Here is a 51,063-nt window from a genome sequence, read left to right on the forward strand (position 1 = left end):
CATCGGACTGTCCTACCAGAAGTTCATACAAGGTATCTTCTACTTCATTTTTATCAACACCTAATCCACTGGTAGTGTTTCCCTGAGGATCCATGTCAATTGTCAGAACCTTTTTTCCCTGTTCTGCCAGGCATGCAGAAAGATTAATGGCTGTGGTAGATTTGCCAACGCCGCCTTTCTGATTAGCAACCGCAATCGTTCTGCCCAATATCAACCCTCCCTTTCATATTATTTAGGTTACTGTTCACACAACATTTTTATAAAAAGCAACATGTTTAATTGTAAAAAGAAGCCTGCTTGCAGGATTCTCCACCTACGGCGGGGCACCTCGAGCGCCATCTAACTTTCTGCCACAGTGTAATCCTACCTGGTAGGGCTTTTTATGCAATAGAAAATTTTAACAGAATTTCTTATTACATAAAAATGTTTCACGTGAAACATTTTGCAAATTTTAATTGCACACAATAACCAAAGTTTATAGATTACACCACCATCCTACAGGTTCTGCAATCTTATCATATAACTATTGCTATTATAACACTTTTAAATTTATCTCGCCACATAATGTTTCACGTGAAACATAGAAAATGGCATTTCTTTTCATAAAAATATTGTCTATTTTTATCTTCTTATTAATTATAACCCTAACTGTGGGATTTTAAACATTTTTTGGAATGTATTTGTTGGAAGTCAACATATAAAAAATTATTATTATTTTCTATTGCTATTTAGTTGATTAAAAGTTCTTCAATGCGGACGCATTTGGACAATGTGTATTACTCACTCGCCGGCGCAACGCTCCAGCAAACTAATCGCTAACTGCGACTAATGCGTTCGGGAGAACCCTCACGCATAAGTCTACGTAAGCGCTGAATTTCGCTTACGCTAAGAGCGCGCCTGAAATGGCTCGCTGGAGTAATACACATTGCCCAAATGCTGTGTACTGGCTGAGACTTGCTGGTTGATAAGAACTTTTAATGAAGAGGGGAGGGGGAGTGATTGTTTTCCCTACACTTTCTTGGCAACGATAGATTTGCAAAAAACAATAAAGTTGCGGGATACCAATTACTTCCCCCACTCCCGTTGTTATCGTTACTGTTTCTTTCTTCCCTTTCCAGCATCAAGCAATTTTGCAATGTATATTCGCAAGCCGCGCATTTCAGGAGCGGTTTTAGTGGAGGTGAGATCCATGACTTACGGAGACTTAGGCGCGAAGGCTCTCCTGAGCGTCTTAGTCGCAGTTAGTCATTAGCTTGCCGGAACGTTGCGACGCGCGGCGGTGAATATACATTGTGAAATCGCGTCCGGGATAACGACCAACACATTAAATAAGTTATAGATTTGGTAAAGCCAATAAAACCGCGAAATATCAACCATATCTAAACAGGTTATCAAAAGCAAATAATATGTCTTTTTTCGTGAAGCATGTTACTGGTCACGAAATGAGTAGCAATCAGTATTGTTGCTGTTCACCAGTGATGCTCCGCGAGGTGTTTTTTGTGAAAAAAATTCACAGAACCCCCGAGAATTAAGTTTGCGCAGCAAACGCTACTTCTTGTGCTTGTCACAAGAAGATTCGTCTTCCTGTGCATCGCAAAGCGTGTTACTGTGAACGGAGTGAACAGCAGCCCAGTATTCTGTCAATTCCCATTTATATGCCAAAAAACATTGTAAAATCAGCCTCTTTGGCGTATAATATACATACAAACCCAAAGGAGGTCCTCTATAAAATGAAAGACACTAAACATAAAATTCTGACTCTGGCCGCGTTGACTACGATTGCCGCTGGTGTCATCCATCTCACCAATAGAGTGATTGTTGCCTCTTCCCAGTTAAAAGAAATGCTTGATTTTTCCAATCACAACTATTATAATTGGCGTTTCGGAAAAATTTATTATACCAAGAAGGGAAAAGGCTCTCCTCTTCTTCTTATTCATGATACAATGCCTGGAGCCAGTGGATACGAATGGTCTCGTGTTGAGGATCAACTTGCTCAAGAGCACACCGTATATACCCTTGATCTATTAGGTTGCGGACGTTCGGAAAAAGCTGGAATTACATATACAAATTTTCTTTTCGTACAAATCATCTGCGATTTTATAAAAAATGTAATTAAAGAGAAAACCGACATCATTGCAAGTGGTTTCTCATGTTCATTTGTTACTACTGCCGCTGCTTACGATAAAGAAAGCATTAATAAAATCATGTTTATTAATCCGGTAAGCATGATTTCTCTTGCCCAAACTACCACAAAAAAGGATAAATTATTCAAATTCTTTATCGAACTGCCTATATTTGGAACCTTTATCTACCATATAATTGTTTCGCGTGAAACAATTAATGATTTCTTCCTTGATAAGCTTTATTATAATCCATTCCATGTAGACAAAGATGTCCTGGATGCATATTATGAAGCTGCGCACAAAGGTGGTTATTATGCAAAATGCCTATACTCCAGCCAAAGTGCTAAATATATGAATATCAACATTCGCCATGCTGTAGAATCAATTGATAACAGCATTTATATCGTAGAAGGTGAAGATGAGCCAAATGGTGCTGCAATTGTAGAAGCTTATCAGAAAGTAAATCCAGCAATTGAGTCAGCAACCATTCCATGTTCCAAGCATTTTCCACATATTGAGAATGTAGAAGCATTTCTTGAGCAAGTTGGTGCATTCTTTTAATTAAAATAAAGATATAGATATGCCTTCAAAGCAGAATAAAAAGCTTCGAGATTGTATAATATAATCCCGAAGTTTTTTTGTTTTTGTAATAATAATTTATTATGCTTTATGCTTTTCCTGTTCTTTCTATATTTCCAGAGCATATTAAAAAAGCTTTCTACAAGATGTACGTCACAATTTGTGGGACTTTGACCAGGATGAGGATGAGGTTGCCGTAGCGAATATGGCAGCCAAATTCAGGAATATATACCACAAAGTAAGGTGTGCGGATTGCGAAAATGTTTTTTGATACATCCCAGAGAGTGTTTGAAAAAGGCTTTCTGCAAGGTGCGCGCCACAATTTGCGGGAGATTTGGCCAGAATGAAGGTGCTGCAACGTGCTACGACACACCCAACTACGGGTAAAATATACTGCAAAGTGGGGGGGTGGATTGAGAAATGATTTTCAAATACATCTCAGAGCTCTTTTCGTATTGTTTTGTTGTTATTTTGTTATTTTTTCAATTATGCGCTGTTCCATTTTATCTTTATACAATCTTTTTGTTTTAATTAGAATTGTTTAAAAGTATATTTTTACATAACAATATATTTTTCAGAGGATTTTTACGATTCATTTGCCTGTTTTGTTGTTCAAAGTACATTAAATAGGCCTTTGTTGTATCATCGTGTCGTTAAGTGTTATTTATTGGACTTTATTGTATGTTTTAGTAGGTTTTTATTTTATAAAAGTTATTATTACATTTTATATTTACCGTAATATTTCAGAAAGCAAAAGCAAAGTTTCTGTTTTCGGACTTTTTATATAGTCGGCTAATGTAAAACCATATGAGTAAAATTCAAAGATTTTTAAAATTTTATTTTCAAAAACAATGCATATAGAAATTCAAACAGACAAAATAGCCAACGTTAATTACATATTTCATACCATTTGAAATATCAGCGGACCAGAGCGTGTTTGGAAAAGGCTTTCTGCAAGATGTGCGTCATAATTTGTAGGAGATTTTGCCCGGATGAGGGCGTCGTAACGAGCTGCGACAACCGAATTCGGACAAAATATACCACAAAATTTGGCACGCAGATTGCAGGAATGATTTTTAAATGCATGCCACAATTCACAGGAGCTTTAACTTAAATTCAGTTGCTGTAGTGAACCACAGCGACCGAATCCGAATAAGATATATAACAAAGCAAGGCGTGCAGATTGCAGGAATGATTTTTCAGACACGCTCGGGCGTAGCCCGCCACACATTTTTTCCATCCGCACCTTCAACTTCACGCATCCAGCTTGATTGATATCGTTATTTGCAAAACGATGTACGCGCATATTCATATCCAGTAGAATTCTTATGCAACAGGCAATTCAACAGTTTTTCCAAACAGCAAAAAAGATCCTTGTCCTGTTTTTTTCACAGGCAAGGATCTTTTTTAATCATTTTTTCAGCTACTACTCTTCAGCATCCTCTGAAGCCTCTGTCGTTTCTGTTTCAGCATTATCTGTAGAAGCATTTGTTTCAGGATCTGTTGTCTCAGCGTTTTCGTTTTCCTCTTTCTCACCAGTTACAGATTCAAATGCCTGAAACAGTTCTTTTACTGTCATTTTATTTACCAGATATACTTTTTTGTTTATAACAGCGGCATAGTAATTTGTATCATAGGAATAATACTCCACTTCCATTTCATTTCCATCTATATCTGTAAATTTCACAGTCATTTCCGGATCTGTATTGGACTTAAATTCATCAGTCAGACGTTTCTGCGCTGTCATGTTGATCAGCTTATTGTAGAACGTTGTAAATGTTGTGCTGTCCAGATCTTTTCCATTTAGTGTATAAGATAAGGTTACACTAGTTGAACTTGTGGTGCTTGCAGTAGAAGAACTGTCATCTGTATTTTCAGTATCTTCGCCGGTCAAATCACCTGATGAAGTGTTATCATCAGCAGCATTTCCCTCTACTTCGTTGCCGTCGGCAACATCACTGCTGGTACTATCTGTTGTATCTTCATCTTCCGTCTCATTATCCGATGTTTCTACGTTTTCATCCTCAGATGTTTCACGTGAAACATTTACGATATAATCTTCTCCTCCGTAGTTCACATCCAGAGTATCCAGATTATTTGCAGACAAATAGCTTACTGTCAAATCCCAGAAATCAGCATTTGTTTTTCCAAGGAAAGTATCAAGAGAATCCTCGGATATTGTATAAATTTCGTTGCTGTCATTCACCCGAACATATCTTCCACCATCTGAAGATTGATCTCCAACCTGAATTACAAGTTCTCTGTCAACCATTTCAGTTTCCGGTTCTGAATCTTCTTCTGCATCTTCAGAACTTTCTGCGGATTCAGTATCTGCTGTTTCCACCCCAGCCTCGTCATCTGATTCAGTTACATCTGTATCTTCTGCTTCGACGTTGTCATCTGCTGTTTCATCTGTATTCTCATTTTCTACAGCTTCTGAATCTTCTGTGTCTGCCACATCCACATCTTCATCTAAGCTTTCGTTTCCATCTGTCTCAGAATCCGCATCTTCATCTGAGCTTTCGTTTCCATCTGTCTCAGAATCCGCATCTTCATCCAAGCTTTCGCTTCCATCTGTTTCAGAATCCGCATTTTCATCCAAGCTTTCGCTTCCATCTGTTTCAGAATCCGCATTTTCATCCGCCTGGTTCTCATCCCCAGATGCCTCTGAGACCTCCTCATCGCCATTTTCAGCCTCGTTTTCATCATCAGTGGACTCTTTCTCAACTTCTTCCTGATAATCCACTGTAATCTCTGCATACGGCTTATCTAATCCGTACTGAGAGAGCTCATCTTCTGCGCAGTTATAATTTACATAACTTGCATAAGCCACACTGGATAATGTACTGGCTAAGGAAGTTGCCTTCGCGGAATCTGCTTTCTCAGTCTCTCCATTGCCAGTAATATTCCAGAAATTATTTTCATCTTTCTCTACAACATAGGAAGAATCCTTTCCATCTACAGAAATTTTGCTGACCGTAGAGGAATCCACAGTTGGGAAAACGCCGCTTTTTGCAAAGTCGTACAAAGTTCCCTCAAAAGAAGAAAACGTGGAATTGCTTACTACATAAACTGTAGAAGAATCCTTGTTCAAGTCAATGTATTCCTGACTTGTGGAATCATTCTCCATTCCAAGCTGAATTACTGTCGTTTCCCCATCTTCTGTGGTAACCGTGATCGTGTTCTCCGGCTGATCCAATTCATACTCTGATGCATCCTCCACATTTTCCAGTGTTCTTTCCGCTTTTATAGAATTCAGGGAGCTGACCAGTGTATCAAATTTATCCTGATCTACCGGGAAACCAGTTTCATCACTTTTCACCCAGAAATCTCCATCTTTTTCAAAGGTAACTTCTTTTTTATCAATTACAAATTTTATTGATTTCACATCAGCAGACGCTATGGAAATAATTTCCGGATTTTCTTCCTCCGCACTTTCAGTATCCGCGGCCTCCTGCTTGGCTACGTAGGCTTTTACGCCTACGTATGCGCCGCTGAGGACAACCAAAACGCCCACTGCTGTAATAAGATTTACTGATTTTTTCTTCATCAGGCTTTTCTCCTCTTTAACCAAATCATAAATCCAATCAACAGGAATGCTCCAGGAATCAGACCAATGGTACAGATTTTCCAGAAGCTTGCATCATATGCTGTCAAAGTCAGATAAGATACTTCCAGACTCTTTGATGGGATAGAAACTGTTGTACTGTCTTCTGTGTCTACCAGAGAACTTAAAGAAGCCATCACAAGTTTCTCATTTCCACCGGAAACCATCTGATTGATCTGGCTCTGCAGCAGGTTTGATGTGGAATAATAAATAATATGAGTCTCTTTATCATCATCTACAGTCTCTGTAATGCTGACACCCAGGTCAAATGGGCCATCCACATCACCGTCTTCCTTTTCAAGAGAACCGCTGTTCAAATCCGTCTTTGAATATGCGCTGTCGGAAGTTGTAAGAAGGCTTTCAATATTCACAGTGTCTCTCACATCATCAGATTTCTGGATTCCCTGCGCATACGGCATCAGAATGTAATATCCGGAAGAAGCCACATCAGATGTAATATCTGTGCTGTTTACAGTTGGAACCAGGTAGTACGGCATCTGAGCGGCATAATGCTGTGCATTTCCTTCAAATACCAGGCCATCTACTCTACTTACGCCGTAGTTTTCCAGCACTGCATCAAAGTTTTCCATTTTTTCTCCTGTGTAATCGGAGAAAATCATTGCTTTTCCACCATTTTCCAGATAATCGATCAATGCAGTCTTCTCATCCTCTGAGATATCTGTTGTAGGAGAATCAATCAGCAGACAGCTGGCATCCTCTGGAACGCTTCCCTCTGTAAGCAGATTCAGGGATTTGATTTCCATGTTTGCTTTCTCAATATCTTCCTTGATCGTAGAATCAAGCTTCTGCTCTCCATGTCCCTCTAATGTGTACAATACCGGCAGGTTTTCACTGGTTACATATGCGATGGCACTTGTGATCTGTCCTTCGCCGTCGAAGCCTGTTGTCTGATAACTGTATGTGTTGTAATCCATTGTAGATTCGTAAATATTGTTATAATTTACAACCTTATTTCTGTCTCCGCATACAACAATTAAGCTATTAGAGGAAAGGTTATCACTGGTGTATTCACTGACAAATTTAGGATTGACCACTGGATCTTTCTGTTCCACCTTAATATGATCAGATTCATCTGCATATCTTTGAAGCAGATTACTGATAGTCTCATCCTCACTTCCGCTCTGGGCGATCTGATATATGGTTACATCCTTGTCCAGATCTTTCAGCATCGCTTTTGTCTCATCACCGATGGTGTAAAGTTTCTCGGAGCTGATATCCAGCTGCGTATACTTTGAAGGAAGATTTCCTACAATCATATTTATAACAATAATGATAGCAACGAAAACAACAATCATAACAGAACTATAGCTTCCATTTTTCAAGTACTTTTTATTAATACTGTCTTTAAATTTTCGTTTTTCTTTTTTGTTATTATTGTTATTACTTTCAGCACTTTCAATATCAATTGCATTTTTATCGTTATTGTCAATATTGTTATCATTTTTCTTCTTAAAAAACATTTTCCCCACCTCCTTAATTCCAACGTCTCTTCAAAATTGTCTGCATGGTAAGGAATATACAAATGGCAATGACAGACAGGAAATAAAGAACTCCAGTCACATCAAAAATACTGTTTGTAAAGTTTTCAAAGTGTGAACTTAAGTTAAACACTTCAAGAACCTTCTGGATTCCTCCTTCAAATACGCTGGATTTTACAACATAAATAATCACCAGTGCCACTTCTCCAATCACGCAGACAGCACCTGAAATCACTGCATTTTTAATCATACTGTAGATCATAAGGCTAAGCGCTATGATCAGAATGCCAAATGTCACACATGTAGACATTGCTGTTTCTGAGAAAAAGGAAGAAATTCCATTCATCATATAAAAAGCAAATAAAAATACAAAGGTAAGAACTGCTGCAATTACCTGGCTCTCAGTGATTGCTGAGAAAAATACGCCGATTGCAATGTTTGCACTTCCCAAAAGGAAAAATCCAAGGAGTGCTGTGTACGCGGAACCAAATGCAACGGTTCCGAACTTCGCCATAATCAGCGGATAAGTTGCAAGAACTGCAATAGGGATTGCATAAATAGTCACAAGTGCAAGATATTTTCCCATTACGATGCCGGATACAGATACTGGAGAAGTAAGCAGAAGCTGGTCTGTTTTCTGCTTTCTTTCCTCAGCAAGTACACGCATGGTCAGGATCGGCACTGCAATCAGAAACACAAAGGTCATGGCATTTAAAGTATATTCAAATTTCGGATAAGCAGCTGAAAGCTGGTACGCTGAAAAGTAAATACCTGCGATCAGCAACACAAAAAACATAAACAGGTAGCCGACCATGGAGGTCAGGTAGCTTTTCAGCTCTCTTTTATAAATAGCAAGCATGGTTTACTCTTCCCCCTTTTCTTCCTCAGATGCGGCAAAACTATCCTGTTTATCACCAGACAGTCCATTATCTGACACATCATTGGATACTTCGCCCGATTCATCAAACTCTTTTTCTTCAAGTCCATTATCATGGACAGTATCTTCGTTTTTCTCATTCAAATACTTCTCAGCATCTGCTGCCGTCTTAAAGAAAGATTTTCCGGATTTTTTTCCTGACGCATCTTTATCTTTTTTCTCGCTCTCTGTAAGTTCAAGGAAGATCTCCTCCAGAGAAACTTTCTTAGACTGCATTTCAAGGATCGGACAGCTGGCATTTACCATACTGTAGAACACTTTTTCACGCACATCCATATTCTCTTCTGTTCCCACTGTAATGGCATATACGCCTTCCTCCGGGCTTTTCTTTACCGTAACCTCTTTTACCCCTTCTACGGCCTCCAGAGCGGCTCTGATAGTGTCTTTCTGACCTTTTACAAGCAGATTCAGGTTGTTTGAGCCTGCTGCCAGTTTTCCCAGATTCTCAGGGGTATCGCTGGCTACCAGTTTTCCATGGGAAATGATCAGCACGTAGTCGCAAACGGCGCTGACTTCGGACAAAATATGGGAGCTAAGGATAACGGTGTGTTTCTGTTTCAGGCCTTTGATCAGATCGCGGATTTCGTTGATCTGTTTTGGGTCAAGACCGACAGTCGGCTCATCCAGAATGATGACTTCCGGGTAGCCAAGCACTGCCTGGGCGATTCCTACACGCTGTCTGTAACCTTTGGAAAGATTCTTGATCAGGCGGTTTTTCATGTCGGTGATCTTTACCATATCCATGATTTCTTCGATCATGGATGCTTTTTTATCTTTAGGAATTTTCTTCAGATCTGCTACGAATTTCAGATATTCCAGAACGGTCATATCAAAATAAAGAGGTGGCATTTCGGGTAGATATCCGATGCATTTTTTTGCCTCCTCAGGTTCTTCCAGAATATCATGACCATCTATGACTACTGTTCCCTCGGTGGATGCAATATAGCCGGTTATCATATTCATGGTCGTGGATTTTCCAGCACCGTTGGGGCCCAGGAAACCATAAATCTTGCCTTTCTCTATTTCAAAAGAAAGGTGGTCTACAGCGGTGTGATCGCCGTAGCGTTTTACCAGATTTTTTACTTCAATCAAGTTTCTTACCTCCTTCAAGTTGCAGATGCATGGCTTATCCCATGCATCTGTTTATGATTATTTTATGTGCAACCTGTGAGGAAATTTAGATAATTATGTGAGAAATATGTGATTATTTTGTGTTGGAAATGTGTCCCAAAATAAAATACATTCCGCAAAGTGGGGCATGCAGATTGCGGGAATGATTTTTCAAACACGCTCTAAGGCACGGGGATGTGGAATAGAAAAAAAATCAAAGACAGTTGCGAGGAAGCTGGAAATCCTATGCCAGAATATACGATTAAGTGTGAGGATATTATGGTTATGTTTAAGAGCTTGGTTAGTAGCTTGGTTAATCACACTAACCAAGCTACTAACCAAACTATTCCCAATGAAGACAATTCCATAGCAACTCGTATTTTGAAAGTGATTGAGACAGAACCTATGTTATCTCAGAAAAAAATCGCCGATATTATCGGAGAGAAATATAGTACGGATTTCTTCCTCTTTCAGGCCTAAAGTTATCTTAATATTAACATATATTCTACGCCAGCGGCTCCTTCGCCGGCAAGCCAGCCTTCCTGGGGTACTTTTTCGCGGTCGGTTTCATCTTCTTGATCACCACAAAAGAACGATCCATATCCGTGTCCATAAGTGGAAATTTCACTACATCCTGAACTTTTCCACCAAGGATTTTCACAGCATTTTCTGCCTGCGCAAGCTCTTCATCAATCTTGCCGGATTTATAAGAAATAAAGCTGCCACCTTCTTTTACAAAGGGGATACAATACTCGGAAAGGGTGCTTAAATTGGCTACTGCGCGGGAGACACAGAAGTCATATTTTTCTCTGTGTTCCTTCTGTTTCGCGTAGTCTTCGGCTCTTCCGTGAAGCGCTGTTACGTCTTTTAAACCAAGCATTTCGATTACTTCATTAAGGAAATTCACCCTTTTATTCAAAGAATCCAGAAGGGTGATTTTAAGCTCCGGAAAAGCAATTTTCAGCGGGATTCCAGGGAAACCAGCGCCGGTTCCGATATCGATCACGGACTTTCCCGCCAGCTTTTTCTGGTCAAAACTGCCTACTTTTACGATAGATAAACTGTCAAGAAAATGCTTTAAAATCACCTCGTTGTACTCGGTAATTGCAGTTAAATTCATTACCTTATTTTTCTCTACAAGGTACTCATAATAAGTGATAAACTGCTTCTTCTGCTCCTGGGACAGAGCAATTCCAAGCTCTTCAAGTCCTTTCTCAAAGAGGGTTAAATCATATTCCATAAACTTCTCCTTATACCTCAAACTACTTATTTTTTTACTTTCCAGTTGCTAATACACAGCGTTTTTGCAAGTAATATTCTTTAGCAGGTCATTTCAGGTGCGTTTTTAACGAAGGTGAAATCCACTGGTCAGGTCGACTTAGACAAGAGGTCTCTCCCAAGCGTCTTAGTCGTAGTTACCAGTTATTTCACCGTAGAGCGTGTTTGAAAAATCATTTCCGCAATCTGCACGCCCCACTTTGCGGGAGATTTTGCCCGAATTCGGTTGCCGTAGCCCGCTACGGCGCCCTTATCCGAACAAAATCTCCCACAAATTGTGACACACATCTTGCAGAAAGCCTTTTTCAAACACGCTCTAGTGCCCAACCGACCTGCGTGGAATATTACTTGCAGAAACGCGTCCGTTTAGTGACGCTCCTTCCCATACTGCTCCATATAAACCAGCAGCACCGAAATATCCGCCGGTGAAACACCGGAAATTCGGGATGCCTGTCCAATGGAAACAGGTCTGTAAAGTTCCAGTTTCTGCCGTGCCTCAATGCGCAGGCTCTTTACTTTCTCATAGTCCAGATCCTCTGGAATTTTCTTGGCTTCCAGCTTCTTAAACTGCTCTACCTGCTTCATCTGGCGGCGGATATAGCCGTCGTATTTAATATTAATGTTTACCTGCTCCTGCACATCCCAGGCAAGTTCAGGGCGGTTCTTATCAATAGGAGCCACCTCTGCATAGGAAAGCTCCGGTCTGCGGATCAGCTCTGCAAGACTGATTCCTGACTTAAGTGGTGTGCTTTCTTTGCTTTCCAGAAGGCTCTGAACTGCCTCTGTCATACCCACATTTGTATTCTCCACACGCTGGATTTCTTCCGCTATCAAGCGTTCTTTTTCCACTACTTTTGCATAGGTTTCGTCATCTACAAGACCTACCTCCCAGCCCTTTTTACGAAGTCTCAGATCCGCATTATCCTGACGGAGAAGTAGACGGTACTCGGCACGGCTGGTCATCATACGGTATGGCTCATGGTTCTCTTTTGTAACCAGATCATCAATGAGAACACCGATATAAGCCTCAGAACGATCCAGGATCAGCTGCTCTTTTCCCAGCACTTCCATGGCTGCATTGATACCAGCGATCAGTCCCTGGGCTGCTGCCTCCTCGTAACCTGAACTTCCATTAAACTGTCCGCCACTGAAAAGACCTTTAATTTTCTTAAACTCCAGCGTTGGATAAAGCTGTCTTGGGTTAATGCAATCGTACTCAATAGCATAAGCATTCTTCACAATTTTTGCATGCTCAAGGCCTGGTACGCTGTGGTACATTTCCTCCTGCACATCTTCCGGCAAAGAGCTGGACATACCGCCAATGTACATCTCATTTGTGTACATTCCCTCTGGCTCAATAAACACCTGATGTCTTTTTTTATCTGCAAAACGAACTACTTTATCCTCAATAGACGGGCAATAACGTGGACCAGTTCCCTCGATCATACCAGAATACAACGGGGAACGATCCAGATTGGCACGGATAATATCATGGGTAGTCTCATTGGTATAAGTCAGCCAGCAGGATTTCTGCTCGATCTGCACATCCTCCGGATCTGTGGAAAAAGAAAATGGCACTACTCTCTCATCCCCAAACTGCTCTTCCATCTTGCTGTAGTCGATGGTATTTCCTGCAATTCGGGCAGGTGTTCCAGTCTTGAAACGGAACATTTCAATTCCCAGTTCTTTCAGAGAATCAGTCAGATAATTGGCTGCCTGCAGTCCATTTGGACCTGTATAATTACTTACATCACCGTAAATACAGCGTGCTTTCAGATAAGTTCCAGTACACAAAACTACCGCCTTACAATGGTAGACAGCGCCGGAATACGTCTTCACACCTGTGATCTTGCCATCCTCTACCAGAAGCTTGGTAACCTCTCCCTGGCGGATGGTCAGGTTCTCCTGATTCTCCAACGTCTTTCTCATTTCATTACTGTAAGCCTGCTTATCAGCCTGAGCACGAAGGGAATGCACTGCCGGACCCTTGGAACAGTTCAGCATCTTAGACTGAATAAAAGTCTTGTCAATATTTTTTCCCATCTCTCCACCAAGAGCATCCAACTCACGGACCAGATGTCCCTTTGAACTACCGCCTACATTTGGGTTACAAGGCATCAGCGCAATACTCTCTGCGCTTACCGTAAACATGATCGTACTCAATCCCAGTCTCGCCCCAGCCAACGCTGCCTCACAGCCAGCATGTCCGGCACCGACCACTACTATGTCATAATTCTCCTCTAAATTTTTCATTTTTATCTCCTCTATAACACACTCATTCATATATTATCGCGTCCCTCTACCACTACTTACCCATACAAAACTTACTAAATATCTCATTCACCAGATCTTCCCCAACTTCTTCCCCGGTAATTTTCCCCAAGCTTCCATAAGCAGCCATCAGATCAATGGAAAAGAAGTCTTCCGGCATGCCATCCTCAATACTCTGTTTTACCATTGCAAGGCTGTCTGCTGCCTCTTCCAATGCCTCTTTGTGACGGGCATTTGTAATATAAACCTCATCGTTAAAGGAGATTTTCCCGCTGAAAAACATACTCTTAATGGTATCCGCCAGCTGGGCAATTCCAGTCTCCTCTTTCGCAGAAATCGGAATGAGAGGATGGTTGATTTTCTCCTTTAATGCCTCCATGCTCACAGCCGAAGCAAGATCTGTTTTATTGTACAGTACAATTGCTTTTCTGTCTTTCAGCATTTCAATGATTTCTTCATCATTTTCATCAAGCGGTGTAGAGCTGTCTACTACGTATAACACCAGATCTGCACCTTTTGCAACCTCCCGGGCTCTGGAAACACCGATTTTCTCCACCACATCCTCTGTCTCGCGGATGCCTGCCGTATCCACAATTTTCAGCGTAATTCCATGAAGAGTAATATACTCCTCCAGAATATCTCTTGTAGTACCCTCAATATCCGTTACAATGGCCTTATTTTCCCCTACAAGAAGGTTTAACAGGGAGGACTTACCTGCATTTGGCTTACCCACGATAACCGTCTCAATTCCTTCCCGGATGATCTTGCCATCTGTGGAGGTTTTCAACAACTCTTCAATGGATTTCTGCTCTTTTTCCACAATTCCATGTAATTTCTGTGGATATCCCTCCAGACTGATGTGCTCCGGATCATCCAGAGCAGACTCGATAAAAGCAATCTCGTAGATCAGGTCGCTTCGAATCTCCTTGATGGTCTTCTGTACAGAACCTTTCAGCTGACTCATGGAGCTTTTCAACGCATATTCATTTTTCGCCTGGATCACATCCATAACTGCCTCTGCCTGGGAAAGATCCAGCCTGCCATTTAAGAAGGCTCTCTTGGTAAACTCTCCGGGGCCAGCAATCTTGGCGCCGTTTTTCAAAACCGTTTCCAGAACCCGGTTCATGGCATAGACACCACCGTGACAATCAATCTCCACGGTATCTTCTCCTGTGAATGTTTTGGGTGCGCGCATGACCATGACCAGAACTTCATCCACAATTTCTTCCCCGTCATAGATATAACCATAATGAATGGTGTGGGTGGGCACTTCTTTAATTTTCTTTTTCCCGCCCTTGGAACGGTAAATGCGGGATATAACGTCCATGGCTTCCGGGCCGCTGATTCGGATGATTCCGATTCCCGAAGCACTCACAGCAGTAGATATCGCTGCAATCGTTGTATTCATGTGATTTCCTCCATGTAAATTACAATTCAAATTATAAACGTAACACATCTTATGATACCAGTGTCAAAAGGTCAAAAAGCCGTTCATGCTTGCACGAGGCGTTTGAACCTGAGACACGCCAAATATGAGAAAGCAGCGATTTACGTAATAAATCAGCGGATTTCGAATATTTGGAGGATTGTGGGAACAGCGTAGCTGGATCGCAATCCTGGGTATCAAATGAGTGGCAAAAGACTTTTTGACACTCCTATCATCTTATTTTATTATACAAAAAAAGTTACCCCAGGGAAAGATATTAAAACAAAAGCATAACGCTTCAGTTCTTCCATCTTTCACCTGGAATAACCTCTTATTCATTCTGCAAATCTTTTATAACACATTCAGATGTTTTATGCAAGATTTACCATCTTTTTAATTTTACAACCACATGACGATACGGCTCTTCGCCCTCGCTGACAGTCTCTACATACTTATTACCCTGAAGTGCTGAGTGAATGATTCTTCTCTCATATGGGTTCATCGGCTCAAGTACAACTGGCTTTCTGGTCTTCTTAACCTTGTAGGCAATTCCTCTTGCAAGATTCTCCAGAGTCTCTTTACGACGTCTGCGGTAATCTTCTGTATCGAGCTTTACTCTGATATAGTTTGCTTTGCCCTTATTTACAACAAGGCTTGTAAGATACTGAAGGGAGTCAAGGGTCTGTCCTCTCTTACCGATGAGAATTCCCATATCCTCTCCTTCAAAAGCAACTTCCAGACAACCGTCATTTGTGTTGTATTTGGAAGTGATCTCCACTTCACCAAGATTCATAGATGCAAATACGTCGCGAAGGAAAACAATTGCTCTCTCTTCCACTTCTTTGATCTCTACCGGATCTGTGATGATCTCAACAGGTTTGGACTGTTTCGGCTTCTCTTCTCTTGGCTCTTTCGGCATTTTTTCTTTTGCCGGTTTTTCTTTTACAGGACGCTCCTTAAAAGGTTTCTCCTTCGGCTGGCGCGGCTGTTTTTCTTTTGGCTCTTTAAAAGGCTTTGGCTCTTTCGCCTCTTTTACAGGTGCTTTTTCTTTCACCGGTTCACTCTTTGGTGCCGGTTTCTCAGCTTTTACAAAAGGTTTGGCAGGCTTTCTATTCTGCTCTTCCTTAATCGCATCCACTTTAACAGTATCAACGATTTCCTGTATCTCATCCTCTTCAGAAACTGTATTGATCTTGCGTGCTTTAATGATTGCCGGTTTGCTTCCGATGCCAAAAAATCCGGAACTACCTTCAGAAACCACTTCAATTTCCAGCTGATCACTGGAAACACCTAATTCGATGCACGCCTTGGTGATTGCTTCATTTTTCGTTTTTGCTGAAAACTGGATAAACTCCTCCATCTATGAAACCCTCCGTTCCCGACAACAATTACTTCTTCTTGTTTCTCTCGTCAAAATCCCTGACCATATTTGCTTTTGCTGTAATACTTCCAGGTTTTGCATTTCTTGCATTCTGGTAGGATTCCTCTACTTTTCTGGCTCTCTCTTCTGCGTTTGTGTTACTGGAACCTTTATCAATCTTGGTATTGATATTCTTAGTAGACTGGTTTGCCTGATTGGTGATCTTCTGCGGCGGAAGTCCTTCTTTCGTACGCTGTTTCTCCATCTTCTTCATGTTCTCGTTTACCAGATCATTGATATCCATCTTATCAAGATGACGATTGATAAACCACTGCTGAACACTTCTTACAACCGCACTTGCAATCCAGTAAATACCAAGACCTACCGGGAATGTGAAACAGAATACTGCTGACATAAGCGGCATAACCGTATTCATAGTCTTCATGGAAGCCTGCATCGTATCAACAGCTCCTTCAGCAGATGAAGTAGCCTGTGGCATAAGCTTATAGTTCAGTACCTGAGTCGCCCATGCAAGAATAGGAATCAGAAGTGCAGCGATTGCCAGTGCAATAGATGCTCCCTCAAAAGCAGCCTTAATGTAGTTCAGAGGCTGATCTGCAATGTTTAATCCACAGAAATTCTGCATTTTGGAAATTTCTGCAGACGTGGTGTTAATGGTATCTGCAAATCCCTTAAACTGATCCATTGATGCAAGATCTTTCCACTGAGATGGAGATAATGCATAAAGGAAATCGATGACAGAATTACTGGTCGCTTTTCCGTTATCCAGCGCCAGCTGTACACGAGTCATCTTATTGTCTGTGATAAAGCTCTGGATCAGGTCTGTGTAGCCACTTACGCTTGTGATCTGATCAACAAGGCCTGTGAAAACATTCTTTACACTGCCAACATAACCAGGAATTTTGTAAATAACCTGCCATAATGCCATCAGGACAGGAAACTGGATCAACAGCTGCACACAGCTGCCGGTAGGTGAAACACCGTATTTCTGATATACAAGCTGAGTTTCTTCCTGCATTTTCTGCACGGACGCCTGGTCTTTTTTATCTTTGTATTTCTTCTGTATCTTCTGAAGCTCAGGCTGCATAACAGAGCTTAACTTAGAAAACTTCTGCTGTTTAACCTGCAATGGTGTCATCAGTGCATAAATAATAATACTGAAGATAATGATACAAAGACCCAGGTTCTGAATACCCACCAGATCAAGAACTCTGTAAATCCCGTCCATGATCCAGCCCATAATAGAAGCAACCTGTCCAATAATCGGGACACTGCTCTTCGTTAATAAAATCATATCCAAGTTTGTTTCCTCCTAGGCTTTTTCGGTGTAACTATTCAATTGTCAAAGTTTGAGTTTTTGTGCTGAAAATCAGTTTAAAGTGTCATTTATTGTACACTATCTGTTTCAGTACAGTTTATGGCACAGGATCGTATCCTCCATGTGAAAAAGGATTGCAGCGCAAAATTCTCCACACTGCAAGAAGCCCGCCCTTTAACGCACCATATTTTTGAATTGCTTCTAAACCATATTGAGAACATGTGGGAATATAAGGACATTTTGTTCTCTTCATCGGCGATATATATTTCTGATAGAGACGAATCATATGAATCATGATATTCCTTGGACTAAATCTGCTCATGATAATTTCTCCTGCAAATCTGTTTCAATATTGCCGCTCCTTTACCAAACCAACAATACTGCCCAAATACCGTTTAATCTTCCACATGAAGCTCAGCCTCACGGCGGATCTTCATTCTGCCTGCAAGGTGCATAAGCGCACTCTCAATCTCCTGATAGGACTTGTCCTTTGCATTTGGTCTTGCGACCACTACAATGTCCAGTCCCTGACGGAAGGATCTTTCATTCAGGCGGTAGCTCTCTCGTATCAGTCTGGTGACTCTGTGGCGTACCACACTATTCCCAACTTTTTTACTTACAGATATTCCCAGACGATTCTCCATGTGCCTGTCATGGTTCTCAAGCACATACATCACCAGATACCGATTTGCCTGTGATGTTCCTTTTCGGTATACCCTTTGGAATTCGTTATTTTTCTTTAAGGAGTCTGAGTATTCCATCTGATTCTCCTTTATATGATATTGAAATAATTATTTCTGTATAGAAGAAAAGACCACAGTAACTGCGGTCTTAACGGTCTTAAGCAGATAACTGCTTTCTTCCTTTTAATCTTCTGGCAGCTAATACTTTACGTCCACCTTTTGTGCTCATACGAGCTCTGAAGCCATGGACTTTCGCTCTAGATCTTTTTTTCGGCTGAAATGTCATTTTCATAGGTAAAGCACCTCCTTTATCTATATGGAATTTAAAATTATTAACCTAATCAGAACATCATTTCAATTATATTCATAAATGGCATTCTCGTCAAGTAAAAATTCTTGCTTTCCTAGAATTTTTTATATCCACAAAGTTTTCCACACTGTGCATAACCTGTCATTTTGAAAAGGTTTACGTAACATTATCCACATTTTGTGGATAACTTGTGGATAACCTGGGGATTATCAGCAAAAATATCCACTTTTGGCTGTTGATTTTAACGCATATGTCACAAAAAACAGTATATTTCGAGGGGATTCGACAGTGGATAGAGTTATACACATAATTTTTCATTATTGAAACCCGCAAAACCATGTTATGGTAACCAGAATAGTTATCAACCTTTTTATCCACATTTATCCACACACAAAATGTTGATAACTTTCCAGTTTATTCACAAGATATCCCCCATTTTTTTCCTGGAATTTTTTTATTATCCACTGCAATTTTTTCAAATTATGGATGTTTTGTGGACAATTCTGCACTTTTCCCCAGTTGTTTTTCCTATTTTCACGTCCAGTACAACATTTTCCCACCCACATCCCCATCCTTTTACGACAATCCACAGCAGTTCTGATTTTTTCTCAGGATGTGCATACTTTTCCACATAAATTTCCTATATAAATAAGATTTTGTCGTTGCGAAAAGACAGGATTTATTATAATATATATAAGGATATTTATGTCCGTTTATCAAAATACCAGTAAAATTCCGGTATATTTAGCCTGCCACACCCTAATTTCCTGTTTCCAGCTGGTATTTTGATAAACGGACATGTCGCCGACGGACGGCATCATTTAATATAAGAAACAATCAGATGTGTACGGGAGGAAAAAATGAGCACAGTAATAGAAAAATGGGATGAAATCCTGGGAATTGTGAAAAAGGAGCACGATCTTTCCGATGTTCGATTCGACACATGGCTGAAACCCCTGAAGGTTTATGATGTCAGTGGAAATGTAGTTACCATCGTCGCTTCCGACCAGGTGCGATTAAGCTACATTAATAAGAATTACAAACTGCCTCTGCAGGTTACCATAAGCGAAGTTACCGGAATGACCGACTGCGAAGTGAAATTTATCCTTCCAGAAGACGTCCCGGCGAAGAAATCCATTTCCGACGCTGCGCCTGATCAGGACAACCGTTTTAAGGCCAGATGTGAAGAAGCAAATCTGAACCCCAAATATACATTCAATACTTTTATCGTGGGCAGCAACAACAAACTGGCTCAGGCTGCAGCCCTGGCAGTAGCGGAATCTCCGGGAAATACGTACAATCCGCTGTTTATCTATGGTGGTGCAGGACTTGGCAAGACCCATCTTATGCATTCCATCGCCCACTTTATTATTGAAAATGATGATAACAGTAAGGTTCTCTATGTTACAAGTGAAGAATTTACCAATGAGCTGATCGAGACCATCCGTAATGGAAATAACACCGCCATGAGTAAATTCCGCGAGAAATACCGTAACATTGATGTCCTTCTCATTGATGATATTCAGTTTATTATAGGAAAGGAATCCACGCAGGAGGAATTTTTCCACACCTTCAACAGCCTTTACAGTGCAAACAAACAGATTATCATATCTTCCGATAAACCGCCGAAGGATATGGAAATTCTGGATGAGCGTTTCCGTTCCAGATTCGAATGGGGACTGATCGTGGATATTACTCTGCCGGATTACGAGACCAGGATGGCCATTCTTCATAAAAAAGAAGACATGGACGGCTACAATGTAAGCGAAGATGTTATCAAATATATTGCAAATAATATCAAATCCAACATCCGTGAGCTGGAAGGTGCCTTCAATAAGGTAGTTGCTTATGCAAAACTGGAGAAAAAAGAGGTTACCCTTGAACTTGCCGAGCAGGCTCTGAAGGATATCGTCGCACCGAATGAAAATAAACAAATTACTGCAGACTACATTATTTCTATGGTAGCAGAGCATTTTAATGTAAGTACTGCCGATCTTTGTGGAAATAAAAGAAGTTCCAAGATCGTGATGCCAAGACAGGTGGCAATGTATCTTTGCCGTGAAATTCTGGCGATCCCGCTGAAAAATGTAGGACAGTATCTTGGAAATCGCGACCACACTACCGTTATGCACGGAGTAGAAAAGATCGAAAAGGAGCTCCAGAACAACGAACAGCTCCAGAACACCATCGATACATTAAAGAAAAAAATTAATCCACAAACTTAACACATTTTTTCCACATTTCATGTGTATAAGATGTTGACATTATGTGTATTAATGTGAATAACTTTTGGCAACAAAATCGCTTATGTGGTTTTACACAGGTTATTCACACTCTAAACCAATGCTTTTACACGAAGTTATCCATACCCGAAACCCTTTTATTCACTGGGCGGAAGTGAGTTTTTCACATATTCACACCCCCTACGGCGGATACGGCGGATATCTTCTTAAATATATTTAATGAAAAACCCATTTTCTCCAGAAAGGAAGTTATACACATTATGAAAATCATTTGCTCCAAAAGTAACTTGTTGAAGAGCGTCAGCATTTCCTTAAAAGCTGTACCATCCAAAACAACTATGCCAATTCTGGAATGTATTCTGATTGATGCAACAACAAATCAGATCAAATTTACTACTAATGACATGGAACTTGGAATCGAAACCATTGTCGAAGGTACTATAGAAGAAAAAGGAATGGTTGCCCTGAATGCGAAAATCTTTTACGAGATCATCAGAAGACTTCCAGACAACGATGTTACCATTAAAACTGATGAAAAATTCGCTGCAACTATCACCTGTGAGAAAGCAAAATTTAATATTCCTGGAAAATCAGGAGAAGATTTCGCATATCTTCCTATGATTGAAAGAGATGAACCATTAACTATCTCTCAATATACATTAAAGAATATGATTTATCAGACAATATTCTCAATTGCAGTCAACGATAACAACAAATTAATGACTGGTGAGCTGTTTGAAATTAAGGATAATTGTCTGAAAATTGTCTCTCTGGATGGACACCGTATTGCGATCCGCAAAATGCCTCTGAAGAAAGACTATTCAGACCGCAAGGTTGTAGTTCCAGGCAAGACTCTGAATGAGATCAGTAAGATCTTATCCGGAGAAATGGATGATGTAGTCAGCATTTTCTTCACAAACAATCATATTTTATTTGAATTTGACCAGACTATGGTAGTTTCACGTCTGATCGAGGGGGAATATTTCCGTATTGACCAGATGCTTTCCAGCGATTATGAGACCAAACTTTCCATTAACAAAAAAGAATTCCTGGATTGTATCGACCGTGCCACACTCCTTGTAAGAGAAGGAGATAAGAAACCGATCATTATCCACATTACAGATGGCAGCATGGAGCTGAAGATTGATTCTGCAATGGGTTCCATGAACGAGGATATTGATATTGAGAAAGAGGGTAAAGATATTCTGATCGGATTTAATCCCAAGTTTCTGATCGATGCACTGAAGGTTATTGATGATGAGACCATCGACATTTACCTAGTGAATCCGAAAGCACCTTGCTTTATCAGAGATGAGGAAGAAACTTACACGTATCTGATTCTTCCGGTTAACATAAATCAGAACCAGGCAAGATAATGACACTTGTCACAGAGAGAAACGTAACAGACAATTGGAAGAGGAATGGAAGTGAACACGGGCTGCAAATAATGGCTGGAGACAGTCTGGAAAACGAATTGCAGTCGTGATGCCAGAAGAGTGGAGGCAGAAAATTGGAAATCAGAATCAGAGATGAATTTATCAAACTTGGCCAGGCACTGAAACTTGCTGACCTTGTATCAGACGGCGTTGAGGCAAAATATGTGATCAACGACGGACTTGTAAAAGTAAATGGCGAAGTAGATACCAGAAGAGGCCGCAAGGTTTATGGCGGTGACGTTATTTCCTATAATGGCCAGGATGTGAAGGTTCTGTCCGGAAACGAGTAAAATGGCTTATATTGAATCCATAAAATTAAGCAATTTCAGAAATTACGAATCGCTGGAACTTTCTTTTGACAAAGGAACCAATATTTTTTATGGGGATAATGCCCAGGGAAAAACAAATATCCTGGAGTCTGTGTATCTGTGCGGAACCAGCAAATCCCATAAAGGAAGCAAAGACCGAGAGATTATCCGCTTTGAACAGGATGAAGCCCATATCCGCATGATGGTGGGAAAAGATTCCATGTCTTATAAGATTGACATGCACCTTCGGAAAAATAAGGCCAAGGGCGTGGCAATCAACGGGCTTCCCATAAAGAAGGCGAGAGAGCTTCTCGGTGTGGTGAATCTGGTTTTCTTTTCCCCGGAGGATCTGAATATTATCAAAAACGGTCCGGGAGAGCGACGAAGATTCATGGACGCGGAGCTTTGTCAGCTGGATAAACTATACCTCACAGATCTTGCCGGATACAATCATGTTCTGAATCAGAGAAATAAGCTGCTGAAGGATATGTATAAGCGACCGGATCTTGGAGCGACTCTGGATGTATGGGATATGCAGCTGGTAAATTATGGCCGTAAGATCATTGGCAAAAGAAGAGAATTTGTGGAGTCCCTTAATGAGATCATTAAGGAAATTCACAGAAATCTTACCGGCGGTATTGAGAATATAGAAGTGATATATGAACCAAGCGTGGAGAGTGAGGCTTTGGAAGAGAGCCTTTTCCGCAACAGAGACCGGGATCTTCGGATGAAAATGACTTCGTCCGGACCTCACAGGGATGACCTAATGGTGGCTGTGAACGGAATTGATATCCGCAAATATGGTTCGCAGGGGCAGCAGAGAACAGCAGCTCTTTCCCTGAAACTTTCGGAGATTTATCTGGTGGAGAAGATCATTCATGATAAACCAGTTCTGCTTCTGGACGATGTCCTTTCGGAGCTGGACAGCAGCCGTCAGAATTATCTTCTTGAGAGTATTCATGATATTCAGACCATGATCACCTGTACTGGTCTGGATGATTTTGTCAGTCATCAGTTTACAATCAATAAAGTGTTTCACGTTGTGGCGGGGCATGTGTATCAGCCGATGGGATGTCCTGCAGATAAATAAGCTTGCGAAGTAGTATGCGATATGCTAAACTGGCATTAACTATGGAAAGTTGGTGAAAAATTTGGACAAAGAGGAATTTCGGGTTAAACTTGAAGAGATTAACCATTTAGTAGAACAGAAGGACTATAAGGGAGCCATGAATGTTGTAGACAGCATTGACTGGCGCCGTGTGAAAAATGTTCGTACCCTTTGTGTGGTTGGTGAAATCTATGCTGCCAATAAACGCTATGAGGACAGCAAGGAAATTTTCCTGCTGGCTTATCACAGAGCCTCCATTGGTAAGAACATTCTTTATCGTCTTGTAGAAGTTTCCCTGAAGCTGGGACAGGTTTCCGAGGCAGTGGAATTTTATCAGGAGTACAGGGAAGTTGCGCCAAATGATAATACGCAGTACATCCTGAAATACAAGATCCTGAAAGTAAAAAAGGCTCCTCTTGCAGAGCAAATCAAGGTTCTGGAGGATTATAAGGAGAAAGAATTTACCGAAAAATGGTCTTACGAGCTTGCCAAACTGTACTATCAGGATGGTGACAAAGAGAAATGTCTGGAGCTTTGCAACGAGATCATTCTCTGGTTCAACGAGGGTAACTACGTGATGAAGGCTATGGACCTGAAACAGCGTATGGGTGCTCTTACCGGCGAGGAGAAAGAGCGGTATGAACAGCAGTTTGTACCGAAGCTTCTGAAACCTGAGGAAGCAGATACCATTAAGGAAGAAGAGAAAGCACCGGAAGCTGAGAACCAGGGAAGCGAATCTATTGAAAGTATTCAGATCAAGAGCGAGGATCTGGATGGCGTAGAGAGTCTTCAGGATAAAATTTCCAAAGGACTTCGTGACATCTTTGGAAGCCGTAAGATGGATGAAATGGAAGACAGCATTGTTTCCACTGAGCAGACGAAAGAGGTTCAGGAAGAAATGCTTCGTGATCCGGCTTCTGAGAAAGAATATGAAAGTGTACCGGAGCTGGAGCCTGAAACTGGCAAGGTGAAAGTGGAGAATACCAAGGAGACTGTTGCTGAAGAATCTGTGAATACAGCAGATGAGACTGCAGAGAAATCAGCGGAAGCAGTTTCAGAAGAAAATACAGAAGGTTTAGAGAATGCAGATCGTTCAGAGTCTGCAGAAGAGAAGAACGCATTTTCCACAGAAACAGAAACACCTGTTGAGAACCTGAAAATGCCTACACTGAATATTCCGGATTCTATGAAGAATATGGTACCGGAAGAGATTGAGGTTCCCAAGGCACCTGTACAGAATAACCTTTTCAGTGATGAGGCTGATGCTGCGGAGAAAATGAAAGACGAGAAACCTGCATTTGATTTTTCAAATTTCAATCTGGAGGATACGATTCTTGCTGCTGCTTCTGCACAGGGAATTGAGATTCCGGATGAGAAGGTAGATGAAGAGAAAGTTCAGGAAGAAAATAAAGAAATTGTAGAAGTCGCCAAAGAAATATCTACACAACCTCAGAAAGCTGTAAAAGAAGAAAAAGTAGAGAAGATTCCGGAAGAAGAGGAAGTTATCACTGAGGACGAGGAAGAAATCGAGCCAGAACCAGAACAGAAAAAGCCGGTTGTAGAACTTGAGGAAGAGGAATTCCTTTCCGAAGAGGATCTTCAGGCTGCTGAGGATGAGTTTATGAATGGTCCGGCAGGACATAAGGAGAAAGAAGAGCCTTCTGATGATTCCATGTCTGAGGATGAATTTATTGCCAAGCTTCTCAGAGAGAGCATTGGAGAAGAAGAGGATGAGGATATGCCTCCAGCTGCTGATGATGTGGTTGAAACGGAAGATGCAGCGGAAGAACCGGAAGATTCTGAGGACGAAAACTTTGATTTTGACGAGGATGAAGAGGAAGAAGAGTCTTCTGAATCTCTTTCCGAGGAAGAAGAACTGGAACAGTTTATTGATTCTATTCAGCCAAAGGATAAGAGAAATCCATCTGACATTGTGCCAAGAGAGAAATCACTTACCGATGATGAGAAGAAGCTGTTTACATATTTTGTAAAGGTTCCGGGAATGCGGGAACAGCTGATCAGTGCACTTTGCGATGTGCAGATGGCAGCGGCTGATAAGACCTCCAAGACTGGAAACGTGATCGTCATGGGTGGGAAAGAAACTGGTAAGACAAGACTGATCGCAAGTCTGATTCCGGCAATCTGTAAAGAGCTGAATCTGCCGGCTTCCAAGGTGGCTTATGTGTTTGCCGACCAGCTGAACGAGATGGATATTACGAAAGTGATCGGCAAGCTTAGCGGTGGTTTCCTTGTCATTGAGAATGCTAATCAACTGACACAGGAAACAGTGGATATTCTGGATAAGGCTATGGAGTTCCGCACAGACGGACTTACTGTGATTATTGAGGATGAGAAGATCGGAATGCGTAAGCTGATTGCAAGATTCCCGAAATTTGCCAAGAAGTTTACATCCATGATCAACATTCCGGTATTTACCAATGATGAACTTGTAAACTTTGCAAGAGTTTACACCAAGGAAAATGGTTACAAGATCGACCAGATGGGAATGCTTGCATTGTATAATCTGATCGGTGTGAACCAGAAAGAAGACCAGCCTATGAACATTGGCGCAGTTAAGGAAATGCTTGACGCAGCAATGGCGAAATCCCAGGGCGGACTTCTGAAGTTTAATAAGAAAAAGAGAGTAGACCGTGATGGATTTACGGTTCTTTATGAGAAAGATTTTGCAAAATAAGTAATAGGGGAATTGCAGACAGCTGCCCAGATTGTGTGATTTGCAGATAATGATTAAATAATTTAAAAGAAAGAGGAAATTAATATGACCAGACCTTATTTAGGAAATCCGAAATATACCATTGAAGTTCTTCAAAAGTATAATTTTGCTTTCCAGAAAAGGTTTGGTCAGAATTTTCTTATCGATACCCATGTTCTGGAAAAAATAATCGAGGCTTCCAAGATCACCAAGGATGATTTTGTTCTGGAAATCGGACCGGGTATTGGAACCATGACCCAGTATCTGGCTGAGGCAGCCAGAGAAGTGGTGGCTGTAGAGATTGATAAGACATTGATCCCGATTCTGGAAAATGATACTTTGAAAGACTGGGATAATGTGACTGTGATCAACGAGGATATCCTGAAAGTTGATATTGCGGCGCTGGCACAGGAGAAAAATGGGGGCAAGCCTATCAAGGTGGTTGCCAATCTGCCTTATTATATTACCACACCAATCATCATGGGACTTTTTGAAAACCATGTTCCCATTTCTTCAATCACCATTATGGTACAGAAGGAAGTGGCAGACAGAATGCAGGTTGGTCCTGGAACAAAGGATTACGGTGCTTTGTCTCTGGCTGTTCAGTATTATGCCAGACCGCAGATCATTGCGAATGTTCCGCCAAACTGTTTTATGCCAAGACCGAAGGTGGGAAGTGCTGTTATCCAGCTTGTGAGATATGAAGAGCCGCCAGTGCAGGTGGACAATGAGAAGCTGATGTTCAGGCTGATCCGGGCATCTTTTAATCAGAGAAGAAAAACATTGGTAAATGGACTGAAGAACTCCCAGGAGCTTGATTTTTCAAAAGAGGAAATTGAGAAAGCTATGGCAGAGACCGGAATTCCGGTAAATGTGAGAGGCGAAGCGCTTACTTTAGCAGAATTTGCTGATCTTGCAAACGCATTTAATAAATTGAGATAGATATCAAGAACGGGGCGTAAGCCCCGTTCTCGATATCTTCGGATTGCTTCGCAGCGTTGCGGCTCCCGTGATCCTTCACATGTTCGGAAATGATTTACTGCATAAATCTTATACAAATAAAAATCACCCGGTGGCTAGACGGGTGATTTTTATTTTGTCTCAAATATATTTTTTAAAAGGAAGGAGAGTCAATCACTTTTGGGTGACTGACATATGAAAAAGAAATTTTATAAAAATAATGTTGGCTGTTATTATTTTTATGATGTTAGTATATCGGGAAAGTTTGAAAGAATCGTGTTTATCTTATGAAAAATTAGTGAACGAATTTGAAAAGATTTGTAACTTCCTGGAAAAATGGGCTGTTTTTGGAGATTAGTTATAAAAAGATTATAAAGTTTTTAGATACATTTTACAAATAAAAGGAAAAGGTGTAGTATAATGGGCTGGAATCTGGAGGAAGATTTATTTCCGGTATTGATTAAATTTCAGAAGAAAATTACTTGATATGAGGAAATCAGATCATAAATATGACCAGATTCCAGCAGTTTGTGAACAGAATATTAACTATTGCTGGTCAGACCATGAACAGCAGCTATTTAATTGTTACTGGAGAGATTTGAACAGATGACATTTAATCGTTACTGGGCAAGTCTTGAACAGCAACATTCAATCAGGAGGTAATTATCATGATAAAAATGAAAAAATCAGCAGCACTTATCCTTGCAGGAGTTCTTGCATGTTCCATGCCGATGCCGGTTATGGCATCCAGTGATACAGAAGTAGTAGAAAGTCTTCTGGACAGTGGAATTGATTTTCTTGCTTCTGACCCTGGAAAAGCAGTAGACATTATTATGTATGCCAAGGATCTTGTAGACCAGCAGAACATCACAGATGACCAGGTACGAAGTGCTGTAACTCAGGCAGCAGACCATTTTGGGGTATCTCTTTCTGATTCAGAGGTAGATTCCCTTGTTTCTGTAGTACGCAAGGTTCTGGATGCAAAAATTGACGAAGATGCTCTTAGAAGCGATGTAAATTCTGTATACAGTAAGCTGCAGGATATGGGTGTTACAAAGGATGATGCCAAAGGTCTTGTGTCGAAGTTAATCGAATTTGTAAAAGGATTATTCGAATGAGAAATGTAAAATGTGCAAAATGTATAACTTTACCAAATTAAAGTAAAGATGCAAATGTGGTAAATTTATAAAAAAAGAGGAAAATGAAAGAAGAAATTGTGCAAATAAAACAAATGTTCATTATTCGTTAACAATTTGCATGTATTTTGTTCATAAGTATCTGATACTATATAATCAGTTCGAAAGAACATACACAGAAGACGTTGTAATGACACCATTACACATAAAATTTTTTCATAATAATCGCCCCGGCAGCTACTGCCGGGGCACTCCTCGTTTTAGAGCGTATTTGAAAAAGTATTCCTGCAATCTGCACGCTCTGGAGCGTGTTTGAAAAAGGTTTTTTGCAAGATGTGCGTCACAATTTTTGGGAAAATTTGTCTGAATATGCCGCTCTTTAAACGCCAGATATTACACTCTGACGCTTAAAGAGCGGTGTTTTTTCGAATGTACATTCCAAAATTTATTTGCAACGAATAAGCGGTGTGCTATAATGAAGCAAAAACAGGGGCAAAGGAGTCTAGGTCATGGCAGAGACAATGAAGGATTACGAAGCAGAACTTGAAGCTTCTTTTAAGAAAATTGAAGAAGGCGACATTCTCACAGGAACAGTTGTGAGTGTAGATGATAAAGAAATTATTGTAGATTTAAAATATTATGCAGAAGGTATTATCCCGGTAGAAGATTACAGTAGAGAGCCGGGCTTTAACGTTAAAGAAGAAGTACACCCTGGAGATGAAGTTTCCGCCACAGTCGTAAGAAAAGACGATGGAAACGGCAACATCCTTTTATCCAAAGTTGAAGCTACTGACGTCCTGGCTTGGGACAAATTAAAAGAGCTGAAAGCCTCCGGAGAGGTTCTTGATGTAGTGGTAAAAGGTGTAGTAAACGGCGGTGCAGTTGCTTATGTAGAAGGTGTGCGCGGCTTTATCCCGGCCTCCAAGCTGGCCTTGAATTACGTAGAAGACACCAACGAATATCTGAACAGACACATCCAGGTTCAGGTAATCGATGTCAATAAAGAGGACAAAAAACTGATTCTTTCTGCGAAAGAAATTTTAAGGGAAAAAGCAGAAGAGGAAAGAAAGAATAAAATTTCCAATATCCAGCCAGGCTTTGTAACAGAAGGAACTGTAGAGAGCCTTCAGCCATACGGCGCATTTGTAGATCTTGGAAACGGCGTATCCGGACTGGTACATATTTCCCAGATTTGCGAAAAGAGAATCCGTAAACCATCAGAAGTTCTTGCAGTTGGAGATAAGGTGAAAGTAAAAGTAACTGCAGTGAAAGATGGAAAACTGAGCCTGAGTATCAAAGAAGCAACTGATATGATGGCAAAAGAAGTGGAAGAAGAGAAAATAGAAATCCCACAGTCCGGAGAAGAGGCAACCACATCTCTGGGAGCTTTATTTGCAAATATTAAACTGAATTAATATAAAGTGCAGATTTGGACGATTAAGACAATCGCCCAAAATGAAAATCTTCTGTAGAGCGTGTTTGAAAAGTAGACCCGAAATAAAAAACTCTGTTTACAGATGAAAAGTGTGCAGAGGTCAGCTGAATTTTGGAAGGAAGAATGTGAATGAAGAATCAGAAAGTATTTGTAATGGGACATAAGAATCCGGATACGGATTCTATTTGTTCGGCAATTGCTTACGCAGATATCAAAAACAGAACCACCCAGACCAAGCGTTATATTCCAAGACGTGCCGGTCAGATCAATGAAGAGACCCAGTATGTACTGAATCGTTTTGGCGTACAGCCACCGGCTTATCTGGGAAATATCGGAACGCAGGTAAAAGATATGGATATCCGTCCAAAACCGGATGCAGACCGTACCATGTCCCTGAAAAATGCCTGGGATATGATGCAGAATAAAGGCATTGTGACCCTTCCCATCTGTAACAGCGAGGATGAGCTGGAGGGAATTGTAACAATCGGCGATATTGCTGATGTTTACATGGATACCAAGGACAGCTATCTTCTTTCAAATGCCAGAACTCAGTATAACAAGATCAGGGATACTCTTGACGGTGAAATCGTAGAAGGAAACGGTCACGGCTATTTTACCAAAGGGAAAATCCTTATTGGAACTGCTGATCCGGAGGTGATGAAGAACTATATCGAAGAAAATGATATGGTTATTCTTGGAAACCGTGAGGAAGATCAGTTAAAGGCAATAGAACTGAATGTAAGCTGCATTATTGTAGGAATGAGTATTCAGGTAAGTGAGAAGGTAATAAAGAAAGCTCAGGAGAGACAGATCATCATTATCTCTTCTCCATATGATACCTACACAATTGCCCGCATGATCAACCAGAGTATTCCGGTAAATTATGTGATGAAAAAAGATAATCTGGTAACTTTTAATACTGAAGATTTCACAGATGATATCCAGGATGTTATGATCAAGCACCGCCATCGTGCATTCCCTGTTATCAATAAGCGGGGAAAATGTGTGGGAACCATTTCCAGACGAAATTTCCTTGACATGCACAAGAAACAGGTAATTCTGGTAGATCATAATGAAAAAGACCAGGCTGTTGATAATATTGAGAAAGCAGAGATTCTGGAGATCATTGACCATCATAAGCTTGGTTCTCTGGAAACTATGAAGCCGATTAATTTCCGAAATGAGCCAGTTGGATGTACTGCGACAATCCTTTACCGGATTTATGACGAGCAGCGACTGGAGATTCCGCCTAAGATCGCAGGACTTCTCTGTGCAGCCATTATTTCCGATACCTTAATGTTCCGTTCCCCAACCTGCACCCAGCAGGACAAGATCGCAGCAAGTGCGCTTGCACTGATCGCGGACATTAAGATTGAAGATTTCGCAAGAGAAATGTTCAAGGCTGGAAGCAATCTGAAGGATAAAGCACCTGAAGAAATTTTCTATCAGGATTACAAGAAATTTATTGCAGAAGGAAATGTGGCTTTTGGTGTTGGACAGATCAGTTCCATGGACGAGGAAGAACTTCAGGAGATCAAAGTTCGCCTGAAACCATTTATGGTAAGCGAGTGCGGACGCCATGGAATTACCCGTGTTTACTTTATGTTAACCAATATTATGGACGAGTCCTCAGATGTAATTTATTACGGCGAGGGCAGCGAGGAAATGGGAAAAATCGCATTTCAGCAGGAACCGGAAGATAAGTGCTTCCACCTGAAAGGCGTGGTTTCCCGTAAGAAACAGATGATCCCGGCTATGATGGAAGCCGCACAGATCATGGCAAATGACTTTAACTGATGATAAAGATTTTCCCGGCAAAGAGGCTGTTAAAAGCTACTGCTCACAAAGTGAAAAGTAACGCAGAAGGTTCTTTGCACGGGAAATTTTCACATAAAAGAGGAGCAAAATATGGCAAAACAGACCTGGAAACCAGGCAATATGCTTTACCCGCTTCCTGCTGTGATGGTCAGCGTTACAGATGGCGAGGGTAATGATAATATAATAACAGTAGCGTGGGCTGGCACCGTGTGTACCAACCCGCCAATGGTAAGCATCTCCGTTCGTCCCACCAGATTTTCTTACGATATGATCTGCAAGACAAAGGAATTCGTTCTGAACCTTACCACAGAAGAGCTTGCATACGCCACCGATTATTGTGGCGTGCGGTCCGGCAGAGAGGTTGATAAATTCCAGGAGCTTCATCTTACAAAAGAAAAGGCGGATCATGTGAAGGCACCAATGATCGGCGAAGCTCCTGTAAATATTGAATGTAAAGTTAAGAAAATTGAGAAGCTTGGTTCTCATCACATGTTCCTTGCGGAAGTAGTTGCAGTGCATGCGGACGAAGCCTATATGGATAAAAATAATAAATTTCAGCTGAATCAGTCAAAACTGATGGTGTATTCCCATGGGGAATATCTTGGGCTTGGAAAGAAGTTGGGCACCTTTGGATATAGCGTAAAAAAAGGAAAAAAGCATAATCAGAAACTTAAAAATCACCCATTAAAAAAACGAACTCAGTAACAATTTTTTAATGTGATTGCAATAATGGCTCTTATGTGTTATTATTTAAAGGAGTATCGAATGAAAATGAATAATATAACATTAATTGGAATGCCCGGTGCAGGTAAAAGCACACTGGGCGTTGTTCTTGCGAAAATACTTGGATACGAATTTTTAGATTCAGACCTTTTAATACAAAAAGAAGAAAAAAGACGTCTTTATCAGATCATTGATGAAGAAGGAGAAGAAGGTTTCAAGACCATTGAGAATCGCGTAAATGCGTCGATTGATACAGAGAATACTGTAATTGCTACTGGGGGAAGTGTGGTATATTGCAGTGAAGCCATGGAACACTTGAAATCAATTGGGAAGGTAGTTTACCTCAGCCTTTCTCTGGAGTCTCTTGAGAAACGGCTTGGAAATCTTAAGAAGCGGGGAGTTCTTCTGAAAGAAGGACAGACCTTGAAGAGTTTATATGAGGAGCGAGTTCCCTTATACGAGAAATATGCAGACATTGTGGTAGATGAAGAAGGGAAAGATTTGGAAGCAAGTCTGCAGGCACTTTTGGAAACACTACAGACAGGGGTTATTAAGTAACTGTAGATCGTTACTATTCGCGGAATGTGTTACGATGAACGAAGTGAAAAGTAACTGTGAATCAGAGGAGGGCTGTCAGGTTATTGGAGAGAAATTGACAATAGCCTTTTTGGCTCGCGGAGTAAGAATAATAGAGGTGTATTATGGAACAGTATGTGATTAAAGGTGGAAATCCGCTTGTTGGTGAAGTAGAGATAGCAGGTGCAAAGAATGCAGCGCTGGCTATTTTATCAGCAGCCATTATGACGGATGAGACAATTCTCATCGAGAATCTGCCTGACGTCAGAGACATTAACGTTTTACTGGAGGCAATAGCTGGCATCGGAGCACAGGTTGACAGAATCAATAAATCAACTGTTAAGATCAATGGTTCTACCATTGGTGATGTAAGTGTAGATTATGAGTATATTAAGAAGATCCGTGCATCTTACTATCTTCTTGGTGCATTACTTGGCAAATATAAAAGAGCAGAAGTTCCTCTTCCAGGTGGCTGCAATATCGGAAGCCGTCCGATTGACCAGCATCTGAAAGGTTTCAGAGCCCTTGGTGCGAAAGTTGATATTCTTCATGGAGCCATTGTTGCCGAGGCATCTAATCTTCATGGAAGCCATATTTTCCTGGATGTAGTTTCTGTAGGAGCAACCATCAATATTATGATGGCAGCATCTCTTGCACCAGGACGTACGATTATTGAGAATGCTGCCAGAGAGCCACATGTAGTAGATGTTGCCAACTTCCTGAACAGCATGGGAGCCAATATCAAAGGTGCTGGTACAGATGTGATCCGTATCAAGGGTGTTGAGAAGCTTCACCGCACAGAGTATTCCATCATTCCGGACCAGATCGAGGCAGGAACCTTTATGTTCGCTGCAGCAGCTACCGGTGGGGATGTCACAGTTAAGAATGTAATTCCAAAGCATCTCGAAGCTACTACAGCTAAGCTTGAGGAAATCGGATGTGAAGTTCAGGAGTTTGATGATGCCGTACGTGTACGTGCAGTGGGCAGACTTCATCGCACTCATGTGAAGACCCTTCCATATCCGGGATATCCGACTGATATGCAGCCGCAGATTGCGGTTACCCTTGCACTTGCAGAGGGAACCAGCATCGTAACTGAGAGTATTTTTGAGAATCGCTTCAAATATGCCGATGAGCTTTCCAGAATGGGAGCCTGTATTAAGGTTGAAGGCAATTCCGCAATTATTGATGGCGTGAATAAGCTTACTGGTGCAAGAGTAAGTGCACCGGATCTTCGTGCTGGGGCAGCTCTTGTTATTGCAGGACTGGCAGCAGAGGGAATCACCATTGTGGATGATATTGTTTACATCCAGCGTGGCTATGAGAACTTCGAAGAGAAGCTTCGCAGCCTTGGCGCAGAGATCGAGAGAGTTTCCAGTGAGAAGGATATCCAGAAATTCCGCCTGCGTGTAGGGTGAATTGTTAATTTCAGATCGCAGCCTGACAGCCTTGATCTGTTGAGTATCAGATTTAATCTGGTGAAAAATAGTCATAAGACGTTAAATGTCTATTGACAATTATAAGCAATCAGTATATTGTATTGCTTGCAACAGGAAAACTGAAGAATAGCCTTTTATTCAGAGTGGTGGAGATACATAGGATCTATGAAGCCACGGCAACCCCTCGAAAGAGAGGAAGGTGCCAACCTGAGCGAGTGATCGAACAATAAGAGGATTGTTTATATAAAAAGTCATTTATAAGACAGTCCGCTTGTCCGGGCTGTTCTTTTTTTCGCGGAAAACATACAATGCAGCGATAGATATTAGCTGTTTTGGAAATTTTCGCTCCATCGAAGAAAGGGAAAAACAAAAGAATGGAAAACAAAGAAAAAATCTTATTTACTTCCGAATCTGTAACTGAAGGTCATCCGGATAAAATCTGTGATGCCATTTCTGATGCCATCCTGGATGCTCTGATCGCACAGGATCCGATGAGCCGTGTAGCCTGCGAGACTGCAACTACAACAGGTCTTGTTCTGGTTATGGGTGAGATCACTTCCAAGGCAAATATCGATATCCAGTCAATCGTAAGAGAGACAATCCGCGAGATTGGTTATACTCGTGGAAAATTCGGATTCGATGCTGATACATGTGCGGTAATCACAGCACTTGATAAACAGTCTGCTGATATTGCAATGGGTGTTGATAAAGCACTTGAGCAGAAAGAGAATCAGATGGATGAGGACGAGCTTGACTCTATTGGAGCTGGTGACCAGGGAATCCAGTTTGGTTATGCTTCCAACGAGACAGAAGAATACATGCCATACGCAATCAACATGGCACACAAACTTTCCCGTCAGCTGACAAAAGTCCGTAAAGATGGCACTCTGAAATATTTAAGACCAGATGGAAAAACTCAGGTAACAGTTGAGTATGATAAGAATGGAAAACCAAGCCGTATTGATGCAGTAGTTTGCTCCACTCAGCATGACCCGGATGTTACACAGGAGCAGATCCATGCGGACATCAAGAAATATGTATTTGATGAGATCATCCCGGCAGACATGGTAGATGAGGATACGAAATACTTTATCAACCCGACCGGACGTTTCGTTATTGGTGGACCAAACGGCGACAGCGGTCTTACAGGACGTAAGATCATTGTTGATACTTATGGCGGAACAGGACGTCACGGCGGCGGTGCCTTCTCCGGAAAAGACTGCACAAAGGTTGACCGTTCTGCAGCTTATGCAGCACGTTATGTTGCAAAGAACATTGTTGCAGCAGGTCTTGCTGACAAGTGCGAGATCCAGCTTTCCTATGCAATTGGTGTTGCACATCCGACTTCTATTCATGTAGAAACATTTGGCACAGGTAAAGTATCTGATGCGAAACTGGTAGAGATCATCCGTGAGAACTTTGACCTTCGTCCGGCTGGAATCATCAAAATGCTTGATCTCCGCCGCCCGATCTACAAACAGACTTCTGCATACGGACACTTTGGCCGTACAGATGTAGATCTTCCGTGGGAGCATCTGGACAAGGTTGATGATCTGAAGAAATATCTTGCGTAAAATTTGGTTAAAAGAAAATGGCTTGTATTGAAGCCTGCTTGAAAATTCCATATTAAAGTTAGAGCCTGGAAGAGACTGGTATATAGCAGAAGAAGTCTTTTCCAGGTTTTTTATGTTGAAAAACTGAATATTATAGAGCTATTTTTTATAGAAAATTAAGAGATGAAATCAGAGCTTTATGCTATAATCTATATAAATCCGGTGAAGCAGCTTCATACGACAGGGAAGCTGTTGAAAATTTCCGTAAAAAGAAGAAAAAGGATAGAACTGTTATGAAGCTAAAAACAAGAATCATTCTGGGATTCACCATGATCATTCTTATGCCTCTGCTTCTGTTTGCCGCCACTTTGTATGGATTCAGCCAGTCACAGGCGCAGAAAGCACAGGCAGTGACTGAGAGCGATGGAACAGTATATGATATTTCCATAACAGACTCAGCCGACAGTCAGGGCAGGGTACATGTAATGGCCAAGGATTTGTTTATCAGTGCGTTTGTAATCCTGATCTCCGTTGCTTTGGTAGTTGGTCTTTGGGTATATCGCAGCATTGCCGTTCCATTGGTTAAATTAAAAAAAGCGACGCAGAATATAAAAGAGGGCAACCTGGATTTCGTTCTGGATGTAGAAGGAAAAGACGAATTTTCTGAGCTCTGTCAGGATTTCGAGGAAATGCGCCGCCGTCTGAAAGAATCTACAGAAGAAAAAAGCCTTATAGAAAAAGAGAACAGAGAGCTGATCAGCAACATTTCCCATGATCTGAAAACTCCGATCACAGCAGTGAAAGGATATGTAGAGGGAATCATGGATGGAGTGGCAGATACCCCTGAGAAAATGGATCGCTATGTCCGCACCATCTACAACAAGACAAATGAGATGGATCATCTTATCAACGAGCTGACTTTTTATTCCAAAATCGATACCAACCGCATTCCTTATACTTTCAACAAACTAAATGTGGAAGATTATTTTGAAGATTGTTCAGAGGAAGTTGGTCTGGAACTTGAGACCAGGGGAATTGAGCTGGTTTATGCCAACTATGTGGAAAAAGATGTTATGGTAATTGCCGATGGGGAGCAGATCCGCCGTGTTATCCATAACATTATCAGCAACGCTATCAAATATATGGACAAGCCTAAAGGAATCATTCAAATCCGAATCAAGGATGTGGGTGATTTTATCCAGATTGAGATTGAGGACAATGGAAAAGGTATTGGTCCGAAGGATCTGCCTTATATTTTCGACCGTTTTTACCGTACAGATGTTTCACGAAATTCTTCCAAAGGCGGAAGCGGAATCGGTCTTTCCATTGTAAAGAAAATTCTGGAGGACCATGGGGGAAAGGTATGGGCCACAAGCCGTCTTGGAATCGGCACGATCATGTATTTTGTACTTAGAAAATACCAGGAGGTACCAATGAAATGAGCAGAATTCTGATCATTGAAGATGAAGAAGCAATTGCAGAGCTTGAGAAAGACTATCTGGAGCTCTCAGGATTTGAAGTTATAATCTGCAACAGAGGCGATCTGGGGCTTAATATGGCACTGAAAGAAGATTTTGACCTGATTATTCTGGATCTGATGCTGCCGGAGATAGACGGGTTTGAAATCTGCCGCCAGGTAAGAGAAGCTAAGAATACTCCGATCATTATGGTTTCCGCGAAGAAAGATGATATTGACAAGATCCGCGGTCTTGGACTTGGGGCTGACGATTACATGACCAAGCCATTTAGCCCAAGCGAGCTTGTTGCCAGAGTAAAGGCACATATGGATCGCTATAACCGTCTGATCGGCTCCACCACGCAAAAGAACGATATTATTGAGATTCGTGGAATCAAGATCGACAAGACTGCCCGCCGCGTCTGGGTAAATGGCGAGGAGAAAACTTTTACCACCAAGGAATTTGATCTGCTCACATTCCTGGCCCAGAATCCAAACAGAGTTTTTACAAAGGAAGAGCTTTTCAGGGAAATCTGGGATATGGAATCGGTAGGTGATATTGCCACAGTTACGGTTCATATCAAGAAAATCCGTGAGAAAATTGAGTATAATAATGCCAAGCCGCAGTATATCGAGACCATCTGGGGCGTGGGATACAGATTTAAAGTGTGATAATTTCTGAGAAAATTGAGAGGTAAGATGAGAAGACTATATAAAGAATTGGAGAACTACGGCAAATCCGACTTTTATCCTTTCCATATGCCTGGTCACAAGCGGAATAAGGCGTGCATAGAGGGGGATTTTCCTATTGAACGTGATATTACAGAAATAGACGGATTCGACGATCTGCATCATTCTGAGGGAATTTTACTTGAAGCGCAGAATGCCTTATCCAGAATGTACGGCACCAGGAAAAGTTTTTTCAGTGTCAACGGAAGTACGGCAGGAATTCTTACTGCCATTTCCGCATCTGTGAAAAAGGGTGGACAGATTCTGGTGGCCAGAAACTGTCACAAGGCTGTTTACCACGCAATTTACCTTCGGGAACTGGTTCCCACATATATTTATCCACAATCTGACAACGATTTGGGGATAAATGGTTCAATTTCCGTATCCCGTGTGGAAAGATATCTTGAGGAAAATCCGAAAATTGAAGCAGTCCTTATTACATCGCCTACTTATGATGGTGTGGTTTCAGATGTGCGCAAGATTGCGGAAACTGCCCACAAACATGGAATTCCGCTGATCGTGGATGAAGCCCACGGCGCTCATTTCAGATTCTCTGACTATTTTCCTGTTTCAGCAACAGATTTGGGAGCAGATGTGGTGATCCAGAGCTTTCACAAAACATTGCCGGCCATGACCCAGACTGCAGTGCTTCATCTGTGCAGTGAACGTGTAAGTGAGAAGCTGATCCGCAGATTTCTTGGAATTTATGAGACCAGCAGTCCGTCTTATATACTTATGTCCAGTCTGGATGCCTGTGTAGCGAAGCTGGAAAAAGACAGCGGACGATTATTTGATGAATTTACGGAAAATCTGGAAGCCGCCCGCAGACAGCTTGGTCAGCGCAGGTATATACGTCTGTTACAGACACCGGAAGAGACTGGGGAAGAAAAGGACGAACAGGGCACAACAGAAATATTTGATTATGACCGCTCTAAGCTGATTCTGTCCACATTGCACAGCAGTTTAAATGGTCCGGAACTTGCGGGAATCCTTCGAAAAAAATATCATTTGGAAGTTGAGATGACTACAGAGAATTATGTGCTTGCGCTGGCAGCAGTTGGAGACACCAGGGAAGGATTCCGGAGACTTTGCAAAGCTATAGAAGAAATCGACAGGCAGGAAGCTGAACTGGCAGAGAAGAGCAGGAATATAACAGAGAAAATAGCTGTTGGAAATTCAGATTATGTACCGGAAGTGGAAAGGCAGAATTGTGTTAAATGTAATTCTGAAGATTGTGAAAGATGTGACAAAAAGGATACCCGCAGCGATGGCTTGCGAAATGAAAAATATGCCTGCAAGTGTGGTCCTATGAAGCAGCTTATGTCCATTTCCAGGGCAATGGATGCCCCATCCCAGCTTTGTCTTCTGGAAGAAAGTGCAGGGAAAATTGCCGCAGAATTTGTATATCTTTATCCGCCGGGGATTCCCATTATTGTTCCAGGCGAACAGATTACTGGACTTTTTACAAGGAATGTGAGAAGATATATGGAACAGGGACTGAATCTTCACGGTCTTTGCGGAGAAAATAACGAAACAATAAGCGTAGTAAAGGAGCAGGCAGAGGTGTAACCCCTGCCTGATACATTATGGGAAAAATATTTTACATTATGGGAAAAAGCGCATCTGGTAAGGATCATATATATGCCAGGCTGGCAGCACATGAGGGATTGGGACTTAAGAAGCTGGTTCTTTATACGACCCGCCCAATCCGTGCAGAGGAAGAAAATGGCAAACAGTATTATTTCGTGGATGATAAAAAGCTGGAAGAATTTCGAGAAAGCGGAAATCTGATCGAGGCCAGAGCTTATCATACAATACATGGAATCTGGACTTATTTTACAGCAGATGACGGTCAGGTGGATTTGGAAAATGCTGACTATCTGGGAATCGGTACACTTGAATCTTATGTGAAAATGAGAGAATACTATGGAAAAGAGAATGTTTGTCCTGTTTATATCGAAGTGGAGGACGGAGAGCGTCTTGCAAGAGCATTGAAAAGAGAGCGTGGTCAGGAGATACCCCGCTATGAGGAAATGTGCAGAAGATTTCTTGCAGATCAGGAGGATTTTTCCGAAGAAAAAATTGCTGCTGCCGGGATTACGAGAAAATTCCAGAATGTTGATCTGGAGGAATGTGTAGAAGAAATTGCTGAATATATCAGACAGGCATAATGTGCATCGCGAAGCGCGTTACTGGTCACGGAGTGAACAGTAACACATTTTTTGTTGATAAGTGAATAAATTCACAAAAAACTATAGCATGATTTTGTCGTACATGATAGAATTAAAGGGTAAATACATTTAGAGTGTATTTGTACAAAATAAGCTATGCAGGGGTGCTGACCGCAGCCTTTGACAATAGCGAAAATGATAGGGTGAGGTGATTCCGATGTTAGGGTTTAACGACATTATAGGACATGAAGAGATAATCAGACATTTGAAGAATGCCATACAGACAGAGAAAGTGTCCCATTCGTATATTTTTACAGGTGACCCTGGTTCTGGAAAGAAATTGCTGGCAGGAACCTATGCGATGACATTGCAGTGTGAAGAGGGCGGTACGGAGCCTTGCGGACATTGTGATTCCTGCAAGAAGGCAATCGGTAAGAATCACCCGGATATCATTATGGTGACCCATGAGAAGCCAAATGTGATTACAATTGACGAAATCAGGGAACAGATTATCAATGATGTGGATATTAAGCCATACTGCAGCCCATACAAGATTTATATTGTGGCAAATGCAGAGCTGATGAATCCCCAGGCACAGAATGCTCTTCTGAAGACCATTGAAGAGCCGCCGGAATATGCAGTTATCATGCTTCTCACAAGCAATATTGATGCTCTGCTGCCGACCATTCGTTCCAGATGTGTACGTCTGGATCTGAAGGTTGTAGATGACGGTCTGGTAAAGAAGTACCTGATGGAGCATCTCCATATACCGGATTATCAGGCTGAGATCGATGCTTCCTATGCTCATGGCAGTATTGGCAGAGCGAAACAGGTAGCTACTTCCCAGGAGTTTGCAGATATGACCCAGAATGCACTCCGCATCCTGAAGAATGCAGACGGAATGGAAGTATATGAGCTTACAGAAGCAATCAAGGAGCTTTCCAATGACAAGCAGAACATCAGTGACTATCTGGATCTTTTCCAGTTCTGGTTCCGTGATGTACTGATGTTTAAGGCTACACGGGAAGTTGATAATCTTGTATTTAAGCAGGAAATAAATTATATAAGGGAACAGGCAAGCCAGCGTTCCTATGAGAACCTGGAGAAGATTCTGGATGCACTGGAGAAAACAAAAGTACGTCTTCGTGCCAATGTAAATACAGAACTTGCTCTTGAGCTTCTGTTCCTTACAATCAGGGAGAAATAGAATGGCAAAAGTAGTAGGCGTAAGATTTCGGAATGTAGGTAAGATCTATTACTTCAATCCGAAGAACTATAAAGTGAAACCGGGCGATCATGTAATTGTGGAGACTGCCCGCGGTGTTGAGTATGGAAAGGTGGTGCTTGCACCTAAGGATGTGGTGGATGACCAGGTGGTACATCCTTTGAAGGAAGTGCTTCGTGTGGCTACCAAAGACGATGATGAAAGAGAGAAGTATAACAGGGAGCGTGAGAGGGAAGCTTTCAAGATCTGCCAGAAGAAGATTCGCGAGCATGGACTTGAGATGAAGCTGATTGACGCAGAGTATACTTTTGATAACAATAAAGTGTTGTTTTACTTTACAGCAGACGGCAGAATTGATTTTCGCCAGCTGGTAAAGGATCTTGCATCTATTTTTAAGACAAGAATTGAACTTCGCCAGATTGGTGTAAGAGATGAAACAAAAATTCTTGGAGGAATCGGTATCTGCGGCAGATGTCTCTGCTGTCATACTTATCTTTCCGAGTTTGCACCTGTATCCATCCGAATGGCCAAGGAACAGAATCTCTCTCTGAACCAGACGAAGATTTCAGGTGTATGCGGAAGACTGATGTGCTGTCTGAAGAATGAGCAGGAGACCTATGAGGAGCTGAATCGCAGACTTCCGGGAATCGGAGATACGGTAACTACTCCAGACGGAATCCAGGGCAATGTACAGAGTGTAAATGTACTCCGCCAGCTTGTAAAGGTAGTAGTAGAAATTGGTGATGAGAAAGAAATTCAGGAATTCCCTGTAGGCGAACTGAAATTCCGTTCCAGAAAAAAGAAAGTAAAAGTCTCTGAACAGGAATTAAAGGAACTGAAGGATCTTGAAGATAAAAAGGGAGATTCCAAATTAGATGATTAATGATCTTGTGAAGGAGAATGAGCGGGTAGATGATCTGCAGAATGGCTATTATATCATTCAGGATCCCCGGAAATTCTGCTTCGGTATGGACGCTGTTCTTTTATCTGGGTTTGCCAGAGTGAAGAAGGGAGAGAAGGTTCTCGATATGGGAACGGGAACTGGTATTATTCCGGTACTCCTTGCTTCCAAGACTGTGGGAGAGCATTTCACAGGTCTGGAAATCCAGGAAGAGTGTGCTGAAATGGCAGCAAGAAGTGTGAAATACAATAACCTGGAGGACAGGGTCAGTATCAGACAAGGTGATATTAAGGAGGCTGTCAGTATTTTCGGGGCAGCTTCTTTTCATGTTGTCACCTGCAATCCGCCCTATATGATCGGGCAGCATGGACTGACCAATCCGCATATGCCAAAGGCAATCGCCCGACATGAGATCCTTTGTACTCTTGAGGATGTGGTAAGCCAGGCTTCGAAGCTTCTTGGAGACAGAGGACGTTTTTACATGGTACACAGACCGTTCAGACTGACAGAAATTATGCAGGTTTTGACGAAATATAAGCTGGAGCCTAAGCGTATGCAGCTTGTTTATCCATACATTGACAGGGAGCCTAATATGGTGCTCATAGAAGCCCTGAAAGGCGGCAATTCCCGGATTACTGTGGAAAGACCGCTGATCGTGTATGAGAAGCCGGGAGTCTATACAAAGGACATTCTGGAAATGTACGATATGATTTAAAAAGATCGCAAATAAAAAATGAAAAACAGATGATTGCAGAAGGGAGAAAAATATGAGTGGTAAATTATATCTATGTGCCACGCCAATCGGAAATCTGGAGGATATTACGCTTCGCGTGCTCCGTGTTCTGAAGGAAGTGGATCTGATCGCTGCGGAAGACACCCGCAACAGTATCAAGCTTCTCAATCATTTTGACATAAAAACTCCAATGACCAGTTACCATGAGTACAACAAAGTGGAGAAAGCCTACACCCTCATTGAGAAAATGCAGGAGGGTCTGAATGTGGCTCTGATCACAGATGCGGGAACACCTGGAATTTCTGACCCAGGGGAAGTATTGGCTGCTATGTGTTACGATGCCGGAATTGAAGTAACTTCGCTTCCAGGCCCGGCAGCATGCATCACGGCTCTTACCCTGTCCGGACTTTCCACCCGCAGATTTGCATTCGAGGCCTTTTTACCTCCGGATAAAAAAGAGAGGAAAGCCATTCTGGAAGAGTTGAAAAACGAAACCCGCACCATCATCCTTTATGAGGCACCCCATCACTTGGTTGGTACCCTGCAGGAATTGTACCAGGCTCTTGGAAACCGCAGAATGACTCTTTGCCGTGAGCTTACCAAGAAGTATGAAACGGCATTTCGGACAACAATCGAAGATCTGATTGCTTTTTACAAAGATCAGAAGCCCCTTGGAGAGTGTGTCCTGGTGATCGAGGGCAGAAGCCGAAAGGAAATGGAACAGGAGTCACAGGAATCCTGGAGAGACATCTCCATTGAGGAACATATGGCGATTTATGAGAATCAGGGGATCGCACGCAAAGAGGCAATGAAGATGGTTGCAAAGGATCGAGGTGTGACAAAAAGAGATATTTACCAGGCGCTTTTGCTGCAAAAATAGAGAAGAAACTGTTCTGGCAGGTGTTATTCCTGACAAGCAGACATATAGGGGGAGATAAGGCGTATTTTTGACGGATATCCGTTGAAAATACGCCGTTTTTTTTACATCTTGAAATGGCTTTTAACTGGCAAAAACGGGGATTTTGTGCTATAATAAATCTGTATTTTTATGCGCAAAAACAGGAATGAGATCTGGCAGCAGAAATGAGCCGTAAATTCCTGTAACTTTTTAATAGATCATAACAGGAGGAATATCATGGGCGAAACAAATACAGAATACGGAGCGGACCAAATCCAGATTCTGGAGGGTCTGGAAGCCGTACGTAAGAGACCTGGTATGTACATTGGAAGTACATCCAGCCGTGGTCTCCATCATCTTGTATACGAAATCGTGGACAATGCCGTAGATGAGGCACTGGCTGGTTACTGTACAGAAATAAATGTAGCGATCAATCCTGATAACTCCATCACAGTTGTAGACAATGGACGAGGCATTCCGGTAGGAATCAATCATAAAGCCGGCATTCCAGCTGTAGAGGTGGTATTTACCATTCTTCATGCCGGCGGTAAGTTTGGCGGTGGAGGATACAAGGTATCAGGAGGTCTTCACGGAGTAGGTGCATCCGTTGTTAATGCACTTTCTGAATGGCTTGAAGTATCAATCTGCAGAGATGGAAAGAGATATGAGCAGCGTTACGAGCGTGGTAAGACAATGTATCCGCTTAAGGAAGTTGGAGAATGTGGTGATTCTACCGGAACTACTGTTACTTTTCTCCCGGACAAGCAGATATTCGAGGAGACTGTATACGATTACGATATCCTGAAACAGCGTCTCCGTGAAATGGCTTTTCTTACCAAAGGTCTGAAGATCATTCTTACTGACAAGCGGGAAGGTATGGAAAGGGAGAAAACTTTCCACTATGAAGGTGGTATCCGTGAATTTGTAACTTATCTGAACAGAAGTAAAGAAGCTCTTTATCCGGAGATCATTTACTGCGAGGGTGAGAAGGACGGTGTGGCGGTTGAAGTTGCCATGCAGCACAATGATTCTTATACAGAGAATACTTACGGATTTGTAAACAATATTAATACTCCTGAAGGCGGTACCCATATTACTGGTTTCAGAAATGCCATTACAAACACATTTAACGATTACGCCAGAAAGAATAAGCTTCTCAAGGACAGCGAGCCAAACCTTTCCGGTGATGATATCCGAGAAGGCCTGACAGCCATTGTCAGCGTTAAAATTGGCAATCCGCAGTTTGAAGGCCAGACGAAGCAGAAACTTGGCAACAGTGAGGCCAGAGGAGCTGTAGACAGTGTTGTAAGCAAACAGCTGGAGATTTTTCTGGAACAGAATCCTGCTGTAGCCAAGGCAACCGTAGAGAAGTCTGTACTTGCCCAGAGAGCCAGAGAGGCAGCGCGTAAGGCCCGAGATCTTACCAGAAGGAAGTCTGCCCTTGACAGTATGTCCCTTCCAGGCAAGCTTGCCGATTGCTCGGACAAGAATCCGGAGAATTGCGAAATCTATATCGTAGAGGGTGATTCCGCGGGTGGCTCTGCGAAGACAGCTCGTAACCGTGCTACACAGGCTATCCTTCCTCTTCGTGGAAAAATACTGAACGTAGAGAAAGCCCGTCTGGACAAGATTTATGCAAACAAAGAGATCAAGGCTATGATCACAGCCTTTGGTACCGGTATTCATGATGATTTCGATATTTCCAAACTGAGATATCACAAGATCATCATTATGACTGATGCCGATGTTGACGGTGCCCACATTGCCACACTGCTTCTTACATTCCTGTACAGATTTATGCCGGAACTGATCAAGCAGGGCTATGTATATCTGGCACAGCCGCCGCTGTACAAGATCGAGAAGAACAAGAAGGTATGGTACGCTTATGATGACGATGAGCTGAACGCCATCCTTACAGAGATAGGACGAGACTCCAACAATAAGATCCAGCGTTACAAAGGTCTGGGAGAGATGGATGCAGAGCAGCTTTGGGAGACTACCATGGATCCGGAGAAGCGTATTCTTCTCCGCGTTACAATGGATGAGGCAGCTACCTCCGAAATTGACCTTGTATTTACCACACTTATGGGTGACAAGGTAGAACCAAGACGTGAATTTATCGAAGAGAATGCACGCTTTGTAAAGAATCTGGATATCTAGGGGAGATAGAACAATATGGATGACAAGATTTTTGACCAGGTCCATGATGTGGATCTGGAAAAAACCATGAAAGAATCTTACATCGAATATGCTATGAGCGTTATTGCTTCAAGAGCGCTTCCTGATGTAAGAGATGGTTTGAAACCGGTACAGCGTAGAGTGCTGTATTCTATGATCGAATTGAACAACGGTCCGGATAAGCCACATCGTAAATGTGCCCGTATCGTTGGTGATACCATGGGTAAGTATCATCCTCATGGTGACAGCTCTATTTACGGAGCACTTGTAAATATGGCACAGGACTGGTCTTTCCGCTATACTCTTGTTGACGGACATGGAAACTTCGGTTCTGTGGACGGCGACGGCGCAGCTGCCATGCGATACACTGAGGCCCGCCTGAGCAAAATTTCCATGGAGATGCTTGCTGACATTAATAAAGATACTGTAGACTTCCAGCCAAACTTTGATGAAACTGAGAGAGAGCCAAAGGTGCTTCCTTCCAGGTTCCCGAACCTGCTGGTCAATGGTACTACAGGTATTGCTGTTGGTATGGCTACCAATATTCCGCCTCACAATCTTCGTGAGGTTATTAATGCTGTTGTAAAAATTATTGACAATACCATCGAGGAGCAGAGAGAAACCACAATTGAAGAGCTTCTTGACGTTGTAAAAGGTCCGGATTTCCCTACAGGAGCTACTATTCTCGGAAGAAGGGGAATCGAGGAGGCATACCGCACAGGCCGCGGAAAGATCCGTGTACGTGCAGTATCAAATATTGAGACCTTACCAAATGGAAAATCACGTATTATCGTTACGGAGCTTCCCTATCTGGTAAATAAAGCCCGGCTGATCGAGAAGATCGCAGAGCTTGTCCGTGATAAAAAGATTGATGGAATTACTGACCTGAATGATCATTCCAGCCGTGAGGGAATGCGTATTTGTATTGACCTGCGTAAAGATGCCAATGCAAATGTTGTTCTGAATCAGCTGTACAAGCATACCCAGCTGCAGGATACTTTTGGCGTTATCATGCTTTGTGTGGTACCTCAGGGCGACAGCCTTGTACCAAAGGTACTGAATCTGAAAGAGCTTCTGGAGCATTATCTGGCTCATCAGGAGGACGTTGTTACCAGAAGAACCAAATATGATCTGAATAAAGCACAGGAACGTGCCCACATTTTGGAAGGCTTGCTGAAAGCCCTGGATAATATCGACGAAGTTATCAGAATCATTCGTGCTGCCCGCAATGTTCAGATTGCGAAGCAGGAATTGATGGACAGATTTGAACTGACGGATGTGCAGGCTCAGGCTATTGTAGATATGCGTCTGAGAGCTCTCACCGGTTTGGAAAGAGAGAAGCTGGAAGCAGAATATGCAGAATTAGAAGAGAAGATCCGCAAATTCCTGGCAATTCTTGCAGACAGAAATCTCCTTCTTCGTGTTGTAAGGGAAGAAATCCTCGCAATCGCTGACAAATACGGCGATGAGAGAAGAACTGCCATCGGATATGATGTCTATGATCTTTCCACAGAAGATCTGATTCCAAGGGAAAATACTGTCATTACTATGACAAAACTTGGTTATATCAAGAGAATGACTGTAGATAATTTCCGCAGCCAGAACAGAGGCGGACGTGGAATCAAGGGAATGCAGACCATAGATGACGATTATATCGAAGAACTGCTTATGACTACTACTCACCATTATCTGATGTTCTTTACCAATACAGGACGTGTATACAGACTAAAAGCATACGAGATCCCTGAGGCAGGAAGAACTGCAAGAGGTACTGCAATTGTCAATCTTCTGCAGCTTATGCCAGGTGAGCGCATTACATCTGTTATTCCTATGCGTAAATTCGAAGAAGGCAAGTATCTGGTTATGGCAACTAAGGCTGGTCTTGTGAAGAAGACACCTATGGAAGAATATGCAAATGTACGTAAGACAGGTCTTGTGGCAATCACACTTCGTGATGATGATGAGCTTATTGAAGTTAAGGCTACAGACGATACAAAAGATATTATGCTTGTGACGAAAGACGGTATGTGCATCCGTTTCAAGGAGACTGATGTAAGAAGTACCGGAAGAAGCTCCATGGGTGTTCGGGGTATGAATCTTGATCCTGGAGATGAAGTTGTGGCAATGCAGCTGAATTCTCAGGGAGATTACCTGCTTGTAGTATCTGAAAATGGTATGGGCAAACGTACTGCTATGAGTGAATTTACCTGCCAGAACCGTGGCGGTAAGGGTGTGAAGTGTTACAAGATCACCGAGAAAACCGGTAATGTGATTGGTGCTAAAGCTGTCAATGAAGAAAACGAGATTATGATGATCACTACAGAAGGAATCATTATTCGTATTACCTGTGCTGGAATTTCTATTCTTGGAAGAATCACTTCCGGAGTGAAGCTGATCAATCTGGATGAGGGTGTAACAGTGGCAAGTCTTGCCAAGGTTCGCGAGAAAGCAGAGGGAAATACGGAGAACGGCAGCAGTGAGGAGCCGACTGAGGAGACTGAGGAAGTTTTTGAAGAAGAGGATTCACAGGATACAAATGATGCAGAATAAAGGAATCTGTGAAGTATGAAAAAAAGAACCAGAATTTTAATCCTGGGTATTGCCATGATGTTTATCATGGCAATGTCCGGATGCGGCGTAAATCATAAATCGCCGGAGGGAGTAGTGGAAGCCCTCATAAAGAATTATGTAAGCGGAAGTGAGAAGAAGGTGAAGCAGTGTTATTCTCAGGAAAAGGATACCAATGAACTTCTGCAGAATGAGATTGATGCTACTTTGAAATATTTTGCTGCTCATAATCCAACAAAAGTAAAGGTGGAACAGTGCGATATTCTTTCCGAAAACGGTGACTATACTTACGTGTACATTATTTACAATCTGGTATTGGAAAATGACCAGGAGTATCCATGCGTAGGAACCTATATGACGGAGAAAAAAGATGGTAAATACTATGTAATGTCACCTTCCGAGATCACAGATGATCTGCGGAATCAGGCTGCGGATGACTATGCCAAGTTTATGACTGCAGATTCTTATAAGACTTATACGAAAGCATACAATGTATTTATCAAAAAGAACCCGGGGTATGAGGAGAAAATTGCAAATAAGCTGGATGCAGAGTAGAAGGGAGGCTGCTGCAGGATGATTGAATCTTGCAGTGGCCCTTTTTCATATCGTGATTTGATATGGAACCGAAAAATATTTTTATCGCACTGGGGAGTTTTGCATAGAGGAAAGGAGCTTGGAAATGAAAAGAATCATTGTAATGGTACTGAAGAATATTATATTCGTACCATATTATTGGATCATGCTGAACTGGTATGCTGCGCATGTGGATAAATACACAGAGGAACAGCGCTATGCCATGTTGAAAAAAATTGACCATGCAGCTAATCGTGGAGGAAATCTTCATATAGACGGCCATGGAGTAGAAAATATACCTTCGCAAAATGGGTTTATGTTTTATCCGAATCACCAGGGATTGTATGACGTGCTTGCCATAATGGAGGTCTGCCCGGTACCTTTTTCAGTAGTTGCAAAGAAGGAAGTTGGAAATGTACCGTTTTTGAAGCAGGTATTTTCATGTATGAAGGCATTTTTGATTGACAGGGAAGATATTAAACAATCTATGCAGGTGATCATTAATGTAACGAAAGAAGTAAAAGCAGGAAGAAATTATCTTATTTTTGCAGAAGGGACCAGAAGCAAAAATGGAAACCATCCTCAGGAATTTAAAGGCGGAAGTTTTAAGGCCGCTATGAAAGCAAAATGTCCGATTGTACCGGTTGCATTGATTGATTCTTATAAAGCATTTGATACCGGTTCTGCAAAAATGCTGAATGTTCAGGTGTATTTCCTGAAGCCCATGGAATATGAAGAATATAAAGATATGAAATCAACTGAGATTGCCGCAGAGGTAAAAAGAAGAATTGAAGAGACTATCCGGGCAAATGAAAATAAATAAAAAATAAAAAACTTAAAAAAGATGTTGACAAGAAGTGATCTTTTAAGTATAATAACAAATGCGCTACGAAAGATGCGCAACTCCACAATTTAACATTGGTTAAGTAGTTCGGAGACTGGAGAAGTACTCAAGAGGCCGAAGAGGTGCCCCTGCTAAGGGTATAGGTCGTTAACGCGGCGCGAGGGTTCAAATCCCTCCTTCTCCGCTTTTGATTTTTTGAAATTTTAAAATTAAAAAATCAAAAAAGTGGTTGACAAAGCTTTCTGCTTGTGGTAAAGTAGACAAGTCGTCAATAAAGACAAAAAACTTCATCAAAAAAGTTTTGAAAAAAACTTAAAAAAGTTCTTGACAAACAAAAAGAGATGAGGTAAAATAAACAAGCTGTCGCAAAGAGATGACAGCGAAACAACCTTGATAACTAAACAGTGAAACACATACGATTCTCGAAAATTCTTAACGAATCATCATTCAAAAGAATGAACTTTTTATAACAGTAATGACGAGAGATAACTAAGCTAGTTGGTTGTCTTGAGTACATCAAACACTTTATCAGAGAGTTTGATCCTGGCTCAGGATGAACGCTGGCGGCGTGCTTAACACATGCAAGTCGAACGGGAAATATTTTATTGAAACTTCGGTTGATTTAATTTATTTCTAGTGGCGGACGGGTGAGTAACGCGTGGGTAACCTGCCTTATACTGGGGGATAACAGCCAGAAATGACTGCTAATACCGCATAAGCGCACAGAACCGCATGGTTCGGTGTGAAAAACTCCGGTGGTATAAGATGGACCCGCGTTGGATTAGCTAGTTGGCAGGGCAGCGGCCTACCAAGGCGA

The 51,063-nt window shown here is 41.8% G+C and carries 44 protein-coding genes, 1 tRNA gene, 1 rRNA gene, 6 pseudogenes and 1 riboswitch (1 of these 53 running past the window's edge); of the genes and pseudogenes, 34 read left to right on the forward strand and 18 right to left on the reverse strand.

Annotated features, from left to right (window positions below; all coding sequences use genetic code 11):
- On the reverse strand, positions 1 to 208 hold the start of the coding sequence (locus ACESTK_RS01700; protein ID WP_148463060.1) for a ParA family protein. It extends 560 nt beyond the left edge of the window; only the first 208 of its 768 coding nucleotides appear in the window; the start codon lies at positions 206 to 208; its stop codon lies off the left edge, out of view.
- A 1,522-nt stretch (positions 209 to 1,730) separates the two neighbouring features.
- On the opposite strand from ACESTK_RS01700, the gene ACESTK_RS01705 reads away from it, so the two are divergent.
- Complete coding sequence (locus tag ACESTK_RS01705) at positions 1,731 to 2,684, forward strand: alpha/beta fold hydrolase (RefSeq protein WP_173718485.1); 954 nt, start codon at positions 1,731 to 1,733, stop codon at positions 2,682 to 2,684.
- A gap of 261 nt (positions 2,685 to 2,945) precedes the next feature.
- The gene (locus ACESTK_RS01710) at positions 2,946 to 3,089 is read left to right on the forward strand and encodes a DUF6783 domain-containing protein (protein WP_353844674.1); all 144 of its coding nucleotides are present in this window, start codon (positions 2,946 to 2,948) and stop codon (positions 3,087 to 3,089) included.
- A gap of 514 nt (positions 3,090 to 3,603) precedes the next feature.
- Here the strand turns inward: ACESTK_RS01710 and ACESTK_RS01715 are convergent.
- Positions 3,604 to 3,666, reverse strand: a pseudogene (locus ACESTK_RS01715) (hypothetical protein); the annotation flags it as partial.
- Here ACESTK_RS01715 and ACESTK_RS01720 point away from each other — a divergent pair.
- Both ACESTK_RS01720 and ACESTK_RS01725 read left to right on the forward strand, forming a co-directional pair.
- Entirely contained in the window at positions 3,640 to 3,816 is a 177-nt protein-coding gene (locus ACESTK_RS01720; RefSeq protein WP_373118370.1) for a DUF6783 domain-containing protein, read from the forward strand. The pseudogene ACESTK_RS01715 and the gene ACESTK_RS01720 sit on opposite strands and share 27 nt — an antisense overlap.
- Positions 3,783 to 3,875 (forward strand): annotated as a pseudogene (locus ACESTK_RS01725) (hypothetical protein); the annotation flags it as partial. The gene ACESTK_RS01720 and the pseudogene ACESTK_RS01725, both read left to right, overlap by 34 nt.
- Here ACESTK_RS01725 and ACESTK_RS01730 read toward each other — a convergent pair.
- From ACESTK_RS01730 to ACESTK_RS01750, 5 genes and pseudogenes are all read right to left on the reverse strand, one after another.
- Positions 3,834 to 3,929, reverse strand: a pseudogene (locus ACESTK_RS01730) (DUF6783 domain-containing protein); the annotation flags it as partial. The pseudogenes ACESTK_RS01725 and ACESTK_RS01730 sit on opposite strands and share 42 nt — an antisense overlap.
- Positions 3,930 to 4,128: 199 nt before the next feature.
- Entirely contained in the window at positions 4,129 to 6,252 is a 2,124-nt protein-coding gene (locus tag ACESTK_RS01735; RefSeq protein ID WP_195700054.1) for a DUF4340 domain-containing protein, read from the reverse strand.
- Positions 6,252 to 7,790, reverse strand: coding sequence for a GldG family protein (locus ACESTK_RS01740; protein WP_195700055.1), 1,539 nt, complete (start codon positions 7,788 to 7,790; stop codon positions 6,252 to 6,254). The genes ACESTK_RS01735 and ACESTK_RS01740 overlap by 1 nt, the downstream gene beginning before the upstream one ends.
- 13 nt (positions 7,791 to 7,803) lie before the next feature.
- Positions 7,804 to 8,667, reverse strand: coding sequence for an ABC transporter permease subunit (locus ACESTK_RS01745; protein ID WP_195700056.1), 864 nt, complete (start codon positions 8,665 to 8,667; stop codon positions 7,804 to 7,806).
- Between the two features lie 3 nt (positions 8,668 to 8,670).
- Positions 8,671 to 9,837: an ABC transporter ATP-binding protein gene (locus ACESTK_RS01750; protein ID WP_373118325.1), complete on the reverse strand. Its 1,167-nt coding sequence runs from the start codon at positions 9,835 to 9,837 to the stop codon at positions 8,671 to 8,673.
- Positions 9,838 to 9,967: 130 nt separating this feature from the next.
- Between ACESTK_RS01750 and ACESTK_RS01755 the strand changes: the two are divergent.
- Positions 9,968 to 10,042, forward strand: a pseudogene (locus ACESTK_RS01755) (DUF6783 domain-containing protein); the annotation flags it as partial.
- 59 nt (positions 10,043 to 10,101) lie between these two features.
- Complete coding sequence (locus ACESTK_RS01760; RefSeq protein ID WP_195700058.1) at positions 10,102 to 10,335, forward strand: hypothetical protein; 234 nt, start codon at positions 10,102 to 10,104, stop codon at positions 10,333 to 10,335.
- 25 nt (positions 10,336 to 10,360) lie between these two features.
- On the opposite strand, the gene rsmG is transcribed toward ACESTK_RS01760, so the two are convergent.
- Both rsmG and ACESTK_RS01770 read right to left on the reverse strand, forming a co-directional pair.
- On the reverse strand, positions 10,361 to 11,095 hold the full coding sequence (gene rsmG, locus ACESTK_RS01765) for a 16S rRNA (guanine(527)-N(7))-methyltransferase RsmG (RefSeq protein ID WP_195700059.1): 735 nt from the start codon (positions 11,093 to 11,095) through the stop codon (positions 10,361 to 10,363).
- A 182-nt stretch (positions 11,096 to 11,277) separates the two neighbouring features.
- Positions 11,278 to 11,430 (reverse strand): annotated as a pseudogene (locus ACESTK_RS01770) (DUF6783 domain-containing protein); the annotation flags it as partial.
- On the opposite strand from ACESTK_RS01770, the pseudogene ACESTK_RS01775 reads away from it, so the two are divergent.
- A pseudogene (locus ACESTK_RS01775) lies at positions 11,359 to 11,562 on the forward strand (DUF6783 domain-containing protein); the annotation flags it as partial. The pseudogenes ACESTK_RS01770 and ACESTK_RS01775 overlap by 72 nt on opposite strands.
- On the opposite strand, the gene mnmG reads toward ACESTK_RS01775, so the two are convergent.
- From mnmG to ACESTK_RS01815, 8 genes are all read right to left on the reverse strand, one after another.
- A complete protein-coding gene (gene mnmG / locus ACESTK_RS01780; RefSeq protein ID WP_226855466.1) occupies positions 11,500 to 13,386 on the reverse strand; it encodes a tRNA uridine-5-carboxymethylaminomethyl(34) synthesis enzyme MnmG in 1,887 nt (628 codons plus the stop codon). The pseudogene ACESTK_RS01775 and the gene mnmG overlap by 63 nt on opposite strands.
- Before the next feature lie 52 nt (positions 13,387 to 13,438).
- Entirely contained in the window at positions 13,439 to 14,812 is a 1,374-nt protein-coding gene (mnmE, locus tag ACESTK_RS01785) for a tRNA uridine-5-carboxymethylaminomethyl(34) synthesis GTPase MnmE (RefSeq protein ID WP_226855465.1), read from the reverse strand.
- Between the two features lie 400 nt (positions 14,813 to 15,212).
- A complete protein-coding gene (gene jag, locus ACESTK_RS01790) occupies positions 15,213 to 16,190 on the reverse strand; it encodes an RNA-binding cell elongation regulator Jag/EloR (protein WP_148463050.1) in 978 nt (325 codons plus the stop codon).
- A 28-nt stretch (positions 16,191 to 16,218) separates the two neighbouring features.
- Positions 16,219 to 17,505, reverse strand: a complete 1,287-nt coding sequence (gene yidC / locus ACESTK_RS01795) for a membrane protein insertase YidC (RefSeq protein ID WP_118580883.1) — start codon at positions 17,503 to 17,505, stop codon at positions 16,219 to 16,221.
- Between the two features lie 121 nt (positions 17,506 to 17,626).
- Entirely contained in the window at positions 17,627 to 17,824 is a 198-nt protein-coding gene (yidD, locus tag ACESTK_RS01800; RefSeq protein WP_272111253.1) for a membrane protein insertion efficiency factor YidD, read from the reverse strand.
- Between the two features lie 100 nt (positions 17,825 to 17,924).
- Positions 17,925 to 18,290, reverse strand: a complete 366-nt coding sequence (gene rnpA, locus ACESTK_RS01805) for a ribonuclease P protein component (RefSeq protein WP_148463049.1) — start codon at positions 18,288 to 18,290, stop codon at positions 17,925 to 17,927.
- 79 nt (positions 18,291 to 18,369) lie between these two features.
- Positions 18,370 to 18,504, reverse strand: coding sequence for a 50S ribosomal protein L34 (gene rpmH, locus ACESTK_RS01810; RefSeq protein ID WP_005423866.1), 135 nt, complete (start codon positions 18,502 to 18,504; stop codon positions 18,370 to 18,372).
- 493 nt (positions 18,505 to 18,997) lie between these two features.
- Positions 18,998 to 19,153 carry a hypothetical protein gene (locus ACESTK_RS01815; protein WP_373118329.1) on the reverse strand — a complete coding sequence of 52 codons (156 nt, stop codon included), beginning with the start codon at positions 19,151 to 19,153 and terminating at the stop codon, positions 18,998 to 19,000.
- Positions 19,154 to 19,382: 229 nt separating this feature from the next.
- Here ACESTK_RS01815 and dnaA point away from each other — a divergent pair, with 229 nt between their 5' ends.
- The 7 genes from dnaA to ACESTK_RS01850 all read left to right on the forward strand — a co-directional run bounded on the left by dnaA (position 19,383) and on the right by ACESTK_RS01850 (position 28,408).
- Positions 19,383 to 20,747, forward strand: a complete 1,365-nt coding sequence (dnaA, locus tag ACESTK_RS01820) for a chromosomal replication initiator protein DnaA (RefSeq protein WP_173716653.1) — start codon at positions 19,383 to 19,385, stop codon at positions 20,745 to 20,747.
- Between the two features lie 278 nt (positions 20,748 to 21,025).
- Positions 21,026 to 22,141 (forward strand): DNA polymerase III subunit beta, encoded by a 1,116-nt coding sequence (gene dnaN / locus ACESTK_RS01825; protein ID WP_173771302.1) that lies wholly within the window; start codon positions 21,026 to 21,028, stop codon positions 22,139 to 22,141.
- 134 nt (positions 22,142 to 22,275) lie between these two features.
- Positions 22,276 to 22,491, forward strand: coding sequence for an RNA-binding S4 domain-containing protein (locus ACESTK_RS01830; RefSeq protein WP_021924414.1), 216 nt, complete (start codon positions 22,276 to 22,278; stop codon positions 22,489 to 22,491).
- Between the two features lies 1 nt (position 22,492).
- A complete protein-coding gene (recF, locus tag ACESTK_RS01835; protein ID WP_173716656.1) occupies positions 22,493 to 23,599 on the forward strand; it encodes a DNA replication/repair protein RecF in 1,107 nt (368 codons plus the stop codon).
- 52 nt (positions 23,600 to 23,651) lie between these two features.
- Positions 23,652 to 26,312: a lipopolysaccharide assembly protein LapB gene (locus ACESTK_RS01840; RefSeq protein ID WP_226855463.1), complete on the forward strand. Its 2,661-nt coding sequence runs from the start codon at positions 23,652 to 23,654 to the stop codon at positions 26,310 to 26,312.
- An 84-nt stretch (positions 26,313 to 26,396) separates the two neighbouring features.
- A complete protein-coding gene (gene rsmA, locus ACESTK_RS01845; RefSeq protein ID WP_173718496.1) occupies positions 26,397 to 27,272 on the forward strand; it encodes a 16S rRNA (adenine(1518)-N(6)/adenine(1519)-N(6))-dimethyltransferase RsmA in 876 nt (291 codons plus the stop codon).
- 686 nt (positions 27,273 to 27,958) lie between these two features.
- Positions 27,959 to 28,408, forward strand: coding sequence for a DUF1002 domain-containing protein (locus ACESTK_RS01850; RefSeq protein ID WP_118580844.1), 450 nt, complete (start codon positions 27,959 to 27,961; stop codon positions 28,406 to 28,408).
- 255 nt (positions 28,409 to 28,663) lie between these two features.
- Here ACESTK_RS01850 and ACESTK_RS01855 read toward each other — a convergent pair whose 3' ends face one another.
- Positions 28,664 to 28,816 (reverse strand): DUF6783 domain-containing protein, encoded by a 153-nt coding sequence (locus ACESTK_RS01855; protein ID WP_368361766.1) that lies wholly within the window; start codon positions 28,814 to 28,816, stop codon positions 28,664 to 28,666.
- A gap of 119 nt (positions 28,817 to 28,935) precedes the next feature.
- Between ACESTK_RS01855 and ACESTK_RS01860 the strand changes: the two genes are divergently transcribed.
- The 20 genes from ACESTK_RS01860 to ACESTK_RS01955 form a co-directional block, all read left to right on the forward strand.
- Complete coding sequence (locus tag ACESTK_RS01860) at positions 28,936 to 29,841, forward strand: S1 RNA-binding domain-containing protein (RefSeq protein WP_173771296.1); 906 nt, start codon at positions 28,936 to 28,938, stop codon at positions 29,839 to 29,841.
- 149 nt (positions 29,842 to 29,990) lie between these two features.
- A complete protein-coding gene (locus ACESTK_RS01865; RefSeq protein ID WP_148463040.1) occupies positions 29,991 to 31,658 on the forward strand; it encodes a putative manganese-dependent inorganic diphosphatase in 1,668 nt (555 codons plus the stop codon).
- Between the two features lie 111 nt (positions 31,659 to 31,769).
- Entirely contained in the window at positions 31,770 to 32,384 is a 615-nt protein-coding gene (locus tag ACESTK_RS01870) for a flavin reductase family protein (RefSeq protein ID WP_226855462.1), read from the forward strand.
- A gap of 66 nt (positions 32,385 to 32,450) precedes the next feature.
- The gene (locus ACESTK_RS01875) at positions 32,451 to 32,960 is read left to right on the forward strand and encodes a shikimate kinase (protein WP_118580886.1); all 510 of its coding nucleotides are present in this window, start codon (positions 32,451 to 32,453) and stop codon (positions 32,958 to 32,960) included.
- 143 nt (positions 32,961 to 33,103) lie between these two features.
- Positions 33,104 to 34,396, forward strand: coding sequence for a UDP-N-acetylglucosamine 1-carboxyvinyltransferase (locus ACESTK_RS01880; RefSeq protein ID WP_118580853.1), 1,293 nt, complete (start codon positions 33,104 to 33,106; stop codon positions 34,394 to 34,396).
- A 152-nt stretch (positions 34,397 to 34,548) separates the two neighbouring features.
- Positions 34,549 to 34,650, forward strand: a riboswitch (SAM riboswitch).
- Positions 34,651 to 34,791: 141 nt separating this feature from the next.
- Positions 34,792 to 35,991 carry a methionine adenosyltransferase gene (gene metK, locus ACESTK_RS01885; RefSeq protein ID WP_173718499.1) on the forward strand — a complete coding sequence of 400 codons (1,200 nt, stop codon included), beginning with the start codon at positions 34,792 to 34,794 and terminating at the stop codon, positions 35,989 to 35,991.
- A gap of 272 nt (positions 35,992 to 36,263) precedes the next feature.
- Positions 36,264 to 37,412: a cell wall metabolism sensor histidine kinase WalK gene (locus ACESTK_RS01890; protein ID WP_173770013.1), complete on the forward strand. Its 1,149-nt coding sequence runs from the start codon at positions 36,264 to 36,266 to the stop codon at positions 37,410 to 37,412.
- Positions 37,409 to 38,098 carry a response regulator transcription factor gene (locus ACESTK_RS01895; RefSeq protein WP_118580859.1) on the forward strand — a complete coding sequence of 230 codons (690 nt, stop codon included), beginning with the start codon at positions 37,409 to 37,411 and terminating at the stop codon, positions 38,096 to 38,098. The genes ACESTK_RS01890 and ACESTK_RS01895 overlap by 4 nt, the downstream gene beginning before the upstream one ends.
- A 27-nt stretch (positions 38,099 to 38,125) precedes the next feature.
- Positions 38,126 to 39,724, forward strand: a complete 1,599-nt coding sequence (locus ACESTK_RS01900) for an aminotransferase class I/II-fold pyridoxal phosphate-dependent enzyme (RefSeq protein ID WP_226855461.1) — start codon at positions 38,126 to 38,128, stop codon at positions 39,722 to 39,724.
- Between the two features lie 17 nt (positions 39,725 to 39,741).
- On the forward strand, positions 39,742 to 40,326 hold the full coding sequence (locus ACESTK_RS01905; protein WP_173716661.1) for a guanylate kinase: 585 nt from the start codon (positions 39,742 to 39,744) through the stop codon (positions 40,324 to 40,326).
- Between the two features lie 217 nt (positions 40,327 to 40,543).
- Positions 40,544 to 41,533 carry a DNA polymerase III subunit delta' gene (holB, locus tag ACESTK_RS01910; protein WP_118580865.1) on the forward strand — a complete coding sequence of 330 codons (990 nt, stop codon included), beginning with the start codon at positions 40,544 to 40,546 and terminating at the stop codon, positions 41,531 to 41,533.
- A gap of 1 nt (position 41,534) precedes the next feature.
- A complete protein-coding gene (locus ACESTK_RS01915) occupies positions 41,535 to 42,434 on the forward strand; it encodes a stage 0 sporulation family protein (RefSeq protein WP_226855460.1) in 900 nt (299 codons plus the stop codon).
- Entirely contained in the window at positions 42,427 to 43,167 is a 741-nt protein-coding gene (locus ACESTK_RS01920) for a tRNA1(Val) (adenine(37)-N6)-methyltransferase (RefSeq protein ID WP_195392124.1), read from the forward strand. The genes ACESTK_RS01915 and ACESTK_RS01920 overlap by 8 nt, the downstream gene beginning before the upstream one ends.
- A 52-nt stretch (positions 43,168 to 43,219) precedes the next feature.
- Positions 43,220 to 44,065 carry a 16S rRNA (cytidine(1402)-2'-O)-methyltransferase gene (gene rsmI, locus ACESTK_RS01925; RefSeq protein ID WP_118580874.1) on the forward strand — a complete coding sequence of 282 codons (846 nt, stop codon included), beginning with the start codon at positions 43,220 to 43,222 and terminating at the stop codon, positions 44,063 to 44,065.
- A gap of 255 nt (positions 44,066 to 44,320) precedes the next feature.
- On the forward strand, positions 44,321 to 46,243 hold the full coding sequence (gene gyrB / locus ACESTK_RS01930) for a DNA topoisomerase (ATP-hydrolyzing) subunit B (RefSeq protein ID WP_148463034.1): 1,923 nt from the start codon (positions 44,321 to 44,323) through the stop codon (positions 46,241 to 46,243).
- A gap of 15 nt (positions 46,244 to 46,258) precedes the next feature.
- The gene (gene gyrA, locus ACESTK_RS01935; RefSeq protein ID WP_173716663.1) at positions 46,259 to 48,811 is read left to right on the forward strand and encodes a DNA gyrase subunit A; all 2,553 of its coding nucleotides are present in this window, start codon (positions 46,259 to 46,261) and stop codon (positions 48,809 to 48,811) included.
- A 15-nt stretch (positions 48,812 to 48,826) separates the two neighbouring features.
- On the forward strand, positions 48,827 to 49,384 hold the full coding sequence (locus ACESTK_RS01940; RefSeq protein ID WP_173716664.1) for a hypothetical protein: 558 nt from the start codon (positions 48,827 to 48,829) through the stop codon (positions 49,382 to 49,384).
- A 124-nt stretch (positions 49,385 to 49,508) separates the two neighbouring features.
- Positions 49,509 to 50,225: a 1-acyl-sn-glycerol-3-phosphate acyltransferase gene (locus tag ACESTK_RS01945; protein WP_226855459.1), complete on the forward strand. Its 717-nt coding sequence runs from the start codon at positions 49,509 to 49,511 to the stop codon at positions 50,223 to 50,225.
- A gap of 117 nt (positions 50,226 to 50,342) precedes the next feature.
- Positions 50,343 to 50,430: transfer RNA gene (locus ACESTK_RS01950), tRNA-Ser, on the forward strand.
- Between the two features lie 341 nt (positions 50,431 to 50,771).
- Positions 50,772 to 51,063, forward strand: a 16S ribosomal RNA gene (locus tag ACESTK_RS01955); the annotation flags it as partial.

It is taken from the genome of Ruminococcus sp. Marseille-P328 (genome assembly GCF_964249465.1).
GTDB lineage: Bacteria > Bacillota > Clostridia > Lachnospirales > Lachnospiraceae > Blautia_A > Blautia_A faecis.

Excerpts from the sequence above, each read along its gene's own strand:
- ACESTK_RS01705 (WP_173718485.1), top strand. The coding sequence starts at position 1,731 with ATGAAAGACACTAAACATAAAATTCTGACTCTGGCCGCGTTGACTACG.
- ACESTK_RS01735 (WP_195700054.1), bottom strand. The coding sequence starts at position 6,252 with ATGAAGAAAAAATCAGTAAATCTTATTACAGCAGTGGGCGTTTTGGTT.
- ACESTK_RS01740 (WP_195700055.1), bottom strand. The coding sequence starts at position 7,790 with ATGTTTTTTAAGAAGAAAAATGATAACAATATTGACAATAACGATAAA.
- ACESTK_RS01745 (WP_195700056.1), bottom strand. The coding sequence starts at position 8,667 with ATGCTTGCTATTTATAAAAGAGAGCTGAAAAGCTACCTGACCTCCATG.
- ACESTK_RS01760 (WP_195700058.1), top strand. The coding sequence starts at position 10,102 with ATGCCAGAATATACGATTAAGTGTGAGGATATTATGGTTATGTTTAAG.
- rsmG (WP_195700059.1), bottom strand. The coding sequence starts at position 11,095 with ATGGAATATGATTTAACCCTCTTTGAGAAAGGACTTGAAGAGCTTGGA.
- mnmG (WP_226855466.1), bottom strand. The coding sequence starts at position 13,386 with ATGAAAAATTTAGAGGAGAATTATGACATAGTAGTGGTCGGTGCCGGA.
- mnmE (WP_226855465.1), bottom strand. The coding sequence starts at position 14,812 with ATGAATACAACGATTGCAGCGATATCTACTGCTGTGAGTGCTTCGGGA.
- jag (WP_148463050.1), bottom strand. The coding sequence starts at position 16,190 with ATGGAGGAGTTTATCCAGTTTTCAGCAAAAACGAAAAATGAAGCAATC.
- yidC (WP_118580883.1), bottom strand. The coding sequence starts at position 17,505 with ATGATTTTATTAACGAAGAGCAGTGTCCCGATTATTGGACAGGTTGCT.
- yidD (WP_272111253.1), bottom strand. The coding sequence starts at position 17,824 with ATGATTCATATGATTCGTCTCTATCAGAAATATATATCGCCGATGAAG.
- rnpA (WP_148463049.1), bottom strand. The coding sequence starts at position 18,290 with ATGGAATACTCAGACTCCTTAAAGAAAAATAACGAATTCCAAAGGGTA.
- rpmH (WP_005423866.1), bottom strand. The coding sequence starts at position 18,504 with ATGAAAATGACATTTCAGCCGAAAAAAAGATCTAGAGCGAAAGTCCAT.
- dnaA (WP_173716653.1), top strand. The coding sequence starts at position 19,383 with ATGAGCACAGTAATAGAAAAATGGGATGAAATCCTGGGAATTGTGAAA.
- dnaN (WP_173771302.1), top strand. The coding sequence starts at position 21,026 with ATGAAAATCATTTGCTCCAAAAGTAACTTGTTGAAGAGCGTCAGCATT.
- recF (WP_173716656.1), top strand. The coding sequence starts at position 22,493 with ATGGCTTATATTGAATCCATAAAATTAAGCAATTTCAGAAATTACGAA.
- rsmA (WP_173718496.1), top strand. The coding sequence starts at position 26,397 with ATGACCAGACCTTATTTAGGAAATCCGAAATATACCATTGAAGTTCTT.
- ACESTK_RS01850 (WP_118580844.1), top strand. The coding sequence starts at position 27,959 with ATGATAAAAATGAAAAAATCAGCAGCACTTATCCTTGCAGGAGTTCTT.
- ACESTK_RS01860 (WP_173771296.1), top strand. The coding sequence starts at position 28,936 with ATGGCAGAGACAATGAAGGATTACGAAGCAGAACTTGAAGCTTCTTTT.
- ACESTK_RS01865 (WP_148463040.1), top strand. The coding sequence starts at position 29,991 with ATGAAGAATCAGAAAGTATTTGTAATGGGACATAAGAATCCGGATACG.
- ACESTK_RS01870 (WP_226855462.1), top strand. The coding sequence starts at position 31,770 with ATGGCAAAACAGACCTGGAAACCAGGCAATATGCTTTACCCGCTTCCT.
- ACESTK_RS01875 (WP_118580886.1), top strand. The coding sequence starts at position 32,451 with ATGAATAATATAACATTAATTGGAATGCCCGGTGCAGGTAAAAGCACA.
- ACESTK_RS01880 (WP_118580853.1), top strand. The coding sequence starts at position 33,104 with ATGGAACAGTATGTGATTAAAGGTGGAAATCCGCTTGTTGGTGAAGTA.
- metK (WP_173718499.1), top strand. The coding sequence starts at position 34,792 with ATGGAAAACAAAGAAAAAATCTTATTTACTTCCGAATCTGTAACTGAA.
- ACESTK_RS01890 (WP_173770013.1), top strand. The coding sequence starts at position 36,264 with ATGAAGCTAAAAACAAGAATCATTCTGGGATTCACCATGATCATTCTT.
- ACESTK_RS01895 (WP_118580859.1), top strand. The coding sequence starts at position 37,409 with ATGAGCAGAATTCTGATCATTGAAGATGAAGAAGCAATTGCAGAGCTT.
- ACESTK_RS01900 (WP_226855461.1), top strand. The coding sequence starts at position 38,126 with ATGAGAAGACTATATAAAGAATTGGAGAACTACGGCAAATCCGACTTT.
- ACESTK_RS01905 (WP_173716661.1), top strand. The coding sequence starts at position 39,742 with ATGGGAAAAATATTTTACATTATGGGAAAAAGCGCATCTGGTAAGGAT.
- holB (WP_118580865.1), top strand. The coding sequence starts at position 40,544 with ATGTTAGGGTTTAACGACATTATAGGACATGAAGAGATAATCAGACAT.
- ACESTK_RS01915 (WP_226855460.1), top strand. The coding sequence starts at position 41,535 with ATGGCAAAAGTAGTAGGCGTAAGATTTCGGAATGTAGGTAAGATCTAT.
- ACESTK_RS01920 (WP_195392124.1), top strand. The coding sequence starts at position 42,427 with ATGATTAATGATCTTGTGAAGGAGAATGAGCGGGTAGATGATCTGCAG.
- rsmI (WP_118580874.1), top strand. The coding sequence starts at position 43,220 with ATGAGTGGTAAATTATATCTATGTGCCACGCCAATCGGAAATCTGGAG.
- gyrB (WP_148463034.1), top strand. The coding sequence starts at position 44,321 with ATGGGCGAAACAAATACAGAATACGGAGCGGACCAAATCCAGATTCTG.
- gyrA (WP_173716663.1), top strand. The coding sequence starts at position 46,259 with ATGGATGACAAGATTTTTGACCAGGTCCATGATGTGGATCTGGAAAAA.
- ACESTK_RS01940 (WP_173716664.1), top strand. The coding sequence starts at position 48,827 with ATGAAAAAAAGAACCAGAATTTTAATCCTGGGTATTGCCATGATGTTT.
- ACESTK_RS01945 (WP_226855459.1), top strand. The coding sequence starts at position 49,509 with ATGAAAAGAATCATTGTAATGGTACTGAAGAATATTATATTCGTACCA.